This window comes from Streptacidiphilus sp. MAP12-16, from assembly GCF_041262165.1.
Classification (GTDB): domain Bacteria; phylum Actinomycetota; class Actinomycetes; order Streptomycetales; family Streptomycetaceae; genus Streptacidiphilus.
Genome location: NZ_JBGCBY010000019.1, coordinates 1 through 56588 on the forward strand (window position 1 = coordinate 1; position 56588 = coordinate 56588).

At 69.2% G+C, this 56588-nt stretch carries 51 protein-coding genes; 14 read left to right on the forward strand and 37 right to left on the reverse strand.

Annotated features, from left to right (window positions below; all coding sequences use genetic code 11):
• Positions 1–686 precede the first annotated feature (686 nt).
• Positions 687–1379, forward strand: a complete 693-nt coding sequence (locus ABIA33_RS23860) for a ribonuclease H (RefSeq protein ID WP_370084440.1) — start codon at positions 687–689, stop codon at positions 1377–1379.
• A 263-nt stretch (positions 1380–1642) separates the two neighbouring features.
• On the opposite strand, the gene ABIA33_RS23865 is transcribed toward ABIA33_RS23860, so the two are convergent.
• The 8 genes from ABIA33_RS23865 to ABIA33_RS23900 all read right to left on the reverse strand — a co-directional run bounded on the left by ABIA33_RS23865 (position 1643) and on the right by ABIA33_RS23900 (position 8823).
• Positions 1643–3202 (reverse strand): flavin-containing monooxygenase, encoded by a 1560-nt coding sequence (locus ABIA33_RS23865; RefSeq protein ID WP_370084442.1) that lies wholly within the window; start codon positions 3200–3202, stop codon positions 1643–1645.
• A gap of 669 nt (positions 3203–3871) precedes the next feature.
• Positions 3872–4018, reverse strand: a complete 147-nt coding sequence (locus ABIA33_RS23870) for a hypothetical protein (RefSeq protein ID WP_370084443.1) — start codon at positions 4016–4018, stop codon at positions 3872–3874.
• A 119-nt stretch (positions 4019–4137) separates the two neighbouring features.
• Entirely contained in the window at positions 4138–4770 is a 633-nt protein-coding gene (locus ABIA33_RS23875; RefSeq protein WP_370084613.1) for a maleylpyruvate isomerase family mycothiol-dependent enzyme, read from the reverse strand.
• A gap of 385 nt (positions 4771–5155) precedes the next feature.
• Positions 5156–5905: a hypothetical protein gene (locus tag ABIA33_RS23880; protein ID WP_370084444.1), complete on the reverse strand. Its 750-nt coding sequence runs from the start codon at positions 5903–5905 to the stop codon at positions 5156–5158.
• 50 nt (positions 5906–5955) lie between these two features.
• Positions 5956–6654: a helix-turn-helix transcriptional regulator gene (locus ABIA33_RS23885; protein ID WP_370084445.1), complete on the reverse strand. Its 699-nt coding sequence runs from the start codon at positions 6652–6654 to the stop codon at positions 5956–5958.
• A 364-nt stretch (positions 6655–7018) separates the two neighbouring features.
• Positions 7019–7852, reverse strand: coding sequence for an SDR family NAD(P)-dependent oxidoreductase (locus tag ABIA33_RS23890; protein ID WP_370084446.1), 834 nt, complete (start codon positions 7850–7852; stop codon positions 7019–7021).
• Entirely contained in the window at positions 7849–8481 is a 633-nt protein-coding gene (locus ABIA33_RS23895; protein ID WP_370084447.1) for a TetR/AcrR family transcriptional regulator, read from the reverse strand. The genes ABIA33_RS23890 and ABIA33_RS23895 overlap by 4 nt, the downstream gene beginning before the upstream one ends.
• A 15-nt stretch (positions 8482–8496) precedes the next feature.
• Positions 8497–8823, reverse strand: a complete 327-nt coding sequence (locus ABIA33_RS23900) for a hypothetical protein (RefSeq protein WP_370084448.1) — start codon at positions 8821–8823, stop codon at positions 8497–8499.
• 282 nt (positions 8824–9105) lie between these two features.
• Between ABIA33_RS23900 and ABIA33_RS23905 the strand changes: the two genes are divergently transcribed.
• Positions 9106–10947, forward strand: a complete 1842-nt coding sequence (locus ABIA33_RS23905; protein WP_370084449.1) for a GNAT family N-acetyltransferase — start codon at positions 9106–9108, stop codon at positions 10945–10947.
• On the opposite strand, the gene ABIA33_RS23910 is transcribed toward ABIA33_RS23905, so the two are convergent.
• Positions 10889–12868 carry an AMP-binding protein gene (locus ABIA33_RS23910; RefSeq protein ID WP_370084450.1) on the reverse strand — a complete coding sequence of 660 codons (1980 nt, stop codon included), beginning with the start codon at positions 12866–12868 and terminating at the stop codon, positions 10889–10891. The genes ABIA33_RS23905 and ABIA33_RS23910 overlap by 59 nt on opposite strands.
• A gap of 374 nt (positions 12869–13242) precedes the next feature.
• Here ABIA33_RS23910 and ABIA33_RS23915 point away from each other — a divergent pair, with 374 nt between their 5' ends.
• Positions 13243–13719, forward strand: coding sequence for a hypothetical protein (locus ABIA33_RS23915; protein WP_370084451.1), 477 nt, complete (start codon positions 13243–13245; stop codon positions 13717–13719).
• Positions 13712–14020 (forward strand): hypothetical protein, encoded by a 309-nt coding sequence (locus ABIA33_RS23920; RefSeq protein WP_370084452.1) that lies wholly within the window; start codon positions 13712–13714, stop codon positions 14018–14020. The genes ABIA33_RS23915 and ABIA33_RS23920 overlap by 8 nt, the downstream gene beginning before the upstream one ends.
• A 310-nt stretch (positions 14021–14330) precedes the next feature.
• Here ABIA33_RS23920 and ABIA33_RS23925 read toward each other — a convergent pair whose 3' ends face one another.
• The 3 genes from ABIA33_RS23925 to ABIA33_RS23935 form a co-directional block, all read right to left on the reverse strand.
• Positions 14331–14585 carry a hypothetical protein gene (locus tag ABIA33_RS23925; protein ID WP_370084453.1) on the reverse strand — a complete coding sequence of 85 codons (255 nt, stop codon included), beginning with the start codon at positions 14583–14585 and terminating at the stop codon, positions 14331–14333.
• The gene (locus ABIA33_RS23930) at positions 14563–17289 is read right to left on the reverse strand and encodes a LuxR C-terminal-related transcriptional regulator (RefSeq protein ID WP_370084454.1); all 2727 of its coding nucleotides are present in this window, start codon (positions 17287–17289) and stop codon (positions 14563–14565) included. The genes ABIA33_RS23925 and ABIA33_RS23930 overlap by 23 nt, the downstream gene beginning before the upstream one ends.
• 729 nt (positions 17290–18018) lie before the next feature.
• Positions 18019–18351, reverse strand: coding sequence for an Lsr2 family protein (locus tag ABIA33_RS23935; RefSeq protein WP_370084455.1), 333 nt, complete (start codon positions 18349–18351; stop codon positions 18019–18021).
• Between the two features lie 934 nt (positions 18352–19285).
• Here ABIA33_RS23935 and ABIA33_RS23940 point away from each other — a divergent pair.
• Together ABIA33_RS23940 and ABIA33_RS23945 are read left to right on the forward strand one after the other, a co-directional pair.
• Positions 19286–20353, forward strand: coding sequence for a nitrous oxide reductase family maturation protein NosD (locus tag ABIA33_RS23940; protein WP_370084614.1), 1068 nt, complete (start codon positions 19286–19288; stop codon positions 20351–20353).
• Positions 20354–20481: 128 nt separating this feature from the next.
• Positions 20482–21516: a methyltransferase gene (locus ABIA33_RS23945; protein ID WP_370084456.1), complete on the forward strand. Its 1035-nt coding sequence runs from the start codon at positions 20482–20484 to the stop codon at positions 21514–21516.
• 100 nt (positions 21517–21616) lie between these two features.
• On the opposite strand, the gene ABIA33_RS23950 is transcribed toward ABIA33_RS23945, so the two are convergent.
• From ABIA33_RS23950 to ABIA33_RS23995, 10 genes are all read right to left on the reverse strand, one after another.
• A complete protein-coding gene (locus ABIA33_RS23950; RefSeq protein WP_370084457.1) occupies positions 21617–23056 on the reverse strand; it encodes an acetyl/propionyl/methylcrotonyl-CoA carboxylase subunit alpha in 1440 nt (479 codons plus the stop codon).
• A 61-nt stretch (positions 23057–23117) separates the two neighbouring features.
• Positions 23118–23615 (reverse strand): acetyl-CoA carboxylase biotin carboxyl carrier protein subunit, encoded by a 498-nt coding sequence (locus ABIA33_RS23955; RefSeq protein WP_370084458.1) that lies wholly within the window; start codon positions 23613–23615, stop codon positions 23118–23120.
• A gap of 68 nt (positions 23616–23683) precedes the next feature.
• Positions 23684–25396 carry an acetyl-CoA carboxylase, carboxyltransferase subunit beta gene (accD, locus tag ABIA33_RS23960; protein ID WP_370084459.1) on the reverse strand — a complete coding sequence of 571 codons (1713 nt, stop codon included), beginning with the start codon at positions 25394–25396 and terminating at the stop codon, positions 23684–23686.
• Positions 25397–25450: 54 nt separating this feature from the next.
• Positions 25451–25780 carry a TcmI family type II polyketide cyclase gene (locus tag ABIA33_RS23965; RefSeq protein ID WP_370084460.1) on the reverse strand — a complete coding sequence of 110 codons (330 nt, stop codon included), beginning with the start codon at positions 25778–25780 and terminating at the stop codon, positions 25451–25453.
• Positions 25781–25846: 66 nt separating this feature from the next.
• Positions 25847–26332, reverse strand: a complete 486-nt coding sequence (locus ABIA33_RS23970) for an SRPBCC family protein (protein ID WP_370084461.1) — start codon at positions 26330–26332, stop codon at positions 25847–25849.
• A 1-nt stretch (position 26333) separates the two neighbouring features.
• On the reverse strand, positions 26334–26591 hold the full coding sequence (locus ABIA33_RS23975) for an acyl carrier protein (protein ID WP_370084462.1): 258 nt from the start codon (positions 26589–26591) through the stop codon (positions 26334–26336).
• Between the two features lie 49 nt (positions 26592–26640).
• Positions 26641–27888 (reverse strand): beta-ketoacyl synthase N-terminal-like domain-containing protein, encoded by a 1248-nt coding sequence (locus ABIA33_RS23980; RefSeq protein WP_370084463.1) that lies wholly within the window; start codon positions 27886–27888, stop codon positions 26641–26643.
• Positions 27885–29153, reverse strand: coding sequence for a beta-ketoacyl synthase (locus ABIA33_RS23985; RefSeq protein WP_370084464.1), 1269 nt, complete (start codon positions 29151–29153; stop codon positions 27885–27887). Before ABIA33_RS23985 ends, ABIA33_RS23980 begins: the two co-directional genes overlap by 4 nt.
• Complete coding sequence (locus ABIA33_RS23990; protein ID WP_370084465.1) at positions 29150–29593, reverse strand: cupin domain-containing protein; 444 nt, start codon at positions 29591–29593, stop codon at positions 29150–29152. Before ABIA33_RS23990 ends, ABIA33_RS23985 begins: the two co-directional genes overlap by 4 nt.
• A gap of 52 nt (positions 29594–29645) precedes the next feature.
• Positions 29646–30809, reverse strand: a complete 1164-nt coding sequence (locus tag ABIA33_RS23995; protein ID WP_370084466.1) for a SchA/CurD-like domain-containing protein — start codon at positions 30807–30809, stop codon at positions 29646–29648.
• A gap of 318 nt (positions 30810–31127) precedes the next feature.
• Here ABIA33_RS23995 and ABIA33_RS24000 point away from each other — a divergent pair, with 318 nt between their 5' ends.
• A complete protein-coding gene (locus tag ABIA33_RS24000; protein ID WP_370084467.1) occupies positions 31128–32744 on the forward strand; it encodes an FAD-dependent oxidoreductase in 1617 nt (538 codons plus the stop codon).
• Positions 32745–33194: 450 nt separating this feature from the next.
• A complete protein-coding gene (locus tag ABIA33_RS24005) occupies positions 33195–34106 on the forward strand; it encodes a hypothetical protein (RefSeq protein WP_370084468.1) in 912 nt (303 codons plus the stop codon).
• 418 nt (positions 34107–34524) lie between these two features.
• On the opposite strand, the gene ABIA33_RS24010 is transcribed toward ABIA33_RS24005, so the two are convergent.
• The 3 genes from ABIA33_RS24010 to ABIA33_RS24020 form a co-directional block, all read right to left on the reverse strand.
• Complete coding sequence (locus ABIA33_RS24010) at positions 34525–35058, reverse strand: hypothetical protein (protein ID WP_370084469.1); 534 nt, start codon at positions 35056–35058, stop codon at positions 34525–34527.
• The gene (locus ABIA33_RS24015; RefSeq protein WP_370084470.1) at positions 35055–35873 is read right to left on the reverse strand and encodes a ferritin-like protein; all 819 of its coding nucleotides are present in this window, start codon (positions 35871–35873) and stop codon (positions 35055–35057) included. Before ABIA33_RS24015 ends, ABIA33_RS24010 begins: the two co-directional genes overlap by 4 nt.
• A 318-nt stretch (positions 35874–36191) precedes the next feature.
• The gene (locus tag ABIA33_RS24020) at positions 36192–38321 is read right to left on the reverse strand and encodes an MMPL family transporter (RefSeq protein WP_370084471.1); all 2130 of its coding nucleotides are present in this window, start codon (positions 38319–38321) and stop codon (positions 36192–36194) included.
• Positions 38322–38674: 353 nt separating this feature from the next.
• On the opposite strand from ABIA33_RS24020, the gene ABIA33_RS24025 reads away from it, so the two are divergent.
• From ABIA33_RS24025 to ABIA33_RS24045, 5 genes are all read left to right on the forward strand, one after another.
• On the forward strand, positions 38675–39052 hold the full coding sequence (locus tag ABIA33_RS24025; protein ID WP_370084473.1) for a nuclear transport factor 2 family protein: 378 nt from the start codon (positions 38675–38677) through the stop codon (positions 39050–39052).
• Between the two features lie 108 nt (positions 39053–39160).
• Positions 39161–39475 carry a putative quinol monooxygenase gene (locus tag ABIA33_RS24030; RefSeq protein ID WP_370084474.1) on the forward strand — a complete coding sequence of 105 codons (315 nt, stop codon included), beginning with the start codon at positions 39161–39163 and terminating at the stop codon, positions 39473–39475.
• Between the two features lie 556 nt (positions 39476–40031).
• Entirely contained in the window at positions 40032–40640 is a 609-nt protein-coding gene (locus ABIA33_RS24035) for a dihydrofolate reductase family protein (RefSeq protein ID WP_370084475.1), read from the forward strand.
• A gap of 53 nt (positions 40641–40693) precedes the next feature.
• Complete coding sequence (locus ABIA33_RS24040; protein WP_345434299.1) at positions 40694–41017, forward strand: YciI family protein; 324 nt, start codon at positions 40694–40696, stop codon at positions 41015–41017.
• Entirely contained in the window at positions 41014–42249 is a 1236-nt protein-coding gene (locus ABIA33_RS24045; protein ID WP_370084476.1) for an RNA polymerase sigma factor, read from the forward strand. The genes ABIA33_RS24040 and ABIA33_RS24045 overlap by 4 nt, the downstream gene beginning before the upstream one ends.
• A gap of 226 nt (positions 42250–42475) precedes the next feature.
• Here ABIA33_RS24045 and ABIA33_RS24050 read toward each other — a convergent pair whose 3' ends face one another.
• The 11 genes from ABIA33_RS24050 to ABIA33_RS24100 are packed head-to-tail and all read right to left on the reverse strand — an operon-like array spanning position 42476 to position 54372.
• Positions 42476–43714, reverse strand: a complete 1239-nt coding sequence (locus ABIA33_RS24050; protein WP_370084477.1) for a dihydrolipoamide acetyltransferase family protein — start codon at positions 43712–43714, stop codon at positions 42476–42478.
• A gap of 27 nt (positions 43715–43741) precedes the next feature.
• A complete protein-coding gene (locus ABIA33_RS24055; protein WP_370084615.1) occupies positions 43742–45241 on the reverse strand; it encodes an NAD-dependent succinate-semialdehyde dehydrogenase in 1500 nt (499 codons plus the stop codon).
• Between the two features lie 11 nt (positions 45242–45252).
• Complete coding sequence (locus ABIA33_RS24060; protein WP_370084478.1) at positions 45253–46230, reverse strand: alpha-ketoacid dehydrogenase subunit beta; 978 nt, start codon at positions 46228–46230, stop codon at positions 45253–45255.
• Positions 46218–47267 carry a thiamine pyrophosphate-dependent dehydrogenase E1 component subunit alpha gene (locus ABIA33_RS24065; protein WP_370084479.1) on the reverse strand — a complete coding sequence of 350 codons (1050 nt, stop codon included), beginning with the start codon at positions 47265–47267 and terminating at the stop codon, positions 46218–46220. The genes ABIA33_RS24060 and ABIA33_RS24065 overlap by 13 nt, the downstream gene beginning before the upstream one ends.
• Positions 47268–47273: 6 nt before the next feature.
• Complete coding sequence (locus ABIA33_RS24070; protein WP_370084480.1) at positions 47274–48068, reverse strand: ABC transporter ATP-binding protein; 795 nt, start codon at positions 48066–48068, stop codon at positions 47274–47276.
• 2 nt (positions 48069–48070) lie between these two features.
• Positions 48071–48805, reverse strand: a complete 735-nt coding sequence (locus ABIA33_RS24075) for an ABC transporter ATP-binding protein (RefSeq protein ID WP_370084481.1) — start codon at positions 48803–48805, stop codon at positions 48071–48073.
• A complete protein-coding gene (locus ABIA33_RS24080) occupies positions 48802–49872 on the reverse strand; it encodes a branched-chain amino acid ABC transporter permease (protein ID WP_370084482.1) in 1071 nt (356 codons plus the stop codon). Before ABIA33_RS24080 ends, ABIA33_RS24075 begins: the two co-directional genes overlap by 4 nt.
• On the reverse strand, positions 49869–50747 hold the full coding sequence (locus ABIA33_RS24085) for a branched-chain amino acid ABC transporter permease (RefSeq protein WP_370084616.1): 879 nt from the start codon (positions 50745–50747) through the stop codon (positions 49869–49871). The genes ABIA33_RS24080 and ABIA33_RS24085 overlap by 4 nt, the downstream gene beginning before the upstream one ends.
• Positions 50748–50752: 5 nt before the next feature.
• Positions 50753–52039 carry an amino acid ABC transporter substrate-binding protein gene (locus ABIA33_RS24090; protein ID WP_370084483.1) on the reverse strand — a complete coding sequence of 429 codons (1287 nt, stop codon included), beginning with the start codon at positions 52037–52039 and terminating at the stop codon, positions 50753–50755.
• A 56-nt stretch (positions 52040–52095) separates the two neighbouring features.
• On the reverse strand, positions 52096–53361 hold the full coding sequence (locus ABIA33_RS24095) for a M24 family metallopeptidase (RefSeq protein ID WP_370084484.1): 1266 nt from the start codon (positions 53359–53361) through the stop codon (positions 52096–52098).
• Between the two features lie 57 nt (positions 53362–53418).
• The gene (locus ABIA33_RS24100; RefSeq protein ID WP_370084485.1) at positions 53419–54372 is read right to left on the reverse strand and encodes an NAD(P)-dependent oxidoreductase; all 954 of its coding nucleotides are present in this window, start codon (positions 54370–54372) and stop codon (positions 53419–53421) included.
• 220 nt (positions 54373–54592) lie between these two features.
• On the opposite strand from ABIA33_RS24100, the gene ABIA33_RS24105 reads away from it, so the two are divergent.
• A complete protein-coding gene (locus ABIA33_RS24105) occupies positions 54593–55597 on the forward strand; it encodes a LacI family DNA-binding transcriptional regulator (RefSeq protein WP_370084486.1) in 1005 nt (334 codons plus the stop codon).
• 124 nt (positions 55598–55721) lie between these two features.
• On the opposite strand, the gene ABIA33_RS24110 is transcribed toward ABIA33_RS24105, so the two are convergent.
• Complete coding sequence (locus ABIA33_RS24110; protein WP_370084487.1) at positions 55722–56489, reverse strand: FadR/GntR family transcriptional regulator; 768 nt, start codon at positions 56487–56489, stop codon at positions 55722–55724.
• Positions 56490–56588: the final 99 nt, after the last annotated feature.

Genomic DNA, 56588 nt, shown 5'->3' on the forward strand with positions numbered 1-56588 from the left:
ATGGCCGTACCGGCCACGAGCGTGACCAGGGCAAGTGGGGTGCCGCGGCGCAAGAGCGACCGTAATCTGCTGGGGGTCATCGCGTTACTCCGGGAGGTGAGGGAAGGGTGAACTGGCGAAGCCGGTATCTCTTGCCTGTGCCAGCTGGGTCGGGAGACCAGTGCGGTACCGGTCGCGGTCGAGTCGCGCCTGGGGGAGAGCCGCAACGACGACAGCGGGTCGTACCGCACTCAGGTGGGGCGCATGCGGACGTGGCCGGCCCCAGCCGACTGCATGTTAGGAACACTTCCTAACCAGCGGTGAGATTGGCACCCAGACGAACAAGTGTCAAACTCAGCGGCCTCCTTGGAGGCGGTGTCAGCCTTTCGCGTAGTTCACCGGCGCACTGGGGGGAGGCATGCGGAGTACGGGCCGTCCAAGGTGTGGCGCCGCCACTGATCAGGCGCGTGGCGGGAACGGCATTGGAGACGTCGTTTCCACCACTGCTCCAGGCGTGGGGCCGCCTCCTAGCCTCACTGTGGCTGCTGCGAACACCGGCGGGGCGCACAGCGTCCTGACGCAGCGAGGCAGCCCCGCCAGGGAGGGCCGCAGCCCAGTTCAGCGGGCGACAGGAGGCAGGGCCAGCGTGGAGATCGACCAGGAGTCCCAGTAGCCGGGAGCCCCCGCCCACCTGAGAAGATCAGGACATGATCGATCGAATCATCGCCGCCTGTGACGGTGCGGCCAAGGGCAACCCCGGTCCGGCAGCGTGGGCTTTCGTGGTCGCTGACAGCGCCGGGGTTCCACAGCGCTGGCAGGCAGGGCCGCTGGGGCACAGCACCAACAACATCGGCGAGCTGACCGCCCTCGAGCAACTGCTCGAGGCAACCGACCCGGCAGCGTCGCTGGAGGTGCGCCTGGACTCGACGTACACGCGAGACGCGGTCACCAAGTGGCTCGCCGCGTGGAAGCGCAACGGCTGGAAGACCGCCGGCGGCAAGCCGGTGGCCAACCGCGAGCTGATCCAGCGCATCGACCAGCTGCTCACCGGCCGGGACGTGGTCTTCGTGTACGTGCCCGCGCACCAGGTGGACGGCGATCCGCTCAACGCGATCGCGGACAAGGCCGCCAGCGATGCTGCTCGCACTCAGCGGGCCGCGGGTGGCACTGCGCAGGACCTTCCCGTCCCCGATCCCGTCAGCACCGCGCCCTCCCGCAGCCCGCGACGACAGGCCGGCGCTGCGAAGGAATCCGCTGCCCCGGCCGGAGGCAGCGCGCGGTCCATCGCCGCGCGGTATCCCGGGAAGTGCCCATGTTCCCGCGCCTACGCCAAAGGCGAGCAGATCACCAGGGTCGGAAAAGGATGGGGCCATCCGGAGTGCGCCGCGACGGTGGGGTGATCGTTGCCGCTGGTACGGGCGTGAGCGCGGGCTCTGCTCAGAACACGAGCACGAGTCCCATGCCCAACCAGCGGTGTCCCGCTTCAGCGGGTGAGCCGGCCGCTCCGCACTGTTGGCGTCGGCCCTGGTCGGGGATGCCTGCCCGTCCTGGGCGCCTGTGCCGTACCGGGTGTCCACGACGGACAACAGAATCGCATCGACGGGCCAACGGCGTCCGTCACATGGTCCTCGATGCGGATGGGCCGTTGCCAGGGATTACTGCGTCATGGCTGCAGTCCTTTCGCTGGAAGCGTTCGGTCGTCGTGCTGCGGCGCTGCCGGAGCGGGCAGGGGAGTGGGTCCGGCCGGTGCGTACGAGGTGTAGGAATCGGGGTCGAAGCGGCTCAGCCGGCGGACGAGTCGCCTGGTGGACCACGGCCAGGCGAAGGTGTTCCGCCCGCTGGGGCTGAAGTAGTAGCTGGTGCAGCCGCCGGAGTTGTACACAGTGGTGCGCAACGCCTCCTGCACCGCCGTGTTGTGCGCGGCCTGCACGGCCGGCCGGACCTCCAGGGCGCGGTGGCCGCCGTGGTCAAGATGGGCCAGGGCGGCGGTGAGGTACGTCAGCTGGGCTTCCAGGACAGTGATCGCGGAGGTGGAGCCGCCGAGCAGGTTGGGCCCCAGAAGCAGGAAGAGGTTGGGGAAGCCGCTGACGGTGGTGCCCAGATACGCCTGCGGTTCACCGCCCCAGGATTCTTGCAGTGTCCGGCCGTTCGAGCCGTACAGGCTCCGGGCCAGCGGCAGCTCACCCATGCGGAAGCCCGTGGCCGTGATGAGGACGTCGGCCTGGGCCACGGTGCCGTCGGCGCCGAGGATCTCGTTCCCGCGTACGCCCGTCACGGCGGTGGGATGCAGGCGGACATGCGGCTGAGCCAGGGCAGGGTAGAAGGTGCTGGAGGTCACCAGACGTTTGCACCCCAGCCGGTAGCCCGGCGTGAGTGCCTGGCGCAGCCGCCGGTCACGGACCGCGAGCCGTAGGTGCGTACGGGCGCCCGCCTCGATGAGGCGGGCGAGCTGCGGGTGACGGTAGGCATAGCCGAGGCCCTCCTGCAGTGTGTACTGCCCGGCGCGCAAGGCGTTGCGCGCACCGGGCAGCAGGTTCAGGCACCGGTTGAATGCCGCGGGCACCGGCAGGTCGGGTTTGGGCAGCATCCACTGGGCGGTGCGCTGGAAGAGGTGCACGGCTGCCGCCTGGGCCGCAATGGCCGGGACGACTTGGACAGCGGAGGCGCCACTGCCCACCACGGCCACGCGACGCCCGGTCAGGTCGACGCTGTGGTCCCACTGAGCGGTATGGAGCACGGGCCCGGTGAACTCCTCGATCCCGGGGACGTCGAGGTGACGCGGGATGTGCCACGGCCCGGTGGCCAGGACCAGTACCGCGGCGCTGTAGGGCCCGTCGCTGGTCTCCAGCAGCCAGCGCCCGGCTGCCGGATCCCACCGGGCTCCCTGCACATGCACTCCGCAGCGCAGCACGTCGCCGATTCCGTACCGCTCGGCCGTCGTCCGCAGATAGCCATGGATCTCCCGTTGCCCGGCGAAGACCCTGCTCCAGGCGGTGTCCGGGGTGAAGGAGTAGCTGTAGAGCGTCGAGGGCACATCGCAGGCGCAGCCCGGGTAGGTGTTCTCCCTCCACGTGCCGCCGAGTTGCGGCCCCTTCTCCAGAATGACCACATCGCGGAAACCTGCCTGGCGCAGCCGGATGGCGGCGCCGATACCGGAGAACCCTGCCCCGACGACCACGACGCGCACGTCCTTGCCGGGCCGGGTGGCCTGCGTCGGGATCACAGCCCTGGTCCAGCCAGGCCAGCGGCGGCGATCCGACGGGGTGTGCGAAGTCCCCGTGGGGCCGTTCGGTAGGCGGATTCGGGGGAGAGCCTGCAGTCGCCGGACGGCTTGACCGTCCGCCGTGCGGAGCGCGCCAAGTCCCGCTCGGCCGGAATGCACAGCGATGCGGACGCGTCTGGGACTGTTGCGTTCGCGGCGGTCAACGGCGGGCCTCGTGCATCAGTGCCTTCTTTCCATTGCTTCCGGTATGCGCCGCTGCACGGCGAGCCGCCCCTCCCGGCCGACGGCGGATCCGGCGCAATGCTGCGGGAGTTGCAGCTGAAGAACGGAGGAACCCTCGTCGTGCACAGCACAACCATGATCCCGAAGCACGTGCCAGGGATGCTCTCAAAACTCAGGAACATCACTCTTCCGTGGCGCCGGGTGCTCGCGCCGGTGAGCAATGAGTCCTCTCGGTGCTCACCCACAAAGCCAAGCGGCGGGCATTGGGGGCCAGTCGACGTCGAAGGCGGCCCGGACACCATCATCGACAGCCCCGTCCCCCGGGTTCCTGACACTCATCCCCGCGTCACACGGCAGACTGCGCCGCGGAGCCGCTGGGTTGCCGACGGCGCGGGGACCCGCTGAACCGGGATCACTCCTCGCCGCCCAGGCGGGCGGCCACTTCGGTCACCCGGGTCTCCAGGAAACGGGACAGCAGTGCGCTAGTTGGCTGTACTCGGCGGCCTCCGCGTCGGTGGCGGTCTCGGCGTAGACCTTCCGCTCCAGTGCCACCAGGCGCTGTCGCTTCTGCTGGGCGCGGTCGGAGTACGGCAATTCCAGGCCGCAGCCTCGGTGGGACCGGTGGGACCGGTGGGCTCCAGGGTCGGCCTGAGGGGTTCCAGGTGCCTGCCGCCGGGGGACGGGGACCGCATGGTCCGTCGGCGCCCGCGCCTTCACCCTGACCCCGCGATCACTCCCGCCCCCTCACCTGCCAACTCCGCACCATAGGCCGACCGTCCCGCCATCGCCATGATCAGGGCGAGCGTACTGCCGCTGACAAGCGCGCCGTCCTGCGCGCCGCCGGAAAACGACCCGTCGGTCGCAGACAGACGCAGCCCTCGCGTCCGTCGCTCGCTCGGCACGGTCATGTTGGAGCGGTGGTAGTACTCGGCGACGTGCGTCAGCCTCGCGATCGGGTAGTCGCGCTGGATCCGCAACGGGCGGCGGATGTCCTCGCCGTGCACGATCACCTCGCCCAACATCGCGACGACAGGAATCGGCGCCTTGGTCGTGCTGGTGACCGAGCGGCGAAACCGTTCGAGCGTCTCGCCGTGGTCAGTTCCGAGCTGCTGGGCGAGCCGGTACGCGACCATTGCGTCGAAATCGAACCGACAGCGAATCACGCCCGCCATCCAGCGCACCGGCCCCAGATTCGCCCCCGACGTCAGATGCGCGACGACCTCGCGGACCGTGAATTCGGTGCACAGCGATCCGGCGTCCCACTGCGCATGGTCCAGCCCCGCCAGATCCTCCGCCAGCGCAGCTCTCTCCGCATGCACCATTCCCCATAGCTCCGAGTCGCCCATGGCCGTCCTTTCCGCTCTTCCTCGTCTGCTGATCAGTCCGACTCGATTGCCATCCAGGTCCTCCACCACTGCGATCCGGCTCGTCGGGGTGTCGACCGGACCCAGCACCTGCTTCGGATCGAGCTCGACCGCCAAGCACGCGGCCGCTGCCCATGCATTTCACGGTGGTGATCTCCTGTTCCTCCAACAGCATGCGGGCAATCCTCCTGGAAGCCGAGCCTTGATTGTTGCCGACGGGTTGCCCAGCAAGCCGTCCCAGGTCTTGCTCGGCTATCCGTTTCGAGGAAGTCACCTTCGAAGATGTCGATGACGCGGCAGCAGTCCAGCAGCTGCGGTGACCACGCCAACTGGTGTGGCGCGGCTCTGCGCGGGACGGGCACAGGTTTCAGTACCGGAATGGACGCGCTCCCGTCAGTGACCACGCACGCGCGAGCCGCCCCTCGCGCACCGCCAGGAGGTCGACTCCGCCGACGGAGGCGCCGTCCGCCCTGGTCTCAGCCGTCCAGAGAAACGCCGCGTAGCCTCGTGAAGGGTCGACGACGATCTGCCGGTGGATCGTGAAGACTGGAGGGTCGTCGGTACCGGCCTTTCGCTCGATCAGGTCAGCCAGCCCGGAAGCGCCGCGTGCGTCGCCTGCCGAACCGGCCCCCGAGAACATGGCGAAGTCATCCGTCACCACATCCTTGGCCAGCTCGGCCCGGCCGTTGCGAAGCTGCACCCAGCCGCGGCACAGGTCCTCGATCGTGGCAGGGTCGGTCCGACCGGCCGCCTCCGGTCCTGGATCGGGCCGCTCGCAACGCCGCTCCGCCACGAACGTCCAGTTCTCTCCGATGCGGCCGTCCTTGAGAATGTTGACGTCGATGCCGGTCAGTACCTGACCGTCAGGCTTCCTCACGTCCCACAGGTAGGCGAACCGGTCACCGGCGTCGACCAATACCCGCGGGCTGAATACGTTCACGTGCCGAGCGCGGTACGCGGCAACGAACCGTTCCTGCGCGTCCGGGCCGATTACCGTGTCCAGGACGTCGCTGCGGTCGGACCACTGCGGGCAATCACCGGACATCAGGTCGTGCGCCAGCGAGGGGTCCTCGTTCCACATACGGCACCAGATGATCATGCGCTTCTCGTTGTCCATGCCGAACAGCCTCGCAACCGGTCACGACACCGTCCTGTCGGTGTTTCAGGTCACAATGCGAACGGTTCGGCGTCCAGGCGCGTCAGCTCGGCCTCCCAGTGCGACTCCCGGGGCGTCACCCGTTCACCCGACAGCTCCAGCGAGGTGATCTGGTCGAGGTGGAAACCTCGGACCGCCGACCGCAGTCGGCACCACGCCGCCAGGTACCAGCCGTGTGGCCCCCACAACAGCCCCAACGGCTCGACGTCGCGCGTGGTAACCGTGCCGGCCCGGTCGGCGTAGGTGAGGTGCAGGACGTGCCCGGAGACCATCGCCTCGACGACGGCCTCGCTCATCACGGCACTCCCGCCAGGCGCGTGGTCCCCGACCTGGTACACCCGCTGCGCGAGCGCTTCCTCCCGCTGACGCACGTCGGCGGGCAGTACGGCCAGCACCTTCTGAGCGGCACGGTGTGCGGCCGCGGCGAACGGCGTGGAGCCGACCGTCCGCAGCGCGACGCTGATGGCGATGGCCTCAGCGGCGGTGAGCGTCAGGGGCGGCAGCGTACGGTCCCGGTCCAGGCTGTATCCCCCGGCTCGACCGGTGTCAGCGCGGATCGGCAGGCCCGACTGCCGCAACGCCTCAAGATCCCGTTCGACCGTGCGCACGCTGACCTCGAACCGCCGCGCCAGCCACGGAGCACTGCGTGGTCGCGGCGCCACCGCTCGAAGCTCCTCGACCAGCGCGTACAAGCGATCGGTACGGTTCACCTGCCCAGGGTAAGGGCCACCGCGACGGCCCCAGGCACATCCCCCAGGCGCGTCGCCCGCGACCTGCTAGCGCCTCGGAGCTTGGGCTGGTGCAGGTGCGCGGCGTCGAGGTTGGACGGCACGGTCTTGACCAGCTCACCGTCGATCAGGATGTGGACGGTGTGCTCGTCGGCCCAATTGTCCGAGATCGTAGGCCGCCGTCTCCAGCCGGTACCGCTCGGCGGCGGTCAGGATGTTCGGACGGGCGGCGGCAGCATGCGGACAGGCCGATCACGAGAAGTGGATCAGACGGGCCGTAGTCCGCGGCCCTTGGTCCGGCGAGTGTTGGGCGGGATGGCGGCCAGGCCCACGGCCTCAGCGGCACTCAACTGAGGGGGCTCTGGGCTTTGGTGAGTTCGAGGCTCGTCTGCCACAGGCGCAGTCGGGCCTGGCTGTCGTATGCCTGGGAATGAGGGCGTGTGTCGCGGGTGCGGTCGTAGAAGCGTCCGGTGGTACCGGCGAGTGCCTGGTCGGAGACGAGTCGGTGGGTGGCGGTCACTCCTTGTTCCACGGTGTCGATGCTGTGTCCGATCTCGGCGAGGACGATCTTGGTTGGCATGTAGGTGGCGGGGTGAAGGCTGTTGAGGGTGACCTCGGCGGCGGGCAGGCGTGCGGCGAGTTCGAAGCCGGAGGTGATCTGGGCGAGTTTGCTCTGGCCGTAGGCTCGGATGCCGTCGTAGTCGCGCTCGAGCATCAGGTTGTCAAAGTCGAGCGGGTGCTGGCCGATGGAGGCGACGTTGACGATGCGGGCCGGCGCTGACGCGCGCAGCAGCGGCAGGAGTTCGAGGGTGAGCAGGAAACCGGCGAGGTAGTTGACGGCGAAGCGCAGCTCGTGGCCGTCGGCGCTGGTGCGGCGGGTGCGGCCGTCCGGTTGCCCGGCGCCGATGCCGGCGTTGTTCACCAGGACGTCGAGTCGCTCTACCGATGCGTGAATCTCAACGGCCATGCGGCGGACCTGGTCGAGGTCGGCGAGGTCCGCGGTCACGGTCCGGGGCCTGGATACGCCGCGGGCCGCGAATTGGTCGGTGATGCGGTCGAGTTTGGCCTGGTTGCGGCCGTGCAGGATCAGCTCGGCGCTGTCGGCTGCCAGGCGCTGGGCCAGGGCCAGGCCGAGGCCGTCGGTGGCCCCGGTGATGAGGACGGTGCGGGGACGGGTCATTGCTGGTCTCCCGGGTCGGTCGCGGTGGTGGTCGGGGGTTGTGCGGCCTGCGCGAGAGTGGCCGTGAGGTCCTCGACGAGGTCGTCGCCCATGGGCTGGCGCGTGGCCAGGAGGCGGTACCACAAGGTGCCGAACACGATGTCCAGGACGGTGGACGCAGCAGGACGGGGCGGCAGGTCGCCCCGTGTCCGGGCCCGATCGAGGATCACCTGGAGCGCGTCGCGCCGGCGTTGCAGAAAGGCGCTGCGGAAGAGTCGGCCGAACTCCTCGTTGATCTGGCCCTCCGCCATCAGGACACGCAGGATGTCGACGACGCGCTGCTGGCGGCCGAGCCTGAACGTGTCCTGTAGGAAGGCCCGTAGGTCGTCGGCGTAGGAGCCGTGGTCGCCGTTCGTGACGTACAGATCGGCTTTCACTGCGAGCGCCTCGAGGAGAACGTGGGCCTTGGAGGGCCACCAGCGGTAGATCGTCTGTTTGCCGCATCCGGCGCGGTTGGCGATTCCTTCGATCGTCAGGCCCGCGTAGCCGACCTCGCCGACCAGTTCGAACGCCGCGACCAGGATCGCCATCCGGCTCTCCTCGCTGCGCTTGCGTCCCGGGCGTGATTCCGAAGGTGGTTGCTCGTCCATGACCATGAGGCTAGCTCAATGCGAGACGCAGCGGTTCGAAATAAGGAGATGCCATGTCCCAGCGCGGTGGCAGGCATCGACGGCTTCGCGGCGGGTGGCGGGCAGCCGCTCGCCGTCGACCTGGGCGCTCATCTCGTGGTCGGTGCAGGCGGCCTCGAGCGAGGTGTGGGCCAAGTCCACGCCGATGCCGCTGAACGAGGTGGTGGTGAGGCTTGATGTGAAGCTGCCGCTTTTGCTGCCGGCGGTCACGGCCGGGACGGTGCCGGTGACTGTGGCATCGGTGAGCGTGAGCCCGCCTATCACGGCCGTCACGTCGTGCTGGGCGGCGACGGTGGCCAGCACACCAGAAGACAGGGGAACGTACCGGCCGTTGGCCAGGTAGGTAGATATGTTCCATGCTGCCCTCGGGGCGGTAGCGGCGGGGAAGGCGATCCACGGGCCGTGCTCTACCGCATGGCGAGCACCCCCGAATGGGACGACTACCGTGCCACGATGGTCCGCGACGCGGATCGTCCTCAGACTCCACATCGAGCGCTACTACGGCCAGACGCCCTGAGCGCAACTGGTCGGACGGTCGGTGCGCCAGACGAGTGCAGGGAGTATGGCGGAGAGGTTGGTGAAGGCATGGGCGGGCCACTGCGGCTGAGAGCAGGCCGGGAGGGCGAGGCCGGGGCGTTGAGCGAGCTGGCGCTGCGGTCGAAGGCCCACTGGGGATACGACCAGGCGTTCCTCGCCTCCTGCCGTGACGAACTACGGGTACGGGCCGGGGAGGTGACGGCCCGTCGCGTCACGGTCGCCGAGGAGGGCACCAGCGTTCTGGGCTTCGCCACCCTGGAGGGGCAGGCGCCGGAGGGCGAGCTCGGCATGCTGTTCGTGGACCCCCCGGCGATCGGGCGAGGCATTGGGCGACTGCTCTACCAGCACGTGCTTGAGCAAGCGGGCAGCCTTGGCTTCACACGGCTGACGATCAGGGCGGACCCGCATGCGGAGGGTTTCTACCGTGCCAGGGGCGCGCAGCGGATCGCGGACTGCGAGGGGCCCGGGTCTGCGTTGGTGCTGTTGGTGGCGTGGCCTGGTTCGGCGGGGACGGCCTGGGCGTCAGCGTGGACCGGCGGACGACCCGCCGTGCACCTCGGCAACGTCGCCGAGTTCAATGCGCAGTTCGATGACCCGCAGTTCGGCGACGGCCCGCGGGACTGGAGGGAGGCAAGTGACCACTACGCCTGCCTGGCGGCCTTCGCCAGCCCGCACCCGGCGGTGGTCGTCCTCCCGCAACATGTCGAGGACTGGTGGGTGCGATGGCTGGCGGAGCGGCTGGCTTGGGGTGAGGTCGAGGTGCATGGCGGGCTGGGTGGCGAGAGCGGGCTGTGCGATGCGGTCCGGGCGAGGCCGGAGCTGCTGGAGCGGATCAGGTCCTTTGGCCTCCCGCTGATCCCGTGGGGCCGCACGGCTCAGTTCGAGCGCATCGCGGCGGCGCCGGCGTCAGGGGCGGGCGAGGTGCTGCGTGCCACCCGTCACTACGAGTCGAAGGCGGCCGCCCACGCGCTCTTCGGCGAACTGGCGGGCGACCACCCGGGGATCTCGGTACCCGCACAGCAGCGGATGGGTTCCCGATGGCAGCTCGCGCGGGTGTTGGCCGCCCGGGCGACGGCGGGTGCCACATCCGTGGTGAAGACGGACTACGGGGTCGGAGGCTCCGGTACCCAGGTGGTGACGCCCCGGCAGCTGACCACGATGGCCGGCGTGAGAGCGGTGACCCGCAGGCTGCCCGCCGGCGGAGTACTGCTGGAGGATTTCGTGGACGGCGCCGGCCCTTTCCGGCCCCCGACGTTCGACGCAGTCATCGGCGCTGACGCCACGGTGCACCAGGTCGGCACGGGGGCCATGGACATCGAGGGAACGAGTTATCGCGGTGTCACCGTCGGCCCGGGAGCCGTACCGGAGGCGCTGGCGGACACGGCCACCCGGTTCGGGACGGCCGTGGGCCGGGCGCTGGCCGCCGACGGCTACCGGGGCTGGTACGACGTCGACTTCGTCGCCGGCCGGGACGGCAGCCTTGCACCCACCGAGATCAATCTGCGGCTCACCGGCCCGGCGGTCGCCTTCGTCGTGCAGGCCAGGCTCGATCGCCTGCACGGCGGCCGGCACCTGGTGCGCACCTTGGACTGCCTCCCGCTGGGCGCACGCTTGCCCTCCGCGGCACTACGCGACCACTTCGACCAACTGGCTCGGCGGTGCGGCTCGATGGGGGTGACCCTGCTGCCGACCATACCCACCGCGGCCTTCGACCCCTACCCGTACGTGGGTGTGGCGTTGGCTGCCCGTACGCTGCAGGCGCTCGACGAGGCCGAGTCGCTGCTGCGCCGCGCCAACGCGGCGCTCGCCGAGATGTTCCGGCCCGGGGAGGTCACGGCTTCCGGGGCCGGGAGACCAGGAAGGCACCCAGGACTGCGGCGGCGATCATGAGGGTGACGTTGAAGCCGTAGACGAGCGCGGCCTGCTGCGGCCAGTCGTTCTTCGCGGCGAGTCGGTAGAGGTTGTCCTGCGGCCACCAGGCGACCAGCAGCCAGACGAGCGCCAGGTGCGCGGAGTTGGCCAGCGGCCCGGAAAACACCCGACGGCCCACCATGTCACCGATGGTGAAGAAGAACGCGATGCCGAGACCGAAGGCGAGGCACTCGCACACGTAGAGCCCCTCGAAGAGTTCCGCCCAGGGGGCCGGCACGCCAGAGAGGTCGGTCGAACCCGGCCAGATGAAGTCGGTCAGGAACCAGGCGAAGGCCGCGACGAGCAGCGTCGCGAACGCCATCTCCCCGAGCGAGAACCCGGGCTCGGCGGACCTCCCGCCCTTGCCGCCGGCGGGCCGTCCGGCACCGCGCTGCACCGGGAGCGGCACGCCCGCGCGGTCGGCTCTGCCCGCCCGGGTGCGCGGGAGGGACGCCACTGGCACCACGAGTTGCGGGGTCCGGTCGGCCGGAAGCCGCCCGGACAGGTACGACCTCAGGTGCTCCGGATCGACGGTGCCGCCGTCCGCGGCGACCACGTACGCGGCCAGGGCACGTCCGCCCTGCTCCGTGCCGATGTCCGCGACCAGGTACTCGCTGACCGCGGAGTACCCCCGCAGGACGGCCTCGACCTCGGTGTGTTCCCCCAAGCGGCCGACGAACTCAAGGCACCCGGACGCTTGCCGCAGGCCCAGATCACCGGTGCGCACCAGGTGGTCGGGGCCCAGGCGCGAGCCGTTCAGGTATCCGAGGGCCACGCCAGGGCCGCTGACGGCGATCTCGCCCACCGCACCCGGGCCCAGCGGAGCCCCGGCCTCGTCGACGACCGACATGGTGACGCCTGGGAAGGGGGCTCCGATCAGCGAAAGCCGTTCCGCTCCACCGACCGGGGGCGGCCCGTCGGGTAGTTCGAAGTAGGCACCGCTGCCCGCGGCCTCGGTCAGGGTGTAGGTGTTGAGGAGGCGCACGCTCGGTCCGGCCAGGGCCCGCAGATCGTACTGCTCATCGAGGTCCCAGATCTCGCCGGTGCCCGCGATCAGCCGAACCGTGCCCAGGCCGTGAACCCTGGGGTGACGCCGTAGTTCCCTGATCACGGCGACGGCACCGGTCAGCAGGGTGACGCCTTCGACGGCGATCAGTTCGTGCAGTGCGGCGGCGTGGTCCGTCCGGTTTGCCAGGTCGACGTCCTCGGCCATCACCAAGGTGCCGCCCGAGCACAGTGCGCGGACCCAGTCCGCCGTGAAACCGGCGAACTCCGTTGCCGTCACCTGGAGGTGCCGGTCGGCGGACGACAGCTGGTAGACCGACTCCCAGGCCCGGTAGGCGCCGAGCAGCATGCCGTGTTCGATCAGCGCACCCTTGGGCGCCCCCGTGGTGCCCGAGGTGTAAAGGACACAGGCGAGGCCGGGCTCCACCGGTGCGTCGAACGACCCGCTGTCCGGGTCTGCTGCGGTGCCCGTAGCCGCCTCCGAATCCAGGCAGACGATCCGCCGATCCGCACCCTGCGCCACAGCGCCCCGGTACCGTTCCACGGTCAGCACGATGGACACACCGGTGTCCGCGAGGGTGTGGCGCAGCACATTCCCCGGCGCGGTCGGTTCCAGTGGCACGTAGGCACCGCCGGCCTTGAGTACGCCGAGCATCGCGACGAGGACCTCCGGACCGCGGTCCAGGCACACCGCGACCAGACCACCCGGCCGGAGCCCCACCGCCCCCAGCCGCTGCGCCACTTCGCCGGCCCGGCAGTCCAGTTCCTCGTATGTGAGTCGCAGGGCGCCGCACACGACGGCGACGGCGTCAGGAGCGCGCCGGGCGTTGTCCTCGAAGAGTGCGCGCACGCCGGTGCCCGGCTGGGTGGCCGCGTTTGTCGCCCTGCTTGTCATACAACCCCCATGTGTGGTGATAGCGGTCGAACCGCGATGAAGCGGGGCGCCGCTTTGGCCCTGCCACCGCCCCGATCCATGAAACCCCTATGAAGCACAGAACTTGATCCATCCTCATGCAGTGTGACCGGGCTGCGGGATGGGGCGAGCAAAATCGGCAACAGACGGTAGGCGATTAGGTATTTCTACCGATGCCCCTTGCCGACGGGGACTGCGATGATCGTCGTCGCAGGCACCGCCCGCCGCGTCGCCGCCCGATGGTTGCGGAAGCGCGTCGCCCCGCCTTCACGGACTGGCCTCGGCCATGGCAGTGCGGTCCGCTCGGGAGTACTCCCTCTTCCTCCCTTCTCCCTTCTCGCTCGAAAGGCAACTCGATGACGTATCCCCCCGGCAACCTGCCGCAGGGGCAGTCGCACCAGCAGTCGGACTCCGCGCAGCAGTCGGTGCAGGTAGCAACGCAGACCCGCCCTCCGCACGACAACGGTTTCGTCGGCCAGGCGGTGTCCGCAGGTCGAAACATGGCCACACGAGTCGTGGTCGTACTGATCGTCATCGGAGTTGTCACCGGTGCCGGTTACATCTGGAAGCAGATGAACGGAGCCCCGTCCACGGCCGCCGTGGGCGACTGCGTACAGGACTCGGGCAGTCAGAACATCAAGGTCGTCTCCTGCACGGACCCGAAGGCCGGATACAAGGTCGTCGGCAAAGTGGACCACGTGGCCGAACCGTCTTCCGACCTGCAGACCACGATGATCTGCAAGCCCTTCGCGGCGGCCACCACGGCCTTCTGGGAGGGCAACAGCGCAGGTGCGGACGGCTACATCCTCTGCCTGGGACCGACGCATGAGTGAGGTCCAGGAGGAGATCAAGCAGAGCGAGGGTACTTTCGCCCCTGAGGATCCAGCTGACCACGAGGACCACCCGTTCAGCTGGATCTTCACCGCCCTCGGCTGCGCCGCGGTCGCCGGTGCCGTCCACACCTCGCTCTGGGACGACCAGATAGCGGGAAGCAGCACCCACGGCAGGTACCGGGCCCTCAGAGGATTCATGCAAGCGGTGGGACCCACCTGGATCTCGGTCATCTTCGGGGTGATGGCCGTGGGCCTCCTCCTGGTCGGAGTCCGCGAGATCCGAGCAGCGTACAAGGACTGATTCATCGGTCAGCCGACCCGGGCCAGCGGACCTGCCGCCCCGGGTCGGCAAGGAGTCCAGACGAAGTCCGGTGCGCTGGAGCGGCGGCTGTGAGCAACGCGTTCCACGCGAGCGGCCAGGGGGAGCAGGACCAGCGGCGGCATACATGGAGCGTGCTCGGCGCTCTGCCTGGCGAAGTGGGTCACTTCGACGCAGGCCTGCGCGTTGGCCGCCCTGGTCGTGGCGGCCAGCGAGGGCGGCAACGCAATGTGCCGCGAAACGCAGCATGCAGCCTCTCGACCACGTCGCGCAGCAGCTCACGCATGGCTGTTCAGCGGCGGGTGAGGTCCGCGGCGTGAACCTTGTCCTTCCGGCTGGCCACCAACGTTGCCCTGGCGCTGGTAGCCCGATGATTCTCACGATGCGGTGGAACCGTCGCCGTCACCGGTGTGGTGCTCGCGGCCGGAGCGCCGCGCTGCCCGGTGCCGCCGTCGGCGCTGGTGAGGGCGGCCCGTGCGGACAGTCCCTGGGCCCGGCTGGCCTTGTAGTCGGGCGCACCGGGCTCATGGTGTGTCGGGCGTCGCACCGAGCACGGCGTGGGTGAGGCTCGCCCGGTTGGGAACGCCGAGTTTGCGGTAGATCCGGCCCAGGTGACTGTCGATGGTGCGCACACTGAGCACCAGGGCGCCAGCGATCTCGCCGCTGGTCATGCCGGTGCTGGCGAGGCTGGCGATCTCCCGTTCCCGAGCGGTGAGCACGGCCAGCGTGTCGAGGGGTCCCGGGGCCCCCGTCCCGGCGGTGTGCGCGCCGAGGCGACCGCGCTGCTGGGCGACTTCGTCGGCCAGTCGTGCCGAACCGCACTGGTGGGCCAGCAGCGCCGCCCGGTCGAGCCGGTCGGCGACTTGATCGGTCTGTCCCGCGTCCAGGGCGAGCGCGGCTGCCGTGAGCAGGGTGCGGCTGACCTCGATGCGCTCACCGCCGGCGGCGAATTGCGCGATCGCCTCCTGTGCGCTGAGCAGGGCCCGCTCGGTCTCCCCGCGCATGGCGTGGGCCCGCATGCGCGCGCGTAGGGCGAAACCGAGTCGGCTCGCGGAGGGGAGCTGTTCGACACAACTCTCCGCGAGCTGCGCCCAGTGCTCGACCGAGGCCCGATCGCCCTCGGCCAGGGCCGTCTGCGCCAAGGTGTCGCAGAAGCGCGGTCGACGCCAGATGGTGAGGCGGGGCAGGTCGGTTCCACCTGCCGCGTCCAGCAGCAGCCAGCCGGCACGGGTCGGGTCGCCGGCCAGCAGGACGAGGCCCGCGACGAGGCAGCGGACGCCCACGGCCCACCCGGGTGCCTGTCCGTCGGCGATCGCCGCGGCCTGGTCGGCCAACGCGAGGACCTCCTGCAGGTCGTCCGCGCTGCCCCGCCAGAGCAGAGCCTCGGAACGGAACACCGCCAGGCCGGCCCGAGTCGCGGGGTTGCCGGCGCGTTCGACGAGCGGGGTGGCCTCGTCGAGGGTCGCCAGTGCGTGGCGCAGGTCTCCCGAACGCAGCTGAGTGTTGGCCAGGCTCATCAGCGTCATGGGCCGGACGTACGTCTGCCCGGTGCGCCGGGACAGGGCCGCGCCGCGGCTGAGGTGACGTTCGGAGTCGGTCAGCCGCCCCAACATCCCCTCGGTCATGCCCAGTTGGTAGGCGGCCTCCAGGTTGGTCAACAGGGTGGCGTCCGAGGTGGCGTCGACGAGTTCGGCGGCCCTGGCCACTGTCGTCCGGGCGGTGGCCAGGTCGCCGGTGAACAGGTGGGCGAGGGATGCCTGGGCCAGCGCGTTGGCCTCACCGACTCGGTCCTGGTGCCTGCGCGCGATCGCCGCGCCCGTCTCGGCGTGCTGGAGGGAGGCCGCGAAGTCCTGAAGGTCGTAGGTGTAGTCGGCGAGTTCGGCGTGCAGGGCGGCGGCTGTCGCGGAGTCCTGGTCGGCCAGTGCTGTGAGCCCGGCGCGTGCGATAGCTCCGGCTTCGGTGAAGCGGCCAAGCCGTCGTTCGACCCGACTGGCGTCGGCCAGCGCGGTCGGGGCATTGCTCTGCTGCGGCGCCCGGCCGGGACCGGCAGTTCGCAGGGCATCAAGGAGCGCTCGGCTTTCCGGTGCGTCTCCGGTCAGCAGCCGGGTCTGGGCGAGCAGGACGCGCGCCTCGTGCCAGTGCGGCTCGCCCTCGCGGAGCAGCGACAACGCGGCCTGCAGGTAGTCGGTCGCTGCGGCGGGCGCGCTGTGGAGCGAGTCGCGTGCGGCGGCGATCAAGGTCGTCACGTGCTCGGGCCGGCTCGGGTCGGCGGCCCGTACGACGTGGTGAGCTCGCCGGGCAATGGGCACCGCCCGCTCAGCCAGCGCGAGTTCGGCGCTGCGGTGCAGGGCGAGACGGCGGCTGGGCTCGAGTCGCTGGTAGACGACCTCGCCGACCGCGCGGTGACGCAGCATCAGCTGTGGTGCGGGGTCGGCCGGCCGGACCAGGTCGAGGCGGGAGAGGGCATCCAACGCCCGCATGGTCGCGGCCACCTCCAGGCCGGCGACTGCGGCGAGCAGTTCCGGGTGGCACGGCTCGCAGAGCACCGCCGCAGCCTGTACCACGGCGACCGCGGTGTGATCCAGCTCGGCCAACTCGCCGAGGATTGCCAGGGCGGCGTCGGCGCTCGACTCCCCGTTGGCGGCGAGGATCTTGAGGTACTGCGGATTGCCCAGGCACGCGCGCTGGACCTCTTCGGCCTCGGGGTGGTCGCCGAGCAGGGTGAGGGCCTGCTCGTGGGAGAGCGGTCCGAGGTGCCGCACCTCGAGCTGGCCCGTGGATGCGGCGCGGGAGAGCACCGCGGCCAGCGCGGGCGAGAGCTGGCGCTGGCGGTACGCCAGCAGACAGAGCACCGAACCGGTGGCGGCCGTGTGGAGCAACCGCTCCACACTCGGAATCTGGTCGGTCGCCAGATGATGCAGGTCGTCCATGGAAACCAGCGTGGACGTACCCTGCGCCACCCGCTCGTGCAGATCACAGCAGCCGTCCGCCGACCCGCGGACGTCGCGAGATGTACGGGCGAGCGCGCGCGGGCCGTGTGCCGCGAGTACCCGGACTCCGGCGGCCTGGGCATATGCGGTCGCCGTCAACATCAACGCGCTCTTGCCGATGCCCGGCTCCCCGACCAGCGCGATGGCACGTCCTCGGCCCGATCTCAGCTCACCCAGTGCCGCCCGCACGTCCTCGACCACGGCCTCCCGGCCCACCAACCGAGAAGCACCGGCGGTCAACGTACGGGACAGTGGTGCCACCTCGCGAACCGCAGGGAGTGCACAGACATTCGTCCCGGTGCGGCCGGCGAGGAGGCCATCCGTCCACCCCGCCCACGCAGGTGAAACCTCGGGCAGTGAGCCGTGACTCTGCAGATCGTCAGACATGAACGGCACACTAGTCGCCCCCACCCACACCCCGATTCGACGTCCATCAGGGCGCAACCGTCCCCGATGAGCGCGGCCGCGAGCGTGACCCATGCGGCCGGCGTGGCCGATATATCGGGAGGCTCGGAGTACCGCCATCGGGCCCCACACTGCGTGCGCCGGTGGTGGACTGCGGGGCTTCCGGGTCGCTGGCCTTCAAGCACTCGACTGCTCCTGCGAGGTGTGGGGCAAGCTCTGCGGGATCGAGATCGTCGCGATGGCAGCTGTGTGCGTGGCCATGGGCGTAAATGGGCGCGTTGTTGGTTTTCTGATTCCTGCCGCGCTACCGCCCGAGCCGCCCACCTCGAGCGGAAGAGCTGCGAGCATTCGGCAGCAGTGCCAAAGTGCTCAACTTTCACGAGTTGCTGGCATGTCAACCAGCGCTGTATGGCGGAACGGTTAATTGACGAGCCATGTCCGAGGCGAGCAAGACTGATCTGGATAACACTGATCTCAGAGCCTTCTTGCAGGGGCTCGAAACATAGCCACTTACATGGCTTGGACTCAGGCTACGACAGAACCCCTTGCCAGATTGGTTTGGGGTTCTGTGCGCGGGTGCGTTGTTCAGTGAGCAGCCTGAAACTTCTCGATCACATCCGCAGACACTCGGCCGCGGGACGCCACCTCAATGCCCTGGGACTCCGCCCAGGCGCGCACCTCCGAGGGATCCGGTCGGTTGCTGTCCCGTGCAGCAGCAACTCGCTTCGCCCCACGTCGAGGACCGCCCTGCTTGCGCCCGACCTCGGTGTACGCTGCCAACACCTTGCGAAGGGCGCTCGCGTTCTTTTCGCTCAGGTCGATCTCGTAGGACCGGCCATCAAGGGCGAAGGTGACGGTCTCGACGGCCACGGAGCCGTCCAAGTCATCATAGAGTTCAACTACTACCTTCTGTGCCAACGGAACTGGATTGTAAGGGCGGCAGCTTCTCGGAGGTGGATTGGTTAGATCTTCTGGAGCTCAGCCAGCAACTTGCGCAGCAGTTCAGGATCTGGCCGAGGAAGCGTGACTATCGGCTTCTTGGCCTGGCGCAGCCGCAGAGAACCTCAGCTTCTCGAGCCAGCTCGCCCATACCATCTTTCGTCGAGCCTTCGGGGGAAGTGGCCTACCGCTGCTGCTGGAGCACCAGGACCGACGCACCCGCCCTGGCCCGGCGGAGCGCGCCCTCGCTGCGGAGACGATCGAGAGCAGCGACAACGCCGCCGCCGACGCGCTCTACCGCGGGGCGGGAGGATCCGTCGGCGTGAACGCCGAGAACCGTCGCTTGGGTCTCTCCGGCACCACTGCCCACGGTTCGCACTGGGGGCTCACCACGACCACCGCCAGGATCGGCCTGGGTGAGGACGTCTCGGCGGTCGGCCAGTCTGTACTCGCCTTGTGCGCGCAGTTCGTGACGCGACTGGAGGAGGGTGTACGCCCGGGCGGGGGTGTCGGCGCAGTCGGCCTCTGTCAGAACTGCGGCGCGGCCCAGGCGCATTGGCGCGCTTGCTCGCGAAGGCAGTGCACTCATGCGAACCGGGCTGCGACCTCTGGTCCCGCGAACACGCTGCCGACCTGTCAGTCCGGGGCAGACGCCACCACGCTCAGGCCAGACGCTCCACTGCCGACGACGCCTCAGCCGCCGCTCAGAGACATAGATCACGAGGTCGCGGTGGAGTAACTGGTTCTCGGTCGGCCGAATACGAGTGGCGGGCGGTGATGATCGCCCATAGCTTCGATTCGGTGGACGCGCGCACAACCAGAGTGCGGATTGCGGTACCGCCGACGGACTTCGATTGGATCCGCCGCCGAGCAGGACTTCTTCGTCGGCATCCTGGAAAGCAGGTTGGGACTCATGCCCACACGACGACGGGTTCACTACCTGGCGCCCGTTGCAGTCAGCATCGTCCTGGGGTTGGGTGCCGCGCCGCCGGTCCACGCCGCCAGCTGGCATGTCGTCCACATCGGCGAGTCGATTCAGCATGCGGTCGACAGCGCGAAGCCGGGAGACACAATCCTCCTCCTCCCGGGCACCTATCATGAGAGTGTCCTGGTTACCGTCTCGGATCTGACGATCAGGGGGGCGGGCAGCGAAAGTGTGATCACTCCAGCAGCCGCAGTTGGGGCCTCTGAAAACGCCTGCGCCAAGGCCGGTCACGGCATCTGCGTCACCGGAACGGCGAGCCACCGGGTCGCCGATGTGCGCATTGAGTCGCTCACTGTCTCCGGCTTCGCGAAGAACGGCATCTCGGGCTCCGAGACCGACCGGATGAGCGTCAGTGACGTGCTCGTCGAGGACAACGGCGAGCAGGGCATCAGCCAGGAGAAGTCCACCCGGGGCCTGCTGGTGGGAAATACGGCCAGGCGCAACGGTCAGGCCGGCATCTTTCTGGCGAACATCGCCTACGGCAAGGGTGGTGCCATCGACACCGAGGGCGCGGTGATCAGGGGAAACGACCTCTCCGGGAACCGGATCGGCGCCGTGGTCCGACGTGCCCGGAATCTCACCGTCGAACACAACACCATCGTCGGTAACTGCGGCGGGGTGTTCATCGTGGGAGACGACGGAACCCCCCGGGCCGGTGCCCTGACCGTTCGCCGCAACAAGGTGATCGCGAACAACAAGTACTGCCCACCAAACGATCGTCTGCCGTACATCCAGGGCTCCGGAATTGTCCTGACCGGCGTGGAGGACACACTGGTGACGCAGAACAAAGTCAACCACAACGTCGGGGCCTCGCCGTTGTCCGGCGGCATCGTCCTGTTCCACAGCTTCGTCGGCGGCCCCAGTTCCGGCAACACCATCAGCGACAACGTGGCTGTGGGCAACGGGCCGGCCGATTTGGTCGACCGGGACACCGGGATCGGGAACACCTTCGCCGGGAACGACTGCCGGCTCTCCGAGCCGGCCGGCCGCTGCTGACCAGCAGTCACATCCGGTCGGCCCCTACGGTCACGGCCCAGTCGCGCGGAGGCCCACCCTGGCTGCCCGGGCGGTCCATCGGCCGCGCCTCCGAAGCCTTCCGAATCCCTCAGGAGATAGGCGGCCCCATGACTACCACCGCACCTTCCACTACCCCGCACGCCGCCATGCGGCTGCGGGAGCTCGTGTTCGGCGCCGCCTGCGCCGCGGCCGTGCGTGCCGCAGCCAGATTGAGACTCGCGGACGCCTTGGGTGAAACGCCGACAACCGTGGACGAACTGGCCGCCGCGCTGGGCACCGAATCTCAGTCGCTGCGCCGTTTGCTCCGGGCGCTGGCCTGCTACGGGCTCTTCGCCGAGACCGAGGACGACCGCTACGTCCACACCGACATGTCACGGCTGCTCCGCGAGGATGCTCCCAACAGTCTGCGGTACATTTCGCTCTGGTGTACGGAACCGTGGACCTGGCAGGCGTGGCCGCGGCTCGACGAGGCGATCCGGTCCGGCAAAAACGTCTTCTCTGACCTCTTCGGCAAGAGCTTCTTCGAGTACCTGCACAGCGACGCCGGGGAGTCCGCCCAGGTGTTCGACCAGGCCATGACTCATTCCAGCAGGCAGTCCGCCCAGGACCTCGCCGAGTTCGTCGATCTCACGGGGGTATCAACCGTCGCGGACATCGGTGGCGGGCAGGGGCTCGTGCTCGCCAGCTTGCTGGAGAAGTACCCGACACTGCACGGTGCCCTGCTCGACCTCCCCACTGTGGTCGCGAACGCAGATCCGCGGCTGTTGGAGGGCGGTCCGCTGGCTCGGCGCGTCCGGCTCATCCCTGGTGACTGCCGGAGCGGGATCCCGGTCCAGGCCGATCTCTACATCATCAAGAACATCCTGGAGTGGGACGACGAGAGCACTCGGACGACCTTGCGCAACGTTGTCGAGGTCGCGCGCCCGGGCACCAGGGTCCTGGTCATCGAGAACCTCATCGACGACAGCCCGTCGATGAGGTTCACCACGGCCATGGACCTGTTGTTGCTGCTCAACGTCGGGGGCGCGAAGCACTCCAAGGAAAGCCTGGTCGCTCTGATGACGGAGGCCGGGCTGGCCGTCCGGGACATCCGGCCGGTCAACGGCTACCTGCACGCGTTCGACGCAGTCGTGAAGGGATAGCGAACGCGCCCGCCGCGCCATCGGACGCATCGCGCCGCCGACACCCGCTCGCGGGTCTCGGCGGCGCGATGCGTCCGGCTATTGCCCTGGGCCGTTCGTGTCAGTCCACGGCAGCGCACTCGTCGCCGTCGCCAGAGGGATTCGGCGCGGGCGGGAGCGATGCCTGGCAGTCCTCAACCGCGTTGTCGGTCGCTTCGGTTGACATCCTGCCGACGAGCCCGGTGGTGTGCTGCGCGCTCTGGAAGAGCGGGTGTGCCAGCGTACGCCGCAGGAAGCCGAGGGTGGTTCGTACGCCCGGTCCGTCCACCCGGAACTCGCTCAACGCGCGGTCCATCCGGGCCAGCGCCTGCTCGCGGTCCGGCGCCCATACTGCGGCTTTGGCCAGCAGGGAGTCGTAGTCGGGCCCTACCAGCCAGCCCGGGTAGGCGTGCGTGTCGACCCTGACGAACGGGCCGCCGGGGGGCACGAACTCGGTCAGCAGGCCCGGCGCAGGCGCGAAGTCACGCGTGGGGTCCTCGGCGTTGACGCGGCACTCGAGTGACACACCGCGGGAGGAGACCTCGCTCTGGCGGAACGACAGCGGCATGCCGGCGGCTACGGTGATCTGTTCCCGGACGATGTCGATCCCGGTGACCAGTTCGGTGACCGGGTGCTCGACCTGGAGCCGGCAGTTGATTTCCATGAGGTAGAACTCGTGATCCGGCGTCACGACGAACTCGAAGGTGCCCGCCCCGACGAAGCCGACTGCTGAGGCACCGTGCACCGCGGCCGCCCACATCGCCTCGCGCAGTTCCTGCGGCAGCCGTGCTGCCGGGGACTCCTCCATGAGTTTCTGGTGCCTGCGTTGCACCGAGCAGTCGCGCTCGCCCAGGTGAACGACGGAGCCGTGCCGGTCGCACAGCACCTGGACCTCGATGTGGCGGGCATCGTCGACGAAGCGTTCGAGGTAGAGCCGGTCGTCGCCGAACACCGCCCGTGCGTGGGCGCGGGTCTCGTTGTAGGCCAGTCGGATGTCGTCGGCGCAGCGGACCACGGCCATGCCGCGGCCACCGCCGCCCGCGACGGCTTTGAGGATCACCGGGTAGCCGACCTGTTGGGCGAGCTCCTTCGCCTCGGCGGGTGACACCAGTGCCCCGGTACTTCCGGGCAGCACTGGCAGCCCCGCCCGCGCCATCAGCGTGCGTGCCGCGGCCTTGTCGCCGAGCTGCTGCATCACGTGTGCGGGCGGCCCGATGAAGACGATGCCGTGTGATTCGCAGATCTCCGCGAAGTCGGGGTCCTCCGACAGGAAGCCGTACCCCGGGTGGACGGCCTGGGCACCGGTCTGCAATGCCGCCTCGATAATCGCGGGAACGCTGAGGTAGCTGCTCTTCGCGGTCGCCGGCCCGATGTGTACGGCCTCGTCCGCGAAGCGGACGACTGCCGAATCGCGGTCCGGGGTCGAGTACACCGCCACAGTACGGATGCCGAGTTCGCGACAGGCGCGAGCCACCCGCAGGGCGATCTCCCCTCGGTTGGCGACAAGGACGGTGGAGAACATGGGGATCACCTCGTGGTCGAGACTGCCTTTGGCATGCGGTCCACGCCCGTCTCCGGAGGGCCTAGGAGTGGTCGACGGTGTCAACGTCGACGGGCTCCAGCGCGATTAGTTGTTGGTCGAACTCCACCGGGTGTGCGTTCGGCGCGACCATTTCGACGACCCGGCCGCCCGTGTCCGCGGTGATAGCGCTCATCATCTTCATGGCTTCCAAGACCCCGACGGGCTGACCTGGCTGTACTACGTCGCCAACGCTGACGTACGGCTGCGCGTCCGGCGTGCTGGCGTGGTAGAAGGTGCCCACCATCGGGGCCCGGATGTAAGTCAGGAGGTCGGGCTGCCCGGACTCCGGGGCGCCGGATTCCCGGTCGGCTGTGGGGGAGTCGTCTGCCGGCGCGAGCGCGGTGTGGACCGGGTCCGGCCACTCGACCTCGACGGTCGTCTGGCCGTCCTGCATCCGGATTCGCCGAGGAGGATGGGGTGCAGCTCCGGCCAGCTGGGCGACGCTTCGGCACACGGCGTCGAGCACCGCGCCCGCGGGCGGCGCGGAGGCGGGACGCATCGCTTCACCCGCGTCCTCATCGCTCTCGTGCCCATCCTGACGATGGACCATTTGGTCATGGGCTGGCTTCACAGCACACCTCTTCCCGCACTCGGGTCGTGCTCGAGGCCGAAGCGGTGGAACCGGCTGCTTCGTTCCCGCAGCAACCGCTCCGGCTCCCACGGGTCCAACTCGTCCAGGGCAGCGGCCACGGCCTCGCCCAGCAGAGCGGCTGCCTGCGGGTGATCGGCGTGCGCACCGCCCGGTGGCTCCGGCACGACACCGTCGACGATACCGAGACGCAGGAGTTCTCCCGCGCCGACGCGCAGGGCGGTCGCGGCGGTCGGTGCCGCCTCGGAGTCCTTCCACAAGATGGCCGCGCAACCCTCGGGGCTGATGACCGAGTAGACGCCGTTGGCGCTGATGAACACCCGGTCCGCGACGGCCAGCGCCAGCGCGCCGCCGCTGCCGCCCTCGCCGGTGACCACTGCCACGATCGGCACCGGTAGCCGGGCCATGAGCCGCAGGTTCTCCGCGATGGCGACCGCCTGACCGGTCCGCTCCGCGTCCGGGCCCGGGTTGGCGCCCGGTGTGTCAATCAGTGTCACCACAGGTAGACCCAGTTTGGCGGCGAGCCGCATCAGGCGGGCGGCCTTGCGGTACCCCCCGGGGCTGGGCATGCCGAACTTTCGGCGCTGCCGCTCGGCGAGTTCGTTGCCGCCTTTCTGATGCCCGATCAGCATGACGGGCCGTCCGTTCAGCCGCCCCGGGCCGCCGACCACAGCCGGGCAGTCTTGTGCGATCCGGTCACCGCGCAGTTCGTGGAAGCCGTCCAGCAGGTGTGCGGCGTAGTCCAGGGTGGTGGGCCGGTCGGGGTGGCGGGCGAGCCCTACTGCGGTCCAGGCGTCCGTCTCTGGCAGTTCCTCAGGGCGGCACAGGATCGGGCCGGTCCCCGTAGCGGCCGCGGCAGGGGTGACCTGCACCCGTTCGGGAGACGGCTGCAGGCTGAGCAGTTGGCCGAGGGTGGTCCGCAATGCCGCCCGGCTCACGACATCGTCGACCAGGCCATGAGCAAGGAGAAACTCCGCAGTTTGGAAGCCCTCCGGAAGCTTCTCCCCGGTGGTGTGCTCGATCACCCGCGGCCCGGCGAAGCCGAGGCGCGCGCCGGGCTCGGCAATGATGACATCCGCCAGGGTCGCGAAGGAGGCGGCAACACCGCCGTATGTCGGGTCGGTGATCAGCGAAAGCACGAGGATCCCGGCCTCGTCGAGCTCGACCAGCGCGTGCGTGGTCTTCGCCATCTGCATCAGGGACAGCACGCCTTCCTGCATGCGCGCCCCACCTGACGCGGTGACAAGTAGCAGCGGGATCCGCAGCCGGAGGCTGGTTCGGGCTGCCTCGGTGATCAGGGCGCCGACGCCGCAGCCGAGACTGCCGCCGAGGAATCGGAAGTCCATCGCGGCGATCACCACTGGCTGATCCTCGATCGTGCCGCGCGCGCAGAGGACCGCCTCACGCAATCCGGTTGCTGCCCGAGCGTCGAGCAGCCGGTCGGTGTATGGGCGGGTGTCGACGAAGCCGAGCGGGTCGCTCACGCACTCGACGTGGGCGAGTGGCACCATCGAACCGGGGTCGAGTAGATGCTCCAGCCGTTGTTGTGCCGTGAGCCTGGCGTGGAAGCCACAGTCGGGACATACCTGGAGTGCCCGGGTGAAGCGTTTGCCGTAGATCAGGGCTACGCAGCGGTCGCACACGATCCACGCGGGTGCCTGAGCGGCCTGTGAGTTCTCGACCTCGAACATGGGTGGTGTCCTTCCAGCCTGATGTGAACGGCTCGAACGGTCTGAGCCGGATGTTCACTCGGTGCCGCGCTCCCAGCGGTAGAACTCGCGGGCCATGGCGTCTTTCGGCTCCCGCCAGGTGTCGGGGTCGTAGGCCTGGACGTACGCCGCGAGGCGTTCGCTGACGTTGCGGAACTCAGGATGGCTGCTCAGTTTGGCGACTTCGGGGCCGGGCGGCCGCTCGGCTTCGATCAGGTGCAGATACAGATCGCCGAACTGGAACAGGCTGCGGCCGGTCACCCCGATGAGGCGCGGCAGTTCCCCGCTGTCGGAGACCGCGAAGGTCTCGGCGATGTCCGGGGCGGCGTCGGGTCTCATGCGGGCCACGATCAAAGCGCGATGCATCCTTTTCTTCCCTTCGTTGTCGGGAGGGCCTGTGTGGTGCGGGGGGGGCGGTCGGTGCCGGCCGGGTCAGCGAGGGACAGCCGTCGTGGTTCCCAGCCCTGTTTCCCGGGCGTGCTGCTCCACCTGGTCGCGGATGCGTTCCATCTGGATCCGGGAGTTGCGGTTGATGTGGTCGGTCATCTTGGCGTCGTCGACCGGCGCGGTCGGTTTCATCGCGAAGTCCTGGATCCAGCGCATCGAGGTGCCGAGCGGAACCTCCTGGTACTCCCATTTGATGGTCATGTGCTCGAAGGGACCGGTCTCAACGCGGCGGGCCCAGACGGTGAGGGACGGCCGGTCGGCCTCCCGTTCGGAGACCCAGGTCCAGATCTTGCCGTTCTCGTCGGGGTGCATGGTCAGCCGGAACGTGGCCTTGTTGCCGTCGCGTTCCAGCACTTCGACAGACGCGTACTCGCTGAAGAGCTGCGGCCAGCGCTCGAGGTCGTTGGTGAGTTCCCAGGTGAGGTCCAGGGGGGCCGAGATCACAATCTGGTTGTCGGTGTGTCCGGACATGTCAGGCTCCAGAGGTGAGTTGTGCGTTGACGAGGTTGAGGAAGTCGATCGGGGTCTTGCACGTCTCTGGCTCGTTGCCGATGGGCCGGCCGTAGCGGTTCTCCAGTTCGGACACGATGCCGAGCAGGCCGAGGGAGTCGAGTTCGAATTGCTCGAATGTCGCCTCGGGTCGGCTCTCCATCTCCCACGGGTCGACGGACAGGCCTGCTCGGCCTTTCATGAGTGAAGCGAGCTCGTCGAAGGTCACTGGGCCGTTCATCAGGTACTTCTCCTTCATGGGGGGACAGCTGCTGAGGTGGCGGGGCGCGTCAGGACCGGTCGTCGAGGCTGCGGCGCAGAAGCAGTGCCGAATTGCAGCCCATCAGGCCGCGGCTGAGCACAAGCGCCGTCTGCAGCCTGGCGCGGCGGGCATGGCCGGTGACGAGATCGAGGTCGTGGCGCACTTCGGTGATGTTGGGGGTGGGGGGCACCACACCGTGCTCAAGCGCGAGTACTGCTGCGGCGACGTCGAGCGCCGAGGCCGCGGAGTACGCACGGCCGAAGCCGGTCTTGGGTGCCGTCACCGGGATCCTCGCGGCGTGCGGGCCAAGGGCGTCGGCGATCGCCAGCGCCTCGGCCTGGTCGGCGGCCGGCACGCCCATGGCATCGGCGAACACCACGTCCACGTCCGAGGCAGAGCAGCCCGCCTCGTTCAGGGCGCCGTGGATCGCTCGCGCGAGACCCTGCCTGGAGCGGTCCCAACCGGAGGTACCGGTGAAGGTCGCGGCATGCCCAGCGACCACGGCACGAACCCGGGCACCGCGGCGCTGCGCCGCAGACTCCTCCTCCACCAGGAACATCGCTCCGCCTTCCGCGGGCGAAAAGCCGCAGGCGTCGTCGGTGAACGGCAGGTAGGCCCGCTTCGGGTCCTCGGCGAGGCTGAGCTCCGGGTAGCCGAGCTGGCAGACCATTGAGTAGGGGGCGAGCGGCGCTTCCGTGGCGCCGACGACGACCGCGTCTGTGCCGCGTCTGATCGTTCGGCTGGCGTGCGCGAACACGTCCAGGCCACCGGCCTCGTCGTTGGCCAGGACTCCGCATGGGCCCTGGAAGTTGCCCCGGATGGAGATCTGGCCGGTGCTTGCGGCATAGAACCAGGCGATGGACTGATATGGGCCGACGAAGTGTGGGCCCTGGCCCCACAGGTGTTGCAATTCGCCTTGTCCGAACTCGCCGCCGCCGGAGCCAGTTGCCGTCACCACGCCGATGGCGAAGGGGGCCTGCTGATCGGCTTCCAATCGGGCGTCGCCGATGGCGAGATCGGCTGCGGCCATCGCGAAGTGTGTGAAGCGGTCGGTTTGGACCAGGTAGCGGTTCTCGATCAGTCCGGCTGGGTCGAAGTCGCGGACCTCACCTGCGACGCGTAGCGGTAGGTGGCTGCATCCCTCGCGGGAGACCGGGCCCAGTACGGTTGCCCCTTGCTGTACCGACTTCCAGAAGACGTCGGTTCCGACACCGTTCGGCGCGACGATGCCAAGGCCCGTCACCACCGCCCGGCGGGCGCCGGCCGGCCGGCTCATGATGATCTCCCGTTGGCGTGCGTGAGTACCACTGCGGACTGGAAGCCGCCGAAGCCGCTGCCGACGGACAGCACGGTTCGCAGCCGGGCGGAGCGTGCGGTCTGCGGCACGTAGTCGAGGTCGCAGTCCGGATCGGGGGTGTCGTAGTTGGCGGTGGGCGGGACCACGCCGTTGGCCAGAGCCAGGGCGCACGCGACGAGTTCGATCGCTCCGATGGCGCCCAGCGAATGGCCGACCATGGACTTGATGGAGCTCATCGGCACGGCGTACGCGTGGGCGCCCAGCGAGCGCTTCACGGCTGCGGTCTCGTGCCGGTCGTTCTGCTTGGTGCCCGAGCCGTGCGCGTTGACGTAGTCCACCTCTGTGGGATCGACATGGGCCTGCGCCAGGGCGCGGTCGATCGCCTCGGACATCTCCCGGCCCTCCGTGGTGAGACCGGTCATGTGGTACGCATTACCGAAGGTGGCGAAGCCGCGGATCTCGCAGTAGATCCGGGCGCCCCGGCTGCGGGCATGTTCCAGCTCCTCCAGGAGCAGCACGGCGGCGCCCTCGCCCAGGACGAACCCGTCCCGGTCGGCGTCGAAGGGGCGGGACGCGTGTGCGGGGTCGTCGTTGCGGGTCGAGGTCGCTTTGATGGCGTCGAAGCAGGCCACCGTGATCGGTGAGATCGGCGAGTCGGCGGCCCCAGCGACGATGATGTCGGCCTTTCCCTCCTCGATGGCGTGGAAGGCGTGGCCGACCGCGTCCAGTCCGGAGGTGCAGCCCGTGGAGACCGTCTGCACGGGGCCGTGCGCGCCGATGTCCTCGGCGACCTCGGACGCCAATGCACTGGGCGAGAACGCCCGGTGCAGGTGCGGTCCGGCGTCCCGCGGGTCCACGTCCCAGCGGCCGCCCGAGCTGCTGACTGTCACGTAGTCGTGTTCGAGCCGAGTGGTTCCGCCGACGGCGGATCCCAGTGACACGCCGACTCGCCAAGGGTCCTGCGTCCTCAGGTCCAGCCCGGAGTCGCTGACCGCCTCGCCGGCGGCCGCAAGGGCGAACTGGACGTAACGGTCGGCACGCTGGGCCCGCTCCGGGTCGAGACCGCAGGCCACCGCGTCGAAGTCGCACTCCGCGGCGATCCGTGAGCGGAAGCCTTTGGGATCGAACAGCGTGATGCCCCGAGTCGCGGTCTGCCCGGAAGTGATCAGGTCCCAGAAAGCCCGCACGCCTATGCCGCCGGGGGAGACTACACCCAGTCCGGTGACCGCCACCCGCCGCGTCACGTCCTTGCCCCCATATGGTCGGGGGGAGCGCTCTTCTCTGAGTCGGTGGTGTCCGCCGAGTCCTCGGTATCCACGTGGCCGAGTTCCGGCCGCGGCGCGAGTGGCCCGAGATGAAAGACCATCCGGGCCTCGGTGCCACCCACATTGCGGAAGCGGTGCCGGACGTCACGGGGGATCATGAGTCCCTGGTCGGGCCGCAGCGAGTGGCTGGTGCCGTCGAGGTCGACCTCCAGCGATCCGCTGACGACGAACACGAATTCCTCCGAGTACGGGTGGTAGTGCTCGCCGATCCGCTCGCCTGGCTGGATGATCGCGACGCCCATGAAGCCGCTGGTGGAGCCCACCGACGTCGGAGTGAGCAGGGCGCGCAGGTCTCCGCCTCGCCGGCGGTTGGGTTCCGTCTCGTCAAGGTGCACGATGCGTGTTGGCTGAGTGGACAAAAGTGGCTCCTTCTCCGGTGCCGTCTGTGAAGCGAGTTCGGACGTGCGGGGTTCAGAGGTCGTCCGCCCGGCGGTCGGTGACGAGATCCATCGCGCAGTGGCCGAGGAAGAGGCCGATGCCGTCCTCGGTTGCGAGGTCGTCGTCGCCGAGGTCGAGAAGGCGGCTCAGTTCGCCCGCCGCGCTGCCTGCGGCGCCGGCCGCCGATTGCGGGCGTGATCCCTGCAGGTCGGCCACGCGGACGAGGAGATCGTCGCGAAGGAACACGGTGCTGCCGGCGAGTGGCTGTGACGGGTCCCCGACCGCTGTCACGTCCAGCTCGGCGAGCAGGCGCGCCGCCGCCGCGCCACAGCCCGGCCGGACGGGGTAGATAAAGGCGCGGCGGGTGACGGCGCCAGTCCACCCGGGCCGGGCCTTGATGTGGTGCACTGCAGGGAGGGCCGCGCGCGCGAAAAAGCCCCGCGCGGACGACGGGTCACTGAGATCGCGGGCCTCCTCCAGGTACGGGTTGATCGCCTCCTCGACGGCCCTCACCTCTGGCTGAGTGGAGACGTGTCGCAGGGCGTTACCTAGGTCGCCTGTCACCTCGACGGCCCGTACGACACGGTTGCCGCGCATGAACAACGAGGTGCGGCGCAGTTGCGTGGTGTCGTCGACTCGCGCCCGTGGCGAGCGGTAGCCGGCCAGGATTTCCGCCACGGCTCGCTCGCTGCCGGGTTTGACCGTGAAGGTGAGCGCGTGCCGGACGATCCCGCCACTGGACAGTGGCGGCGCGGGCAGCGGGTCGAGCCCAGTGACGCGCGGTTCGCCGGTCGTGGCGGCGCGCCGGTGGCGGGCTGCGCTGCGGGCCGGATCCGGCCCGGCCTCCGTGGGGTCGGGTGTTTCCCGGGCGATGACGAATCTCAGCGACTGCGTGTCGCGCACGCATCCGTGGAGCGGTTCCACCAGCTTGCGGTGGGCTGCACTCTCCACCCAGGCCAGGAAGGGCTCGGAGCTCTCCCACTCGCTGGTGATCAGCCATTGTGAGGAATTCCCGAGAGATTGGCAGAGCTGGTCGGTGATATGGCCTGGCACTCCGGCCACCTGATGGCGGATCTGCTCGTAGGCGTCCAGGAAGCGCTGCTGGTGGCCGTCGAGCACATCCAGCAGCAGTACGACACGCAGCCGGGAAGTCTCGACGCTGGAATGCGGGGATTGTCGGTCGTCCAGGGTCGTCACTGTGCTCGTTCCTCTCGCGGGTGCGCGGTGGGCTCTGCCTAGGGCGTGGGCCCCAGGGCGGGGGCCGCCGAGGGTTGACCAGGGGCGTCGACGCCCTGTCGGCTGCCGCAAGCTACGCCGTCGGCATATGCAAACGACGTTGCCGTATGCGATCGATGCTTACCCAACGCAACGATATGTGCACGATGCGTGAGTCAGACGAGTGAAGATCTGGTCAAGCAGCTCCCGGCTGGGAATGGAGCAACGCAGTCGGGAACGACCGTTGCGAATCGGCGGCAGGCCCGCACCGCACACCCCCCCAACGTCTGGAGAGACTTCATGGCCTCGACGGTCGACGATCGCGTGCCCGTCCTGATCGTTGGCGGCTCCCTGGTGGGGCTGTCGACCTCACTGTTCCTCGGCCGCCTCGGAATCGAACACCTGCTCGTGGAGCGGCGCGCGCAGACCTCGCATCATCCCCGCGGCCGCGGCAACAACGTGCGCACGATGGAGCTCTTCCGGACGGCCGGGGTGGAACCCGTGATCCGTGAGGCCGCGTCCGTGCTGGCCGAGAACCACGGCATCCTGCAGGCCGACACGCTGACCGGCCCGGATCAGGAATGGCTGTTCAAGAAGATCGACCCGGGTGGGGCGCTGGCCCGGCTCAGCCCGTCCGGCTGGTGCCTTTGCAGTCAGAACGACCTGGAACCAGTGCTGCTGCGCACTGCCTGCGGCCTCGGCGGCCAAACCCGCTTCGGAACCGAGCTGGCTTCCTTCGAGCAGGACGACGAAGGCGTGACGGGCCTGGTCAGAAGCCGGGAGACGGGGGAGACCCGGACGGTCCGCGCGGACTACCTCGTCGCCGCCGACGGGCCGCGTAGCCCGGTGAGGGAGCGGCTCGGCATCAGCCTCGGGGGGCCAGGTGACCTGTTCCACAACGTCAGCATCACCTTCCGGGCCAAGCGCCTGGCCGACGTGGTGGGCGACCGCCGCTTCATCGTCTGCTACTTGACGAACTCACAGAGCGCCGGAGCACTGCTGCCTGTCGACAACCAGGAGCACTGGGTCTTCCACGCGCCGTGGTACCCCGACCGCGGGGAGACGCTGGAGGACTTCACCGACGACCGGTGCGTGGCGCTCATCCGTACCGCAACCGGCGTGCCCGACCTGGAGTTGGAGATCACCGGCAAGGCACCGTGGCACGCCGCCGAACGAGTGGCCGAACGCTACAGCGCCGGTCGGGTCTTTCTGGCCGGCGACTCGGCGCACGAGATGTCCCCCACCGGGGCGTTCGGCTCGAACACCGGGATCCAGGACGCACACAACCTCGCCTGGAAGCTCGCCGCGGTGTTGCACGGCTGGGCGGGCCCAGCCCTGTTGGAGACATACGATGCCGAGCGGCGGCCGGTGGCGCTGGCGACCAGCGCACGCGCCTCGGCGCGTTCCGCGGAACACCGGCACCCGGGGTACGACGTCAGCCCCGGCACCGGCAGGCAGCCGGGCATGCTCGCGATGGTCCTGGGCTATCGCTACCTCAGCGGCGCGGTCGTGGGCACCCCGCGAGACGGGACAGTCGTGCCGGAGGACTTCCGGCCCACGGCCGAGCCCGGCGGCCGGGCCCCGCACATGTGGCTGCGCCGGGCCGGCATTCGGCTGTCGACCCTGGACCTGTACGAGCAGTCGCCAGTGCTTCTCAGCGGCCCCGAGGGCGGGGCCTGGCACACGGCCGGCCAGCGCCTCGCCGAACGGGAAGGGATCCCCCTCGCCTGCTACAGGATGGGTCACGATCTGACTCCGGAGGACGGCCCGGACTGGGCAGAGCTGCACGGGACCGCGGCCGACGGCGCGGTCCTGGTCCGCCCGGACGGGTTCGTGGCGTGGCAGGCGGCAACGTCTGCCACAGAGCCGGAGCGGACCCTGAAGGACGTACTGGACACCGTGCTCAGCCGCAGGTGACGATGCATCGCCGGGCCGCGGTCACGACCGTGTGGATGTGTAGCGCGGCCGTGACCCTCGATCCCGCGCTGAGTGGGACGGTGATCCGATAGCGGCCGACCGTGCCGCCCATGGCATGGATCGGTGACATGGCACGGGTAGATCCAGTCACCCGGGGTTTGTCCCCGGTGTACTCGAGGGTCAGCCTGCCAAGAGACCGAATGACACGGCATCAAGGCCGCGGCGATCCAGCAGATTGGTAGTTCGCCCGGGCGGAGCAACGCAAGAAGAGCAGGAGAGTGAAGCAGCTGGCCAGACCGTTCGCCAGCGGGCCCTAACGAGGTATGCCTACGCGTGCTGCACCTGCAACTCACCATCACCAACGAGCTGCAGCAGCAACCTCCCCGCACCCAGAGCAGGAATCGAACCTGCACCCCTGAACCTGAGCGGAAAAGCGCCGAAAGGATTCTCATGCACGGCCAACTGGTCAGGCGCGGCGCGAGGGTGGCAGCCGTCGCCACCCTCGCCTTCGTCACCACCATCAACGCAGCGGGCGCAACCGTCGCCAACTCGCCAGACGGAACCCCGGTCGAGGTCGCCCTCAATGCTTCGGGTATCCAGGCGCCGGACAGCCACCAGGCTGGCCTGGTCAGCTTCCGAGTCAAGACCGACGATTCGAACGGTCGACAACTCCAGCTCCTGCGCCCGAACAAGGGCGTGTCACTCGAACGGGTGCTCCATGATCTGGCCCGCGCGGTCAGCAACAACCCGCGTACAGCCGCAGCCGGAATCCGTACGGTCGGAGGCGAGGCAGAGGCGTTGGGCGGTGCCCTCGTCACACGACAGGTCCATGAACAGTTCACCGAAGAGATCTCCGCCGGCACGGTCTACCTCCTGGACTTCACCGCATTCCTCGCCCAGCCCACCAAGCCCGTGGTGAAGTCCATCAACCTGAGCGCCGCTGCCTCCAGCGGCCAGAACGCGAACCTGGCGAGGTACCCGCACGGCATCGTGATCCAGCGTGAGACCAGCGCACGTCCCCGCTTCGAGACCGAGGACGTGGACAACCCTCACTTGGCCTACCTGGTACACAACGACTCTTCCGAGCTTCACGAGATGCAGCTCCGGCCGGTCAAGGTCGGCACCACCGACAAGCAGATCCAGGAGTTCTTCGACGCGATCAAGCGAGGTAAGCAGTCACCGCCGTCGCCGTTCACTGGCCCACCCACGGGGCTCGGTGCCCTCTCACCAGACCACTCGGCACTGATCCAGGCACACGGCCTGCAGCCGGGCACCTACGTGCTGCTCTGCTTCATCCCCGACGACCACGTTGGTGTGCCGCACGCTTTCCTCGGCATGCACAAGATCGTGAAGCTGCACTGACCAGCGAGCGTTTGAAAGTAGTCAACTCGTCTGTCTGATCCCATTGTTGCGGGCGAAGGCGTACCGTGCGGCGTAGACGAGTTGGCCCGCCAAGTGCCTTGTTTCGCTGGCCCGGCGGGTGGTGTCCCTCGCCGACGGCGAACAGGTGGGCCAGTACGGAGGGCAGTTGGGCCAAGGTGCCATGGCGAGGCGGTGGCCAGGATTTTGGTCGGGCAGGTCGAGTTTGGCTTTGCGACCGCCTCGCGGTGCCCGGCGTCGTGCGGTTGCATCGCGTCGCGTGGTGTGGTTGCTGCGCCCGCAGCGCCTGCCAGACGGCGCTCGGCCGAGCTTGCCGCGATTATTGCAGGTCCGCCACCGCGCCGCGTCGCTGCATCGACGGCCTGGACCGGTGCGCGGACCGAGAGGAACGGCTCTGTTCTCAGGACAGCTGGAACGCCGGCCCCAGAACGGTCATTCCGCCTGCCGGATACGGCATCTGGATGAGTTCCCGCGAGGCCTTCTCCAGGCTGAGCATCAGGTGTACCGCGTTGCCGAAATCGTCGGGGTGACCGTCGAACACGTGGTGAAGCGCGGTCAGCACGTCGGTATACGCCTGGTCGCATCTGTGGGAGGCGCTTTGCTCCGGCGAGCCCTCGGGTAGCAGTTCGGTGTTGGGGTCGTCGACCATGGGGTGGACTCCGGCCGGATCGAAGGGCACCGGCGGCCCCTCGAACCTCCATTGACCGCTGCGATGGACGAGGCGGCGGCCCTCCACGATTTCCCGGAAGAGGTAGTAGTGGGCCAAGTCAGGTGGGGCGGCCGCCGCGGACTCCGCGGAGCCGCCCAGAGCACTGCCCAGGGCGATGCCACTTCCGTCCTCCGCCGCGTGAGCTGTTTCCGCTCCCTGCACGACCGCGGCAATGCTCAGTGCTGCTGCGTGTAGGGCGGAGCGTCGGCTGATCTCAGGTGTCATGACGTTCCTTCCGATGACAGAGGAGGAGGGGCGGGCTGGGGGCCGGTGGTCGGGTCCGTTGGCGTGCCTTCCCCCTGGCGGACGATCTCCAGAATCGCCCACAGTGCGGTATCGGCGTTGGTCACCCGGTACAGGCGGCCGGGGGCAGTCGGCCAGGCCACTTGTCGGTTCGGGTCGCCGGTGAACAATTCTTCGCGGCCGTCGAGGTCGATGACGGCCGCCGCGATCCGCTGGTAGAACCAGCCGATGGTGTGCTCGTCATAGAGCGCGCTGTGGAAAAACTCGCGCGGTGCCCGCAGCACCTCGTCGGCGGCATTCTCGATCTCCCCGCGATCCGACAGCGAGATGTCGTAGCTCTCCAGTCGGGCCAGGGCGCGTCGGCCGGCCAGGTCGACCGGAACGTGCGGGTGCTCGATGGACATGAACACATCGCGTACGTGTTCGATCGAACAGCGGCGCAAGGAGACGGTCAGCTCAGGCAGCACGTCCCCCGGCAGCTGGCCAGGATAGTGCGGAACGAAGCCGGGAAGTCCGATCTTCGGGGTGGCACCAACGGCGTTGAGGATGTTGCCGACCAGCGCCATGTGCAGCATCTCCTGCATCAGCACCTCACGGAGGATCCCAGCGACCTCTACGTTCCGACCGGGTTTCAGCGAGAGCAGCGCATACAGGTAGGCGGGAATCGTGGCGTGCTCCAACGCGAGAGCCGACTGCAACGCATCGTGCAGTCCGCACCGGTCGGCGATCTTCTCCGATGAGAGGTACGCGCGCGCCTTGGTGGCGCCGAGCGTGCTGGCGGTCTCCGGCTGAGGCAAGGCGCTGTCCTTTGTACCGACTATGCGGAGGCGGGCGGGTTTCCTGTTCGCATGCTCGCACGGATGCGGCCTGCGGCCGGGCGCCAGGCGGATGGGGTCCCGCGAATGGTCCATGACCTGTTCACGCGATGATCGATTCGCCGCACTGTCCCGCTGTGCAGCCAGCGTCCGGCGGGTAGCAGCAGCGCCACGACGAGAAGTTGGTACCCGAGAATCGCCACGAACGAGGGCGCGGGTGTCGGTGCGGCGGGCCCGGCGCCCGTGGTGCGGATGGCCCGCCAGTTGGTTGCTGACGGGCCATCCGCGTACTGCGGGTGCTCAGGAGGTGTGCTCGGCCTCGGGCAGCGGCTGCTGGCTGCTCCGCGCTGCCGGGACCGTGGCGGGGGCGGTGACCTGGCTCAGGGCGCTCGGCCACCAGAGGTGCCGGTCGAGGTCCATGGTGAGTGAGGTGACCAGGATCGACCGGACCACCAGGGTGTCCAGCAGGACGCCCAGGCAGACCGCGAAGCCGATCTCGGCGAAGCCCACCACGGGTAGCGTCCCCAGGACGCCGAAGGTGCTTGCGAGGATCAGCCCGGCGGAGGTGATCACGCCCCCGGTGGCGGCCAGTCCGGCGAGCGCGCCCTGGCGGGTGCCTCGGATAGCGGACTCCTCCCTGACCCGGGTCATCAGGAAGATGTTGTAGTCGATGCCAAGGGCCACCAGGAACACGAAGACGAACAGCGGGAAGGAGCTGTCCTCGCCCTGGAAGTGGAACAGGTGGGTGAACGCCAGAGAGCTGACGCCCAGGGCCGAGGCGAAGGACAGCACCACCGTGGCGATCAGGAGCACCGGGGCCAGCACCGCGCGCAGCAGCAGCGCCAGGATGAACAGGACCACCACCAGCACGATCGGGATGATGACGTAGTCGTCGTGCTTGGAGGCCCGCTGGGTGTCCAGCAGCACGGCGGTGTTTCCGCCGACCTTCGCGTCCGCCCCGGACACTGCGTGTTCGGCGGCTCGGGCGCGGTCCACGGTGTCCTTGGCGGCCTGGCTGTCCGGGGCTGCGCTGAGGGTACCGGTGACGTAGGCGTGGTCACCGAGGACCTTCGGCGCGGTGGTGGTGGCGATGCCGGGCACGGTGCCCAGGACGTGCTGGACCTGGTCCCCAGCGCCCGCCGTGCTGATGACGATGACCGGGGCGCCGGTCCCGGCGGCGAAGTGCTGGGCCAGGACGGTCTGGCCGACGACCGAGTCGGGCGTGTTGGTGAAGGTGCCCGCAGTGGACAGCCCGTCGGCCTTGAGGCTGAACATGCCCAGCGCCAGGGCGCCCAGGGCCAGGGTGGTGCCGATCCACACCAGCCGGGGGCGGCGGCTGATGCCTCCGCCGACCCGGGCCCACACGCCGCGCTCGGTCGGCTCGGCGGTCCCGAAGGCGGGCTTGACGGGCCAGAAGATCCAGCGTCCGGTGATCACCAGAAGTGCGGGCAGCAGGGTGAGCATCGCGGCGAGAGCGACCACGACACCGATGGCGCAGACCGGGCCCAGGCCGCTGGTGGAGTTCATTTGGGCGAACAGTAGGCACAGCATGCTGAGCGCGACGGTGGCGGCGCTGGCCAGGATGGCCGGTCCGGCCCGGTGCATGGCTTCGGCCATCGCCTCGTGCCGGTCCTCGTGGCGGCGCAGTTCCTCCCGGTAACGGGCCACCAGCAGCAGGGCGTAGTCCGTCCCCGCGCCTATGACCAGGACCACCAGGATGCCCGCGCTCTGGGCGTTCACGGTCAGCCCTGCGTGCTTGACGAGCAGGTAGATGACGGCCTCGGCGGCGGTCAGTGCCAGGCCGGAGGAGAGCAGTGGCAGCAGCCACAGGGTGGGACTGCGGTAGGTGAGCAGTAGGAGCAGGATGACCACGCCCAGGGTGGCGTAGAGCAGGGTGCCGTCGATGCCGGAGAACGCCTTGCTCTGGTCGGCGCCGACGCCGCCCGGTCCGGTGATGTGGACGGTCAGTCCCTGGTCGCCGCTGGAGGCGGTCGCGCGCAGACTGTCCACAGCTGGGCCCAGGTTGTTCCAGCCGCCGGTGCTGAGGTCGACCGGGATGATGGTCTGCAGCGCCTTGCCGTCCCGCGCGGGGACCGGGCCGGTGATGTGTCCGGACACGTGTGGAGCGCCCGCGAAGGCGGCGGCGTCGGCGGCGGCCTTGGTCCGGTCGGCGGCGGTGATGCCGCTGTCGCGGACGTAGAGGACGACGGCCGGGGCGCTCTGGGTGGATGAGAACTGGCCCTGGAGGTTCAGGACCTGGGTGGACTCGGCGCTTCCGGGGAGCCAACTGGAGGACTGGTTGTCCTCGGCGTTGGTGAGCTTGCCGGCGAGCGGCCCAAGGGCGAGGAGCAGGACGATCCAGACGGCGAGGACGACCCACTTGCCTCGTCGTCCGCAGGGCAGGGCGGCGAGCCGCCGGGCAGGACTCATTCTGTGTATCCCCCAAGTTAACGCGATACATCGCGACTGATGAGAGTACGATGTGGCCCGCGCCTCGGCGGTGTCAAGCAATGCAGGTCAAGCCGGTAGGTGGACGCGCGAGCGCGCCGTGAAGCCACGTCGGACGAGTGCCACCGACGCCGTGGTCGCGGACCCGGACCGTCGTGCGGCAGCACGCACCCGGGAGAACTCGCCAACCGTCAGACCTGTGTGCATGGCGCCAGTATCAACCCTCCCCCTGCCGGAGGGTCCAGCAGAAGACCGCCGTTTGACCCTCCTGCGGGGGTAGGGCCCAACGTTTCCAGTAGGCACCGCACAGTGCTGAGGTCATCGAAGGAGCTCCCATGAACACCACCGGACAGGCCGCCGCGGTACTGCCGAACGTCATCGCGGCCTACATCGAGGCGGTCAACGTCTTCGACACGGATGCCATCATGGCGACCTTCGCCGACGACGCCCTGGTCAACGACGTGCGCCGCGAATTCTCCAACAGCGCCTCGATCCGTGCCTGGGCGCGTCACGAACTCGTCGACGACAAGGTCACCCTGAGCGTGACGGAGGTCGCGCGCCACGACACCATGACGATCGTGCGGGCACGCTACGACGGGGACTACGACAAGACGAACCTGCCCGACGAGCTGGTCCTCACCAACTACCTCACGGTCGCCGACGGCAAGATCAGCTCCCTGATCATCGTCCACAACCAGCCGTCTCCCTATTGAAGGCGGGCCCCCGGCGGTGGCCGACTGCGCTGCCCAGTACCGAGACCCCGCTCAGCTGCTCCCCGGTGGCGAGCCGGCATCGACACCGTACGCGGAAGGAAAATCCCCATGAGCGCACTGGTCACCGCCGAGCTCTTCGCTCAGCCCGGACGCGGCGACGACGTCGCGAAGCTGCTGCTGGACATCCTGGGCGAGAGCCTCAAGCACGCGGGCTGCGAAAATATCCGCATCCTGCGCGACCAGGACGACCCCGACCACGTCGTAGGCCTGACCCAGTGGACCGAGGCGCACAACTACACCGACTACCTCGCCTGGCGCACCGCACGCGGCTTCACCGCCACCTTCGAGGCCATGCTCACCCGCCCCCTGGTGATCCACTACTACGACGAGATATACCAGGGCCAGGGCATCGCAGCGCGCTGAGCGCCCCAAGGCACTGGCTCCTGCGCAGGGGACGTTGTCCGTGCGGTGGTGGGGCATCGTCGGCCGGGCGGCTTTGGGGGCCAGCTGGGGGACGGGCGGACTACGGCAGAAAGGGGCCGCGGGGTCGACCGGTCGTTCGTGAACTGCGCGACCTTGCTGACGGCGAAGACGAGTAGCCGGGCCTGGCGCTGGCTGGGGTGTTGGTCGGTTGCCTGGCGGCCTTGGCTGATCGGCGGCGGCGATGGGAGCGGCGTACACCCGGTGCACCTTGCGGACGGCCGGTCCGGTGGCGTGGTCGGCGAGGGCGGCGCTGTGTTGCAGTGCTGCGTGAGCGGGGCAGTGAGGCGACGCCACCGGCGAGGCAAACTTGTCCGCGCTGGCGCGCCTAAGGAAGTGCAGCGCTGTCGCCGCTGTCGTGCTGTCGGATTGCTGACGACCGGCGTCCCGGAAGTTCTTTGAAGAAATCCGGGAGGCGGTGTCGGATCGGGGCGGTGGTGTTCGTAGCAGGGGTGAGGGCGTCCACAAGGGGCGGCGCCAAGGCAATGGAGCCGCGTTCATGAAGCTGACGACCATGACTCAGGTCACCATCGATGGAGTGATGCAGGGAAACGGCGGCGCGTCGGATGACCGCAGGAACGGATTCGAGCGCGGCGGATGGGCCCGGGGGAAGGGCGACGACGAGACCAGGACGTTCATCACGCAGACCTACCAGCGCGCCGAGTCGTTCCTGTTCGGCCGGCGCACCTACGAGTTGTTCGCCGGCTCCTGGGGATCAATCGACCAGATGCGCGCGCATCCCATCGGCGTGGCCTTGAACGAGGCCCCCAAGTACGTTGCCTCGGCCACGCTCACCGCGCTGGGTTGGGAGGACACGACCGTTCTCCGCGGTGACCTCGCGGCGGCCATCAGCGAGCTGAAGGCCAAGCCCGGGGGTGAACTGCAGGTGCACGGCAGTGGCGCCCTGACCCGGTGGCTGCTGGAGAACGATCTGGTCGACGAGATGACTCTGATCGTGATCCCGGTGATCCTCGGCCAGGGCGCGAGACTGTTCCCGGAGACTGGTCCGGATCTTGCGCTCGACCTGGTCGAGTCGCGGGTCGACTCGAATGGCGTGTCGATCCAGGTCTTCCGGCCGGCCGGGCGCCCGCGGTATGCAACGGCTTGAAGTCCCTGACCACCGAACCACGCTGTCTTGACACCACAGGAGATGATCTTCAGATGCAGTACCTGGTTTCCGTGATCGATGACAAGAGCAATCCAGGCAGCACGGACAGGCAGCCTGCCATCAGCGCGTTCAACGAACGACTGATCGCCGAGGGTTATTGGGTTTTCGCGGGCGGACTCGCGGACACCGACGCGGCCACGGTCATCGACAACCGGGGCGAGCAGGCGGTGTTCAGCGACGGGCCTTTCGTGGAGTCGAAGGAGTATCTCGCCGGCGTCTGGGTGTGGGAGGCCCCCGATCTGGATGTGGCGCTCAAGCTCGCCGCCGAGGCGTCGAAGGTCTGCGATCGGAAGATCGAGGTGCGGCCGTTCCAGTGAGCGACGTCGAGGAGGCGATCACCCGGGCCCACCACGACCAGTGGGCGAGGGTGGTCGCCGCCCTGACCAAGCACTTCGGTGACCTCGACATCGCCGAGGAGGCGGCTGCCGAGGCCTTCGCGACCGCCATCCAGCGGTGGCCGGCCGACGGTGTACCGCCCAACCCCGGCGCCTGGCTGACCACCACCGCCAACCGCAAAGCCATCGACCGGATCCGCCGCGAGAACAAGCGCGACGACAAGCACAAGGAGGCTCAGATGGTGTACGACGACGACCCGCCCGAGCCTGTCGGCGCCATCGACGACGATCGGCTCCGGCTGATCTTCACCTGCTGTCACCCGGCGCTGGCGATGCAGACCCGCGTGGCGCTGACGCTGCGCATGGTGGGCGGTCTGACCGTGCCCGAGATCGCCCGTGCCTACCTGGTGGCCGAGACCGCCATGGAGCGGCGGATCACCCGCGCGAAGGCCAAGATCAAGGCGGCCCGCATCCCGTATCGGGTGCCGTCCGTGGAGGATCTCCCGGCACGCGTGTCTGGTGTGCTCGCAGTCCTGTTCCTGGTGTTCAACGAGGGCTACCTGGCGACCGGCCCCGACACCGATCCCCTTCGTTACGACCTGACCGCCGAGGCGATCCGGCTCACTCGCCTGATCCGTGCCCTCCTGCCGGAGGACGGCGAAGTGGCCGGGCTGCTGGCGCTGATGCTCCTCACCGAGGCCCGCCGCACCGCCCGGGTCTCGGCCAGCGGCGAACTGGTCGCTCTCGACGAGCAGGACCGTGGGGCCTGGGACGAGGCGCTGATCGCCGAGGGTCACCGGCTGGTGCGCGAGCGCCTCGCCGCTGCCGCCGGCGGGGTGGCTCCGGGTCGCTACCAGATCCTCGCGGCGATCAACGCCGTGCACACCTCCGCCCGCGACATGCGCGACACCGACTGGTCGCAGGTCCTCGCCCTCTACGACCAGCTCGTCCGCCTCGACCCCTCGCCGATCATCGCCCTCAACCGGGCCATCGCGGTCGCCGAGCTCGACGGCCCGGAGGTGGCACTGGCGGCCGTCGACTGTCTTGAGCACAGGTTGGCCGGCTATCACGCCTACCACGCCACCCGCGCCGACCTGCTGCGCCGACTGGGCCGCAGTCAGCAGTCGCGCGCGGCATACGACAAAGCCATCGAACTGGCGGGCAACACCGCCGAGACCGCCTACCTGACCCGCCGCCGCGACCAACTCCGGTAGCGCCCGCGGGTCCCGATCGAAACCCGCGCGCAGCGGCGGCCGACCTCGGGGCGCCGGCGCCACGTCGTCCTCATTCGTTGATAGTGACTCCGGCGGCTCCCCGAAGATCGCCGGAGGGTTCGCCCTACGTCTTCCTGGGTCTTCGAGCCCTCATGCGAGAGGGGTGCGGGTCCCGGATGCGCAATCGTCGTGGCGGCCGCGTGGGCGTCGGACTCGACCGCCGGGGTCAGAGCTCGGCGCTCCAGTCGCGGGTCTCGAGTGACGTCTTGACCTCCCGTAGGAAGCGGGCGGCGTAGCCGCCGTCGATGGCGCGATGGTCGAACGTGAGCGCCAGGTTGCCCACCGGATGGACGGCGATCGCGTACTCGCCGTCTGCCGTGGCGACGGCGACGGGTCGGGGGCGGACGGCGTCGGTCGCCAGGATGGCCACCTGGGGCTGATTGATGATGGCGGCGGTGAGCAGAGTGCCGTAGGGGCCAGGGTTGCTGATGGTGAAGGTTCCACCGGTCAGATCGTCAGCGCCGAGCCGATGGGCGCGAGCCCGTCCCGAACGGTCCGAGATCTCCCTGGCCAGCGCCCGGAGCCGCCTTTCTGCCGCGTCCCTGATGACGGGGACGACGAGTCCGTCGGCGTCCAGGTCCACGGCGATGCCGAGGTGCACGCGCCGGTGCACGATCAGGGCTTGGTCGCCGACGCTCGCGTTGAGATGCGGGTAGGCGGCCAGGGCGTCCACCACCGCTCGGGCCACGAACGGCAGGTAGGTCAGGCTGAACCCCTCCGCCGCGCGCCAGGGCCCGCCGGCTCGGCGGCGTACCGCGTCGACACCCGCGAAGTCGACCTCGACGGCCATCAGGGTGTGCGGCGAGGTGGCCTTCGAGCGGACCATGTGCTCGGCCGTGCGACGTCGGATCGTGCTGAACGGGACGAGGGCGGCGTCGTCAGGAAGGCGTTCGGTAAGGGGTGCAGGCAGGGGAGCGGGCAGGGGTTTGGGCACAGGTACCGCGGCCGGAGCGGGAGGGATCTCCGGCTCGGGCCGGGGACGGGCGAGCTGGGCCGCCGCCTCCACGTCGTCACGGGTGATCCGGCCGCCCGGCCCGGTGCCGACCACCTGACTGCTGGTCAGTTCGTGCTCGGCGAGCAGTCGGCGGACCAGCGGTGTCAGTTGGCCTTGTCCTGTCTTTCCGCCGGCCCTGTCCGCAGCGGTCGTGGGCGGGCTACTCGTCGCGGGTTTCGCCCCGGTCTCGATGACGGCCAGGCGGGTGCCGACCGGCACCGTCTGGTCCGCGGTGACCAGGATCTCGCTCAGCGTCCCGTCGGCCGCCGCCGGAATCTCAGTGTCGACCTTGTCGGTGGCCACCTCGAACAACGGCTCCCCTGCCGCCACCTGTTCTCCGGTCCGCTTCAGCCAGCGGGTGAGGGTGGCCTCGGCGACCGTCTCGCCGAGCTGCGGCATGGTGACATCCATGTCATTGCCTCCTTGGTCTCGGGCCGGTCACCAGGACAGGGCGAGGTACTTGGACTCGGTGAACTCCAGCAGCCCCTCGTGACCGCCTTCACGGCCGATGCCGCTTTGCTTGGTGCCGCCGAAGGGCGCGGCGGGGTCGGAGACCACTCCCCGGTTGAGCCCGACCATCCCGGAGTCGAGCCGTTCGCCCACCCGCAGGCCCCGGGCCAGGTCACCGGTGTAGAGATAGGAGACCAGCCCGTAGTCGGTGGTGTTGGCCAGTGCCACCGCTTCGTCCTCGGTGCGGAAGGTGACTACCGGGGCGACCGGGCCGAAGATCTCCTCGCGCAGCACGTTCGCGTGCGCGGGGACGTCGGCGAGCACCGTGGGCGGGTAGAAGAAGCCGGGGCCGTCCGCCGGGCGTCCGCCGGTGACCAGGCGGGATCCGTCGGCCAGCGCTCCCTGGACCAGGGCGTCCACCTTGTCGCGGCTCTCGGCGTTGACCAGTGGCCCGAGTTGGACCCCTGGACGCAGGCCGGGCCCGACCTCAAGGGCGCGCATGGCCTCGGCCAGCCGCTCGGTGAACTGCGCCGAGACGGACTCGTGCACGTAGAAGCGGTTGGCTGCGGTGCAGGCCTCGCCGCCGTTGCGCATTTTGGCGACCATGGCCCCGGCCACCGCCGCGTCGAGGTCGGCGTCGTCGAAGACCAGGAACGGGGCGTTGCCGCCCAGCTCCATCGAGCAGTTGACCACGGTACGCGCCGCCGCCGCGAGCAGGGTGCGCCCGACCTCGGTGGAGCCGGTGAACGAGAGTTTGCGGACCCGCGGGTCGTCCAGCATCGCGGAGACCACCGCGCCCGAGCGCCGCGAGGGCAACACGTTGACGACGCCGTCGGGTACTCCCGCCTCGCTGAGCAGCGCACCGAGCGCGAGCGCGGTCAAGGGCGTGTCGGAGGCCGGCTTCAGGACCACGCTGCAGCCCGCCGCGAGGGCGGGTCCGATCTTCCTGGTCGCCATGGCGGCCGGAAAGTTCCACGGGGTCACCAGCACCGACACGCCGACAGGCTGGCGCAGCACCAGAATCCGGTTGCCGCCGCTCGGCGCGGTCTGCACGGTGCCGAGGATCCGCACGGCCTCCTCCGCGTACCAGCGGAAGAACTCCGCCGCGTAGGCGACCTCAGCGCGGGCGTCGACCAGGGCTTTGCCGTTCTCCAGCACGATCAGCTCGGCGAGCTCCTCGGCCCGGTCGGTCATCAGCTCGAACGCCCGGCGCAGCACTTCGGCGCGCTCGCGCGGTGCGGTGGCCGCCCAGCCGGGTAGCGCCGCCTCCGCCGCGGTGACGGCGGCGAGTGCGTCGTCGACGGTCGCATCGGCCACCCGTGCCAGCCGTGCCCCGGTGGCCGGGTCGAGGACGTCGATCGAGGACGCGTCGGAGGCCGGCTGCCAACGCCCGCCGATCAGCAGCTCGGTGGGTACCTTCGACAGATCCAGACGGCGGGGCCGGTGCGCGTCGCCGGGAGCGGTGTCCTCCCGGGCCGAGTTGTTCATGGCTGCGTCGCTCACTTCTCCATCGCTTTCTGTACAGTCGCGGCGATCCGTTCGACGGAGGGGATGGCGAGATCCTCCAACGTGTCGGCGGCCGGGAGCGGGATGTGCGGGGTGGTGATCCGCACCGGAGGGCCGTCCAGGTCGAAGAAGCACTCCTCGGTGGCGATCGAGACCAGCTCGGCCCCCCAGCCGCAGAGTCGCGGGTTCTCCTCGACGGTGAAGAGCCGCCCGGTGGCGGAGACCGCGGCCAGGATCGTCCGGGTGTCCAGCGGGACAAGTGAGCGGACGTCCACGACGGTGCAGTCGACCCCCGCGAGCGCCAACTGCTCGGCGGCGGCCAGCGAGCGCGGCACCATCGTGCCCAGGGTCACGATGGTCGCGTCGCCGCCCTGCCGCAGCACCTTGGCGCTGCCGAGGGTGTCCACGATCTCGCCGTCCGGCACCTCGCCCTTGGTCGAGTAGAGCGCCTTCTGCTCCAGGAAGATCACCGGATCGGGATCGCGCACCGCGGCCGCCATCAGCCCGACCACGTCCCTCGGGTTGGAGGGCACCACGACCTTGAGGCCGGGCACGGCCATGGCCCAGTTCTCGACGCTCTGCGAGTGCTGCGCCCCGAAGCGCAGCCCGCCGCCGTTGCCCGCGCGGATCACCAGCGGGAAGGAGACCTGGCCGTTGGTCATGTAGCGGCTCTTGGCGATCTCGTTGACCACAATGTCCCAGCAGACCGCGAAGAAGTCGCTGAACATGATCTCCGCGATGGGGACCAGCCCGGTCATCGCCGCGCCCATGGCCGCGCCGAGGATGGCTTGCTCGCTGATCGGGGTGTCCCGCACCCGCACCGGTCCGAACTCGTCCAGCAGTCCGACCGTGCCCTTGAAGACGCCGCCGGCCTCGGCCACGTCCTCGCCCAGCAACAGCACGTTCCGGTCCCGGCGCATCTCCTGGGCGATGCCTCGGGCGATCGCTTCGCGATAGGTCAGTTCCGCCATGACGAGCCTCCATCCGCCCACACGTCCGTCAGTACCAGTTCGGGCCCGGGCAGTGCGCCCGCCTTGGCCTCCTCGGTCGCCCGCTCGACGGCCTGACGCGCCGCCTCCTCGATCGCCTCCAGTTCGGCGACGGGCACGCCCGCGTCCAGCAACCGCGCGCGATAGCGTGGCAACGGGTCGCGGGCGAGCCACTCGTCGACCTCCTGCTGCGGCCGGTACTTGCCCGGATCGGCCCGCGAGTGGCCGCCCTGTCGGTAGGTCAGCGCCTCGATCATGCTGGGGCCCTCGCCGGCCCGGGCCCGGCTCAGCGCGGCCACTGCCGCATGGTGCATGGCGTCCGCGTCGTTGCCGTCCACCAGCACCGGCTCCAGCCCGTAGGCGGAGGCGCGGTCGGCGGCGGGGTGCTCGACGGCGGTGATGGTGGTGGTGCGGGTGTACTCCATCCAGAGGTTGTTCTCGCACACGAAGACCACGGGGAGCTTCCAGATCACGGCGAAGTTCAACGCCTCATGGAAGGCACCGATGTTGGTGGTGCCGTCGCCGAAGAAGGCGACGGCCACCTGGCCGCTGTCGCGGTACTGGGCGCTCCACGCGGCGCCGCAGGCGATCGGCAGATGGGCGCCGATGATCGCGTAGGAGCCCATGACGCCGTGCTCGACGCTGGTCAGGTGCATGGAGCCGCCCTTGCCGGCCATCAGGCCGTTGGCCCGGCCGAGTAGTTCAGCCAGGACCGGGCCCATCGGCACACCGCGCGCCAGTGTGTGGGCGTGGCCGCGGTAGGTGGCGAAGGTGTAGTCGTCGGAGCGCATCGCGACGCCGAAGGCGGCGGCGATGGCCTCTTGGCCGAGGGAGAGGTGGCTGGTGCCCTTGACCAGGTTCTGCAGGAACAGGTCGTAGGCGCGCTTCTCGAAGGAGCGCAGCTCGACCTGGAGCCGGTAGAGCTCCAGTCGGGTCGCGTTGTCGGGCGCCGTGGTGTCGGGCGTCGGGTCTGGCCCGGCGGCTGAACGCCGTGCCTTGGAGTGGGTGGTGGTGGCCATGGTGTCTCAGTCCTCCGCAGCGGTCGGAGCGGTCGCGGTCGTCGCGTGTTCCGGAGCCCGGCGCTGGTCCGGGGCGGCGCCCAGGTAGAGGCGGGCGACCTCGGGGTTGTCGAGCAGTTCCGCGCCGGTGGCGGTCAGGTGCACCCGACCGGACTCCAGCACGGCGCCGTAGTCGGAGGCGGCCAGCCCCGAGCGGGCGTTCTGCTCGACCAGCAGCACCGTGCGTCCGGCGCCGGCCAGTTGTCGGATGCTGGCGAACACCTGACGCCGCGACTTGGGGTCAAGGCCGATGGAAGGCTCGTCCAGCAGGATCAGCGTCGGGTCCAGCACCAACGTGCGGGCCAGCTCCACCTGCTTCTGCTCCCCGCCCGAAAGCGATCCGGCGTGCTCGCGTGCCCGGGCGACGCAGATCGGGAACGCCTCCGCGGCCAGCTCGACGCGTCGGCGCAGCAACTTCTGGTCCCGGATCGTGTGCCCGCCGGTGAGAAGGTTGTCCCAGACGCTCATCGCCGGGAACAGGCTTCGGTCCTGCGGGACGTGGACGATGCCCAGCCGCAGCCGGGCCCGCGCGGACAGGCCGCCGAGTTCCTGGTCGCGGAAGCGGATCCGGCCCTCGCGTGGTCGCAGCAGTCCGCTGATCGTCTTCAGCACGGTCGACTTGCCGGCACCGTTGGGGCCGATCAGGCAGGTCACTGTGCCCGCGCGGATCTCCAGCTCGACCCCTTTGAGGATGTCGCCGGCTCCGTAACCGGCGACCACGGACGAGAGGGAGAGGATGGGTTCGGTGTCCGGTGTGGTCATGGTCAGCTCCCCAGGTAGGCGTCGAGGACCAGGGCGTCGGACTGCACCTGGGCGGGGGTGCCGGAGGCGATGGTCCGGCCCTGGTCCAGCACGATGACCGGGTCGCACAGCCGCATCACGAAGGTCATGTCGTGCTCGACCACGAGGAAGGTGATCCCGGCGGCGTGCCGCGCGCGGATGTGACGCTCCATCGTCTCGATCATGACCGGGTTGACCCCGGCGGTCGGCTCATCGAGCAGCACCAGCGTCGGCTCGCTCATCAGCACCGCAGCGAACTCCAGCAGTTTGCGCTGACCGTAGGAGAGCTCGGCGGCGAGCAGGTCAGCGACGTGGCTGAGGCGGAACTCCTCCAGCAACTCGTCCGCGCGCGCCCGGTCGGACCGGCTCACCCGGCGTGAGCCCAGCAACTGCCGCCAGCCGTATCCGCCGGCGACGACCATGTTCTCAGCCACGCTCAACTGCGGGAACACCCGCGCCTGCTGGAACGTGCGGGACAGGCCGTGCCGGTAGAGCGCCCCGGCGTCCAGCCCGGTGACGTCGCGGCCGTTGAACCGCACGCGACCGCTGTCCGAGCGCAGATAGCCGGTTATCAGGTTGAAGAGTGTGGTCTTGCCGGAGCCGTTCGGTCCGATCAGCGCGGTCACGGTGCCCGCTTCGACGGCCAGCGAGCAGCCGTCCACCGCGTGCACGCCACCGAAGGTCTTCGTCAGCTCGGTCACTTCGAGCAGCGGGCTCATGCCTGTGCACCTCCTGTCGCGGACGCGACGACCCCGTTGGTGCTGCCTGACCTGCTCGTACCGCCTGCACTGCCGCCACTGCCGGTTCCGGCCGGGCCCGGTGCCGCGTCCAGCCTTCGGCGGCGGTGACGCAGCCGCTCCTGCGCGGTGGGCAGGATGCCGCGCGGCAGCAGCAGCATGATCAGTAGGAACACCAGCGCGTAGGCGATCAGATAGACCTGGCTGCCGCCGAGCTGGTAGGCCAGCAGTTGCTGGGCCGATTCCAGGATGAACGCGCCCAGCACCGGTCCCCAGAGCGTGGCCCGCCCACCCAGGAAGGTCATCAGCACGATCGCAATGGTGATCAGCGGGTCGATCGCGAACTGCGGGTAGATGAAGCCCTCGTAGTAGGCCCAGACGCCGCCGACCATCGCGGTCAACCCGACGCTGACGCAGAACGCCAGCAGCTTGACCCCGGTGGTGCGCACGCCGATGCCGCGCGCCTTGTCCTCGTCGCCGCGGACCGCTGCCAGGCTGAGGCCGATCTTGCTGCGCAGTGTCGCGGCGGTGATGCCGACGGCCAGGCCGAGCAGCGCCACCAGCACGTAGTAGAACGGCCGGTCGTAGGTCGCCGCGGACCAGGGGCCCGGCGGGACGGCCAGGCCCTGCGCGCCGCCGGTGATCGAGTGGAGGTTGAAGGCGAAGCCCTGGGCGACGAAGAGAAGCGTGATGGTGACGATGGCGAAGACGTCGGTGCGGGTGCGCATCGCCACCGCGCCGATCGGCCAGCCGATCAGTGCGGCAAGCACGCCGATCGCGGGGAGCATCAGGAAGGGCTCCCAGCCGCTGGTCACCGAGTGGTGCCCGAACCAGAGCGCCTCCGCGTAGGCACCGACGCCGAAGAACGCGGCGTGACCGAGCGAGGGGTAGCCGGCCAGTCCGCCGACGAGGTTCCAGGCGCTGGCCATCACGGCGAACATCAGCGTGAAGATCAGCATGTTGAGTACCCAGTGGGCGAGGTTGAAGGAAGGCAGGGCGGCCAGTATCACGAAGAAGAGGAGGCCACCGGAGCTGCGCAGTCGGGTCACAGGGCACCCCTTGCGGTGGAGCCGAAGATGCCCTGCGGTCGGACCAGCAGGATCGCGATCAGGATCACGAAGAAGGTCATCTCCGACCAGGCGGGCGAGATGGTGGCGGCGATGACCGCGGACGAGGTGGACACGATGAGCGCCCCGAGTACCGCGCCGCCGATGCTGCCGAGACCGCCGAGAACGACGATGGAGAGCAGCCGTGAGATCAGGTCGTAGTGGCTGCCGGAGTTGAACGCGTAGAGCAGCCCGTAGACGGAGCCGGCCGCTGCGGCGGTGGCCGCGCCGAGTCCGAAGCCGAAGGCCGAGACCAGGTCGGACTCGATGCCCAGCAGCCGCGCCGACTCCGGGTTCTGCACCGTGGCCCGTACCGCCCGGCCGAACCTGGTCCGGTTCAGCAGCAGATGGAGCAGCCCGAGAGCGGCCAGCGAGAGCAGGAAGGCCCACAGCCTGACCAGAGTGATCTGGAACCCGAAGACAGTCCAGCTGTCGTTGGCGTAGCCGGTGTTGATGCTGCGGTAGGTGGTGTGCCAGAGCACGCTCAGCACACCCTCGATGAGCAGCGCGACCGCGAAGGTGACCAGCAGGCTGAGCTCCGAGCGGTCCTCCTTGCGCAGCGGTCGCAGGAAGAGCCACTGGATGCCCGCGCCGAGCCCGAACATCGCCACGGATGTGATCGGGATGGCGAGGAAGGGGTCGATGCCCAGGCTGACGAACAACTGGTAGGCGAGATAGGCGCCGAGGATGACCAACGCCCCCTGGGCCAGGTTGACCACCTTCATCACGCCGAAGATCAGGGTCTGGCCCGAGGCCATGAGCGCGTAGACGCCGGCGGTGAGCACACCGAGGATGAGTCCTTGGACGAGTGCGTGCATGTCGCTCACCCGCCCCAGCGGGGCTTGGTGACGACCGGTGCGGCCTGGGCCACGCCCTGCGGATAGACCGGCAGCAGCTTGCCCTGCTGCCACTGCACCAGGGAGAAGCTGGAGGTGGGCGCGCCGTTCGCGTCCCAGGCCAGGTTGCCCAGGAGCGTCGGCCACGTTCCGCTGTGCAGGGCGGAGATCACCGTGGCGTTGTCCAGCTTGCCGGTGCGCTGGGCGATGTCCTCCAGCAACTGTCCGCAGGCGTAGGCCTCGGCGGTGGAGTTGTCGATCTGCTCGGCCGTGCCGCCGTACTGCTTGGTGTAGGCGGCGGAGAAGTCGGCACTGCCCGGGGCGGTGCTGCCGGGGAACCAGTCGCCCGCGGACAGGATGCCGGAGGTGTTGCCGGTGCCGACCTTGTCGGGGAACTCCAGCGGGGAGTTCGCGCCGTTGGACAGGAACAGGAACTTGGGGCTGAACTTGAGCTGCACCAGGCTCTTTACCTGGGCGTAGGCGTCGTTGTTCTGGGTTCCGGAGACCACCGCGTCCGGGTGCTGCGCGGCGATCGCGGACATGACCGGCGAGAGGTCCTGGGTCTCGGCGGGATAGACCTGCTTGTAGACGGTCTTGATCCCGGCCGCCTCGAAGGCCTGGCGGATGCTTTCCGCGATCGGCGCGGCGAAAGGGTCGTCCAGCTCTGCATAGGCGGCTGTCTTCGGCCGCTCCGCGGCGGGGAGCGAGAGCACCCACCGGGCGAACACGTCGCCGGAATTCACCGAGGGCGCGGGTTGGACGAAGAACAGGTTGTGCAACTTCTGGGCGAAGACGGCCGGTCCGCCGCCGGCGGGCTCCAGAAAGGCGTAGCCGTAGCGCCGGGCCACCTGCGAGGCGGGGACGGTCAGCAGGCTGGAGAACGGGCCGAAGACCAGGTCGACGTGGTCGCGGCTGATCAGGTTCTGATAGTTCGTCAGCACCTGGGTGGGGCTGGACAGGTCGTCGACCACCTTGATCTGGACCTTGCGCCCGAGCAGTCCGCCCTTGGCGTTCACCGAGTCGGCCCAGAGCTGGTAGCCGCGCTGCACGGCCTTGCCGCTGTCGGCGAAGTCGCCCGTCAGCGACACCGAGGCGCCGATCAGCAGCGGTCCCTGGCCACTACCGCTCCTGCTGCCGCCGGGTCCGGCCTGTGCACTGGACGCGCAGCCGGCCGCGGTGAGCGCGAGCGCGAGGGCGGCTGCGGCCCACGTCAGGCCTCTGGTGAGTCCTGGCTGTCGTGCGTCTCTTGTGGGTCTTGTTGTTCTCATCTTCATCGTCCACTCCTGAGCTGAGGTGGAGCTCCTGGTCAGAGGGAAGTCGCCGGGTGCGTTCAGTACGCGTTGGCGACGAAGAGTTCCTGGGCGGGGAACCGGGTGAGGATCTGCGGGCCGTCGGCGGTGACGACGACCTCCTCCTCGATGCGCGCGGCGGAGAAGCCGTCGCTCGCTGGGCAGTACGTCTCCAGCGCGAAGACCATGCCCTCCTGCAGCTCGACCGGGGCATCGAGGCTGTTGAGCCGGCTGATGACCGGCCGTTCGTGCAGTCCGAGACCGAGGCCGTGGCCGAACTGCAGGCCGAAGGCCGCCATTTCGTCGGCGAAGCCGAACTCCTGGGCGGTCGGCCAGAGTCGGGCGATCTCGTCGGTGCCCACGCCGGGCTTGACGGCGGCGATCGCGGCGTCCATCCACGCGCGGGCCCTGGTGTAGGCGTCGCGCTGGGCGGAGGTGGCGCTGCCGACGCCGAAGGTGCGGTAGTAGCAGGTGCGGTAGCCGTTGTAGGACTGGATGATGTCGAAGAACGCCTGATCGCCCGGGCGGATCAGGCGGTCGGAGAAGTTGTGCGGATGCGGGTTGCACCGCTCGCCGGAGACCGCGTTGATCGCCTCGACCTGGTCGGAACCCATCTCGTAGAGCCGCTTGCTGGCCAGGGCGACGATGTCGTTCTCCCGGATGCCCGGCTTGAGCGCTTCAGCGATGTCCTGGTAGACGCCGTCGACCATGGCGGCGGCGGTGGACAGCAGGGCGATTTCGTCGGCCGACTTGATCTGGCGCGCGTCGAGCATCAACTGCTGGCAGTCGACCACGCGCAGGCCCTGCCGCTGCAGTTCGAACAGGAACGGCGGCTCGACCAGGTCCACGCCCAGCGGCAGGTCGGCCAGGCCGGCATCCTCCAGCAGGCCCTTCAACTCACGGACCGCGGTGACCATCAGCCCCGCGTCCGGGGCGATCGCCCCGCGCAGGCCGAGCATGCCGGCCCGACAGTTCTCCGGAGCCAGCCACGGCGCGTACAGCTGGTGGTGCCGGGCGGCCGAGCCGAAGTCCCACAGGACGGGCTCCCCGCCGCGCGGCAGCAGCGCGTAGCGGGTCATCTTGTCGCCGAGCGCGCCGCCGATCCACGTCTGGGTGGTGTAGCGGATGTTGTAGAAGTCGAAGAGCAGGAACGCCCCGCACTCGCTCGACTCCAGAGCCGCGCGGGCGCGGGCCAGTCGGTAGGCGCGCAGCCGCGGGTAGTCGACGCGCTGCTCGTAGTCGACGGCGCTGTGGCCGGGCGAGGGGATCGGTCGCGAGGGTGGGGAAGGAGCGGGATGGGGGGTCACGAGCGGGTTCCTCCTCGTTCGGATGTGAATGCAGCGAGCGACTCCGCTGGTCCTGCCTCAGTCGTCGTCGGATCTCCCGAGGCCGTCGTCGATCCGGGCGTTCTCGGGCTGCAGTTCGAGGCCCGCGCGGCGCGCCTGCTCGAGGATCAGCGTCGCGAAGTCGTCATCGCGGTGGCCCGCGCCGATCGCGGAGGCGACCAACTGCGCGGTGGCCGACGCCAGGGGCATGGGCGCCTCCAGCTCCCGGGCCGCAGCGAGGCCGAGGTCGAAGTCCTTGCGCAGCAGCGGCATCGTGAACGTCGGCGTGAAGTCGAGATTGACCAGTGCGGGCGTCTTGTAGCGGGAGAACACGGAACCCATCACCGAGTCGTTGAGGAAGGCGAGGAACGCCTCCCGGCTGCAACCGCCCTTCTCGGCCAGCACGGTGATCTCGGCCAGGGACTGGGTCACCACGCCGAGGAAGATGTTGTGCGCGATCTTGACCAGGCGCGCGGTCTCCTCCTCGCCCACCCAGGTCACGCCGCGTCCGAGCAGCTCCAGCAGCGGTAGGGCCTGGTCGAACGCGTCCCGGGGGCCGGAGACTGCGAGCGTCAGTTTGCCCGCGGCGACCACCTTGGGGTTGCCGCTCACTGGGGCGGCGAGGAACTCCGCTCCGCGTTTGGCCGCTTCCGCTCGGATGTGCGCCGAGGCCGGAGCGGAGACGGTCGAGCTGTCGATGAGCAGCCCCGGGGCGTGGTTCGGATCGGTCAGCACGCCGTCGGGACCGAGGGTCACCGCCTCCAGGTCTGCCGATGCCGAGACCATCACGAACACCACGTCGCGGTCGGCCAGTTGGTCGGGCCGGTCCACGATCGCCGCCCCGAACTCGGCCAGGTGCTCGCACTTGGCCCGGGTCCTGTTGTAGAGGGCCACGTCGTGGCCCGCGTCGAGGAGTCGACGGACCAGTTGGAGGCCCATCCGGCCGGTGCCGATCCACCCGATCTTGGGCCGCTCCACTGCGAGATACGTCATCGTGCGCCACACCTTCCGCGTCGGCAGGCCCGGCGGAACCGGGCCTGCAACTGCAATCGGTTGCGGCGACAATCCCTCCAGGCGAGCCGTATGTCAACAGGTTGAGCGGAGATTGCCTTTCACGCCGGCTCGATCCATTGATCGGTAGGCGCGATCGATTGCAGCGAGGGGAGCGGTCGGGTTAGAGTGCACTGTGACCAGACGCCCCACGATGTCCGACGTGGCCGAACTTGCCGGAGTGCACAAGGCCACCGCTTCCCGTGCGCTGAGTGTCGACGCGGCGGGCCAGGTCAATGCGGACACGGCCCGACGGGTGCTCGCCGCGGCGAGGAAGCTGGGCTACACCCCGAACACCGCCGCGCGCAGCCTGCGCACCAACCGCACGCTGACGGTGGGGGTGCTGCTGCCGGACCTGACGAACCCCCTCTTCCCGCCGATCGTGCGCGGAACCGAGGAGGTGCTGATGGCGCGCGGGTACACCGCGCTGATCGCCAACACCGACAACGATCCGGTGCGTGAACGCAGGCAGTTCGACGCCCTGCTGGGGCGCCAGGTTGACGGGTTCCTGGTCGCGACAGCGCTCAGGGAGCACGCGCTCCTCGACGAGGCCCACGCTGCGGGTCTCCCGGTCGTGCTCATCAACCGCGGCACCGACCGTCCGCTGTTTCCCCTGGTGGCTGGAGACGATGCGGCGGGCGTCGCGCTGGCCGTCGAGCACCTGGTCGAGCTCGGCCACCGCACCATCGCCCATCTGGCGGGGCCGGCCGGACTCTCCACCGCCCATGTGCGCACGCGGGCGTTCCGCGCCGCCGTCTCGGCGTACGGGCTTGCCGCTGCGGACACCCCGATCGTCGAGGCGGCCTCGTACAGTCAGGAGGCGGGCGCGGACGCAGCTCACCTCCTGCTGGCCCAACGGCCGGACGTCACGGCGGTGGTCGCCGGCAACGATCTGATCGCACTCGGCGTTCTCCATGCCCTGCGTGCGAGCGGACGCCGCTGCCCCGAGGATGTATCCGTGGTCGGCTTCAACAACATGCGCTTCGTCGACGAGCTGCAACCCCCGCTGACAACGATCCACGTCCCGCACTTCCACCTCGGCACCGAGGCGGCCCGCCTGCTCCTGGAACAGATCGACCGCCGAGCGCGCGGCGAGGAGGCCCAGTTGCCGAAGACGATCCTGCTGCCGCTACACCTGGTCGTTCGCGCCTCGACGCAGCGCCGCTGAAGGCCGATGCCGTCGCAGGTGCGTTGAGCCGGAAGGTGTTCGCCAGCAACGCGCTCGCCGCAGTTCGCTACCGTGACCGGCAGGGTGCCCGCGCCCCGCAGGATGCCATCTGGATGCTGGACCGTTACTGGGCCGGAGTCCCCAGCGAGGGGAGGCCCATGAACATGGTGCGGTGCAGGACCTCGACATGGCGGTGGGCGCAGTCGCCGGCGGTGCCGGCGTCGCCGTTCGTGAGAGCGCTGAGCAGTTCCCGGTGGCCGTTGTTGGAGGACCTGAGGTAGTCCATCGGATACGGCAGGTAGTAGCGGTACAACTCACGCAGCACGTCGCCGTAGTGCCTGGCGGCAGAGGGGACTCCGGTCGCCTCCGCCACGGTCAGGTGGAAGGCGGCGTCGGCCGCGTGGAAGACGGCCCAGTCGGCTGCCGCGTCCATCGCCTCGACCAAGCGGTCGAGCCGTTGGAGCTGTTCCCCGGTGACAGAGCCGGCGGCGAGGTGGGCGACTCCGCACTCCAGCAGCAGGCGTCGGTCGATGAGGTCGTGCACCTCCTCGCTCGCGGCGGAGTACGCGCCGGCCTCCGGCACAGCGCCGTGCGGGGGGCGTGCACACACCAGGGTGCCGCCGTTGCGGCCCCGTCGCCGCTCCAGGAGGCCGTCCTTGCCGAGCGACACCATCGCGCGGCGGACGGTGATCTCGCTGACGTCCATAGCGCGGGCGATCTGGTCCACGGGGGGGAGACGTTCCCCCGGTGCGAGCAGGCCCAGGTCGACGGCCATGCCGATCCTGGCCCGGACTGTGTCGATGGCCTTGAGGCGGCGGATCCCCGCCATCGCAGGGGAGTCCAGACCCAGCGCGCTGGCGTTCTGTCCGACTGACGCGGTGGTGGTGACCATGTCCGCAGTGTACTGGCCGGCACGGAAAATATATCAATATGAGCACTCTTGATAATTAGCTCAACCTGACCTATTTTTCTTGCACTCACACAGGAAGGG

What these genes read in the sequence shown, in the direction of transcription:
- ABIA33_RS23965 (WP_370084460.1), bottom strand. Translation starts at nt 25,780, where the DNA reads ATGCATCGCGCTTTGATCGTGGCCCGCATGAGACCCGACGCCGCCCCG.
- ABIA33_RS23920 (WP_370084452.1), top strand. Translation starts at nt 13,712, where the DNA reads ATGAGTGAGGTCCAGGAGGAGATCAAGCAGAGCGAGGGTACTTTCGCC.
- ABIA33_RS24050 (WP_370084477.1), bottom strand. Translation starts at nt 43,714, where the DNA reads ATGGATGTCACCATGCCGCAGCTCGGCGAGACGGTCGCCGAGGCCACC.
- ABIA33_RS24065 (WP_370084479.1), bottom strand. Translation starts at nt 47,267, where the DNA reads ATGGCCACCACCACCCACTCCAAGGCACGGCGTTCAGCCGCCGGGCCA.
- accD (WP_370084459.1), bottom strand. Translation starts at nt 25,396, where the DNA reads ATGTTCGAGGTCGAGAACTCACAGGCCGCTCAGGCACCCGCGTGGATC.
- ABIA33_RS23880 (WP_370084444.1), bottom strand. Translation starts at nt 5,905, where the DNA reads ATGGACAACGAGAAGCGCATGATCATCTGGTGCCGTATGTGGAACGAG.
- ABIA33_RS24100 (WP_370084485.1), bottom strand. Translation starts at nt 54,372, where the DNA reads ATGACGTATCTCGCAGTGGAGCGGCCCAAGATCGGGTGGATCGGCACC.
- ABIA33_RS23860 (WP_370084440.1), top strand. Translation starts at nt 687, where the DNA reads ATGATCGATCGAATCATCGCCGCCTGTGACGGTGCGGCCAAGGGCAAC.
- ABIA33_RS23940 (WP_370084614.1), top strand. Translation starts at nt 19,286, where the DNA reads ATGCCCACACGACGACGGGTTCACTACCTGGCGCCCGTTGCAGTCAGC.
- ABIA33_RS23895 (WP_370084447.1), bottom strand. Translation starts at nt 8,481, where the DNA reads ATGGACGAGCAACCACCTTCGGAATCACGCCCGGGACGCAAGCGCAGC.
- ABIA33_RS24075 (WP_370084481.1), bottom strand. Translation starts at nt 48,805, where the DNA reads ATGAGCCCGCTGCTCGAAGTGACCGAGCTGACGAAGACCTTCGGTGGC.
- ABIA33_RS24090 (WP_370084483.1), bottom strand. Translation starts at nt 52,039, where the DNA reads ATGAAGATGAGAACAACAAGACCCACAAGAGACGCACGACAGCCAGGA.
- ABIA33_RS24110 (WP_370084487.1), bottom strand. Translation starts at nt 56,489, where the DNA reads ATGGTCACCACCACCGCGTCAGTCGGACAGAACGCCAGCGCGCTGGGT.
- ABIA33_RS23890 (WP_370084446.1), bottom strand. Translation starts at nt 7,852, where the DNA reads ATGACCCGTCCCCGCACCGTCCTCATCACCGGGGCCACCGACGGCCTC.
- ABIA33_RS23955 (WP_370084458.1), bottom strand. Translation starts at nt 23,615, where the DNA reads ATGCGTCCCGCCTCCGCGCCGCCCGCGGGCGCGGTGCTCGACGCCGTG.
- ABIA33_RS24085 (WP_370084616.1), bottom strand. Translation starts at nt 50,747, where the DNA reads ATGCACGCACTCGTCCAAGGACTCATCCTCGGTGTGCTCACCGCCGGC.
- ABIA33_RS23945 (WP_370084456.1), top strand. Translation starts at nt 20,482, where the DNA reads ATGACTACCACCGCACCTTCCACTACCCCGCACGCCGCCATGCGGCTG.
- ABIA33_RS23905 (WP_370084449.1), top strand. Translation starts at nt 9,106, where the DNA reads ATGGGCGGGCCACTGCGGCTGAGAGCAGGCCGGGAGGGCGAGGCCGGG.
- ABIA33_RS24035 (WP_370084475.1), top strand. Translation starts at nt 40,032, where the DNA reads ATGAAGCTGACGACCATGACTCAGGTCACCATCGATGGAGTGATGCAG.
- ABIA33_RS23915 (WP_370084451.1), top strand. Translation starts at nt 13,243, where the DNA reads ATGACGTATCCCCCCGGCAACCTGCCGCAGGGGCAGTCGCACCAGCAG.
- ABIA33_RS24055 (WP_370084615.1), bottom strand. Translation starts at nt 45,241, where the DNA reads ATGAACAACTCGGCCCGGGAGGACACCGCTCCCGGCGACGCGCACCGG.
- ABIA33_RS23950 (WP_370084457.1), bottom strand. Translation starts at nt 23,056, where the DNA reads ATGTTCTCCACCGTCCTTGTCGCCAACCGAGGGGAGATCGCCCTGCGG.
- ABIA33_RS23980 (WP_370084463.1), bottom strand. Translation starts at nt 27,888, where the DNA reads ATGAGCCGGCCGGCCGGCGCCCGCCGGGCGGTGGTGACGGGCCTTGGC.
- ABIA33_RS23875 (WP_370084613.1), bottom strand. Translation starts at nt 4,770, where the DNA reads ATGGGCGACTCGGAGCTATGGGGAATGGTGCATGCGGAGAGAGCTGCG.
- ABIA33_RS24000 (WP_370084467.1), top strand. Translation starts at nt 31,128, where the DNA reads ATGGCCTCGACGGTCGACGATCGCGTGCCCGTCCTGATCGTTGGCGGC.
- ABIA33_RS24060 (WP_370084478.1), bottom strand. Translation starts at nt 46,230, where the DNA reads ATGGCGGAACTGACCTATCGCGAAGCGATCGCCCGAGGCATCGCCCAG.
- ABIA33_RS24030 (WP_370084474.1), top strand. Translation starts at nt 39,161, where the DNA reads ATGAGCGCACTGGTCACCGCCGAGCTCTTCGCTCAGCCCGGACGCGGC.
- ABIA33_RS24025 (WP_370084473.1), top strand. Translation starts at nt 38,675, where the DNA reads ATGAACACCACCGGACAGGCCGCCGCGGTACTGCCGAACGTCATCGCG.
- ABIA33_RS23975 (WP_370084462.1), bottom strand. Translation starts at nt 26,591, where the DNA reads ATGAACGGCCCAGTGACCTTCGACGAGCTCGCTTCACTCATGAAAGGC.
- ABIA33_RS24005 (WP_370084468.1), top strand. Translation starts at nt 33,195, where the DNA reads ATGCACGGCCAACTGGTCAGGCGCGGCGCGAGGGTGGCAGCCGTCGCC.
- ABIA33_RS24070 (WP_370084480.1), bottom strand. Translation starts at nt 48,068, where the DNA reads ATGACCACACCGGACACCGAACCCATCCTCTCCCTCTCGTCCGTGGTC.
- ABIA33_RS23910 (WP_370084450.1), bottom strand. Translation starts at nt 12,868, where the DNA reads ATGACAAGCAGGGCGACAAACGCGGCCACCCAGCCGGGCACCGGCGTG.
- ABIA33_RS23970 (WP_370084461.1), bottom strand. Translation starts at nt 26,332, where the DNA reads ATGTCCGGACACACCGACAACCAGATTGTGATCTCGGCCCCCCTGGAC.
- ABIA33_RS24010 (WP_370084469.1), bottom strand. Translation starts at nt 35,058, where the DNA reads ATGACACCTGAGATCAGCCGACGCTCCGCCCTACACGCAGCAGCACTG.
- ABIA33_RS24040 (WP_345434299.1), top strand. Translation starts at nt 40,694, where the DNA reads ATGCAGTACCTGGTTTCCGTGATCGATGACAAGAGCAATCCAGGCAGC.
- ABIA33_RS24020 (WP_370084471.1), bottom strand. Translation starts at nt 38,321, where the DNA reads ATGAGTCCTGCCCGGCGGCTCGCCGCCCTGCCCTGCGGACGACGAGGC.